General features: G+C 41.9%; 63 protein-coding genes and 1 pseudogene (2 of these 64 running past the window's edge). 48 read left to right on the top strand and 16 right to left on the bottom strand.

Features of this window, described 5'->3' with window-relative positions; genetic code table 11:
* From ACN6MV_RS16715 to ACN6MV_RS16695, 5 genes are all read left to right on the top strand, one after another.
* Window positions 1-37: the 3' end of a nitroreductase family protein gene (locus ACN6MV_RS16715; RefSeq protein ID WP_042128130.1), read on the top strand. The gene continues 566 nt to the left of window position 1, outside the view; only the last 37 of its 603 coding nucleotides appear in the window; its start codon lies beyond the left edge, outside the window; it ends in the stop codon at window positions 35-37.
* 247 nt (window positions 38-284) lie between these two features.
* Window positions 285-464, top strand: a complete 180-nt coding sequence (locus tag ACN6MV_RS16710) for a helix-turn-helix transcriptional regulator (protein ID WP_042132222.1) — start codon at window positions 285-287, stop codon at window positions 462-464.
* A 224-nt stretch (window positions 465-688) separates the two neighbouring features.
* Complete coding sequence (locus tag ACN6MV_RS16705; protein ID WP_375103050.1) at window positions 689-1,405, top strand: MBL fold metallo-hydrolase; 717 nt, start codon at window positions 689-691, stop codon at window positions 1,403-1,405.
* A 1-nt stretch (window position 1,406) separates the two neighbouring features.
* Window positions 1,407-1,979 carry a TetR/AcrR family transcriptional regulator gene (locus ACN6MV_RS16700; protein ID WP_042128126.1) on the top strand — a complete coding sequence of 191 codons (573 nt, stop codon included), beginning with the start codon at window positions 1,407-1,409 and terminating at the stop codon, window positions 1,977-1,979.
* 26 nt (window positions 1,980-2,005) lie between these two features.
* A complete protein-coding gene (locus ACN6MV_RS16695; RefSeq protein WP_419886769.1) occupies window positions 2,006-2,698 on the top strand; it encodes an AlkZ-related protein in 693 nt (230 codons plus the stop codon).
* A 96-nt stretch (window positions 2,699-2,794) separates the two neighbouring features.
* On the opposite strand, the gene ACN6MV_RS16690 is transcribed toward ACN6MV_RS16695, so the two are convergent.
* The 3 genes from ACN6MV_RS16690 to ACN6MV_RS16680 all read right to left on the bottom strand — a co-directional run bounded on the left by ACN6MV_RS16690 (window position 2,795) and on the right by ACN6MV_RS16680 (window position 5,712).
* The gene (locus ACN6MV_RS16690) at window positions 2,795-2,977 is read right to left on the bottom strand and encodes a hypothetical protein (protein ID WP_042128123.1); all 183 of its coding nucleotides are present in this window, start codon (window positions 2,975-2,977) and stop codon (window positions 2,795-2,797) included.
* Window positions 2,978-3,198: 221 nt separating this feature from the next.
* On the bottom strand, window positions 3,199-4,428 hold the full coding sequence (locus ACN6MV_RS16685; RefSeq protein ID WP_375103047.1) for an aminopeptidase: 1,230 nt from the start codon (window positions 4,426-4,428) through the stop codon (window positions 3,199-3,201).
* Between the two features lie 51 nt (window positions 4,429-4,479).
* A complete protein-coding gene (locus ACN6MV_RS16680; RefSeq protein WP_042128118.1) occupies window positions 4,480-5,712 on the bottom strand; it encodes an aminopeptidase in 1,233 nt (410 codons plus the stop codon).
* 177 nt (window positions 5,713-5,889) lie between these two features.
* Here ACN6MV_RS16680 and ACN6MV_RS16675 point away from each other — a divergent pair, with 177 nt between their 5' ends.
* The gene (locus ACN6MV_RS16675) at window positions 5,890-6,165 is read left to right on the top strand and encodes a hypothetical protein (RefSeq protein ID WP_042128116.1); all 276 of its coding nucleotides are present in this window, start codon (window positions 5,890-5,892) and stop codon (window positions 6,163-6,165) included.
* Between the two features lie 62 nt (window positions 6,166-6,227).
* Here the strand turns inward: ACN6MV_RS16675 and ACN6MV_RS16670 are convergent, their stop codons facing one another.
* Window positions 6,228-7,574 carry a TrkH family potassium uptake protein gene (locus tag ACN6MV_RS16670; RefSeq protein WP_419884440.1) on the bottom strand — a complete coding sequence of 449 codons (1,347 nt, stop codon included), beginning with the start codon at window positions 7,572-7,574 and terminating at the stop codon, window positions 6,228-6,230.
* Between the two features lie 158 nt (window positions 7,575-7,732).
* On the opposite strand from ACN6MV_RS16670, the gene ACN6MV_RS16665 reads away from it, so the two are divergent.
* From ACN6MV_RS16665 to ACN6MV_RS16655, 3 genes are read left to right on the top strand one after another with little or no spacing between them, the layout of a single operon-like run.
* A complete protein-coding gene (locus tag ACN6MV_RS16665) occupies window positions 7,733-8,089 on the top strand; it encodes a VOC family protein (RefSeq protein ID WP_375103045.1) in 357 nt (118 codons plus the stop codon).
* 25 nt (window positions 8,090-8,114) lie between these two features.
* Window positions 8,115-8,543 carry a GNAT family N-acetyltransferase gene (locus ACN6MV_RS16660; protein ID WP_042128112.1) on the top strand — a complete coding sequence of 143 codons (429 nt, stop codon included), beginning with the start codon at window positions 8,115-8,117 and terminating at the stop codon, window positions 8,541-8,543.
* Window positions 8,544-8,567: 24 nt separating this feature from the next.
* A complete protein-coding gene (locus ACN6MV_RS16655; RefSeq protein WP_419884438.1) occupies window positions 8,568-9,101 on the top strand; it encodes an N-acetyltransferase family protein in 534 nt (177 codons plus the stop codon).
* A gap of 35 nt (window positions 9,102-9,136) precedes the next feature.
* Here ACN6MV_RS16655 and ACN6MV_RS16650 read toward each other — a convergent pair whose 3' ends face one another.
* Entirely contained in the window at window positions 9,137-10,462 is a 1,326-nt protein-coding gene (locus tag ACN6MV_RS16650) for a hemolysin family protein (RefSeq protein WP_042128108.1), read from the bottom strand.
* A gap of 113 nt (window positions 10,463-10,575) precedes the next feature.
* Between ACN6MV_RS16650 and ACN6MV_RS16645 the strand changes: the two genes are divergently transcribed.
* The 13 genes from ACN6MV_RS16645 (at window position 10,576) to ACN6MV_RS16585 (ending at window position 28,609) form a co-directional block, all read left to right on the top strand.
* Entirely contained in the window at window positions 10,576-11,343 is a 768-nt protein-coding gene (locus ACN6MV_RS16645) for a DUF1836 domain-containing protein (protein ID WP_042128106.1), read from the top strand.
* Window positions 11,344-11,433: 90 nt separating this feature from the next.
* Window positions 11,434-12,636: an MFS transporter gene (locus tag ACN6MV_RS16640; protein WP_042132220.1), complete on the top strand. Its 1,203-nt coding sequence runs from the start codon at window positions 11,434-11,436 to the stop codon at window positions 12,634-12,636.
* Window positions 12,637-12,814: 178 nt separating this feature from the next.
* Window positions 12,815-14,419: a TerB N-terminal domain-containing protein gene (locus ACN6MV_RS16635; RefSeq protein WP_042128104.1), complete on the top strand. Its 1,605-nt coding sequence runs from the start codon at window positions 12,815-12,817 to the stop codon at window positions 14,417-14,419.
* Window positions 14,420-14,434: 15 nt separating this feature from the next.
* The gene (locus ACN6MV_RS16630; protein ID WP_419884436.1) at window positions 14,435-15,754 is read left to right on the top strand and encodes an ATP-binding protein; all 1,320 of its coding nucleotides are present in this window, start codon (window positions 14,435-14,437) and stop codon (window positions 15,752-15,754) included.
* Window positions 15,751-17,949: a DEAD/DEAH box helicase gene (locus ACN6MV_RS16625; protein WP_419884434.1), complete on the top strand. Its 2,199-nt coding sequence runs from the start codon at window positions 15,751-15,753 to the stop codon at window positions 17,947-17,949. The genes ACN6MV_RS16630 and ACN6MV_RS16625 overlap by 4 nt, the downstream gene beginning before the upstream one ends.
* A gap of 177 nt (window positions 17,950-18,126) precedes the next feature.
* A complete protein-coding gene (locus tag ACN6MV_RS16620) occupies window positions 18,127-19,797 on the top strand; it encodes a spore germination protein (protein WP_419884433.1) in 1,671 nt (556 codons plus the stop codon).
* A 38-nt stretch (window positions 19,798-19,835) separates the two neighbouring features.
* Entirely contained in the window at window positions 19,836-20,939 is a 1,104-nt protein-coding gene (locus tag ACN6MV_RS16615) for a GerAB/ArcD/ProY family transporter (RefSeq protein ID WP_419884431.1), read from the top strand.
* Window positions 20,932-22,122, top strand: coding sequence for a Ger(x)C family spore germination protein (locus ACN6MV_RS16610; protein ID WP_042128094.1), 1,191 nt, complete (start codon window positions 20,932-20,934; stop codon window positions 22,120-22,122). Before ACN6MV_RS16615 ends, ACN6MV_RS16610 begins: the two co-directional genes overlap by 8 nt.
* Window positions 22,123-22,299: 177 nt before the next feature.
* On the top strand, window positions 22,300-23,673 hold the full coding sequence (locus tag ACN6MV_RS16605) for an extracellular solute-binding protein (protein ID WP_042128092.1): 1,374 nt from the start codon (window positions 22,300-22,302) through the stop codon (window positions 23,671-23,673).
* A gap of 76 nt (window positions 23,674-23,749) precedes the next feature.
* Window positions 23,750-24,643 (top strand): sugar ABC transporter permease, encoded by an 894-nt coding sequence (locus tag ACN6MV_RS16600; protein ID WP_313637254.1) that lies wholly within the window; start codon window positions 23,750-23,752, stop codon window positions 24,641-24,643.
* A gap of 17 nt (window positions 24,644-24,660) precedes the next feature.
* Window positions 24,661-25,584: a carbohydrate ABC transporter permease gene (locus ACN6MV_RS16595; protein WP_231573787.1), complete on the top strand. Its 924-nt coding sequence runs from the start codon at window positions 24,661-24,663 to the stop codon at window positions 25,582-25,584.
* A 78-nt stretch (window positions 25,585-25,662) separates the two neighbouring features.
* A complete protein-coding gene (locus ACN6MV_RS16590) occupies window positions 25,663-27,444 on the top strand; it encodes a sensor histidine kinase (protein ID WP_341113099.1) in 1,782 nt (593 codons plus the stop codon).
* On the top strand, window positions 27,425-28,609 hold the full coding sequence (locus tag ACN6MV_RS16585; protein ID WP_341113097.1) for a response regulator: 1,185 nt from the start codon (window positions 27,425-27,427) through the stop codon (window positions 28,607-28,609). Before ACN6MV_RS16590 ends, ACN6MV_RS16585 begins: the two co-directional genes overlap by 20 nt.
* 71 nt (window positions 28,610-28,680) lie before the next feature.
* On the opposite strand, the gene ACN6MV_RS16580 is transcribed toward ACN6MV_RS16585, so the two are convergent.
* The gene (locus ACN6MV_RS16580; protein WP_341113095.1) at window positions 28,681-28,998 is read right to left on the bottom strand and encodes a DUF4190 domain-containing protein; all 318 of its coding nucleotides are present in this window, start codon (window positions 28,996-28,998) and stop codon (window positions 28,681-28,683) included.
* Between the two features lie 24 nt (window positions 28,999-29,022).
* On the bottom strand, window positions 29,023-29,802 hold the full coding sequence (locus ACN6MV_RS16575) for a GNAT family N-acetyltransferase (protein ID WP_341113094.1): 780 nt from the start codon (window positions 29,800-29,802) through the stop codon (window positions 29,023-29,025).
* A gap of 176 nt (window positions 29,803-29,978) precedes the next feature.
* Here ACN6MV_RS16575 and ACN6MV_RS16570 point away from each other — a divergent pair, with 176 nt between their 5' ends.
* A complete protein-coding gene (locus tag ACN6MV_RS16570) occupies window positions 29,979-31,202 on the top strand; it encodes an MFS transporter (RefSeq protein WP_341113093.1) in 1,224 nt (407 codons plus the stop codon).
* Window positions 31,199-31,723 (top strand): GrpB family protein, encoded by a 525-nt coding sequence (locus ACN6MV_RS16565; RefSeq protein WP_341113091.1) that lies wholly within the window; start codon window positions 31,199-31,201, stop codon window positions 31,721-31,723. The genes ACN6MV_RS16570 and ACN6MV_RS16565 overlap by 4 nt, the downstream gene beginning before the upstream one ends.
* An 11-nt stretch (window positions 31,724-31,734) precedes the next feature.
* Here ACN6MV_RS16565 and ACN6MV_RS16560 read toward each other — a convergent pair whose 3' ends face one another.
* Complete coding sequence (locus ACN6MV_RS16560; protein WP_419884426.1) at window positions 31,735-32,598, bottom strand: AraC family transcriptional regulator; 864 nt, start codon at window positions 32,596-32,598, stop codon at window positions 31,735-31,737.
* A 254-nt stretch (window positions 32,599-32,852) separates the two neighbouring features.
* Here ACN6MV_RS16560 and ACN6MV_RS16555 point away from each other — a divergent pair, with 254 nt between their 5' ends.
* The 23 genes from ACN6MV_RS16555 to ACN6MV_RS16445 all read left to right on the top strand — a co-directional run bounded on the left by ACN6MV_RS16555 (window position 32,853) and on the right by ACN6MV_RS16445 (window position 50,071).
* Window positions 32,853-34,151 (top strand): alpha-glucosidase/alpha-galactosidase, encoded by a 1,299-nt coding sequence (locus ACN6MV_RS16555; protein WP_042128076.1) that lies wholly within the window; start codon window positions 32,853-32,855, stop codon window positions 34,149-34,151.
* A 128-nt stretch (window positions 34,152-34,279) separates the two neighbouring features.
* The gene (locus tag ACN6MV_RS16550; protein ID WP_042128074.1) at window positions 34,280-34,957 is read left to right on the top strand and encodes a succinylglutamate desuccinylase/aspartoacylase domain-containing protein; all 678 of its coding nucleotides are present in this window, start codon (window positions 34,280-34,282) and stop codon (window positions 34,955-34,957) included.
* A gap of 159 nt (window positions 34,958-35,116) precedes the next feature.
* Window positions 35,117-35,497, top strand: coding sequence for a GntR family transcriptional regulator (locus tag ACN6MV_RS16545; RefSeq protein WP_042188506.1), 381 nt, complete (start codon window positions 35,117-35,119; stop codon window positions 35,495-35,497).
* Window positions 35,494-36,363: an ABC transporter ATP-binding protein gene (locus ACN6MV_RS16540; protein ID WP_042128071.1), complete on the top strand. Its 870-nt coding sequence runs from the start codon at window positions 35,494-35,496 to the stop codon at window positions 36,361-36,363. The genes ACN6MV_RS16545 and ACN6MV_RS16540 overlap by 4 nt, the downstream gene beginning before the upstream one ends.
* Window positions 36,356-36,991: an ABC-2 transporter permease gene (locus ACN6MV_RS16535; RefSeq protein WP_375103033.1), complete on the top strand. Its 636-nt coding sequence runs from the start codon at window positions 36,356-36,358 to the stop codon at window positions 36,989-36,991. The genes ACN6MV_RS16540 and ACN6MV_RS16535 overlap by 8 nt, the downstream gene beginning before the upstream one ends.
* A gap of 17 nt (window positions 36,992-37,008) precedes the next feature.
* On the top strand, window positions 37,009-37,647 hold the full coding sequence (locus tag ACN6MV_RS16530; RefSeq protein WP_375103032.1) for an ABC-2 transporter permease: 639 nt from the start codon (window positions 37,009-37,011) through the stop codon (window positions 37,645-37,647).
* An 83-nt stretch (window positions 37,648-37,730) separates the two neighbouring features.
* On the top strand, window positions 37,731-38,828 hold the full coding sequence (locus ACN6MV_RS16525) for an ATP-binding protein (protein ID WP_419884423.1): 1,098 nt from the start codon (window positions 37,731-37,733) through the stop codon (window positions 38,826-38,828).
* Window positions 38,829-38,974: 146 nt separating this feature from the next.
* Entirely contained in the window at window positions 38,975-39,391 is a 417-nt protein-coding gene (locus ACN6MV_RS16520; RefSeq protein ID WP_231573785.1) for a MarR family winged helix-turn-helix transcriptional regulator, read from the top strand.
* 61 nt (window positions 39,392-39,452) lie between these two features.
* A complete protein-coding gene (locus tag ACN6MV_RS16515) occupies window positions 39,453-39,677 on the top strand; it encodes a DUF896 domain-containing protein (RefSeq protein WP_042128064.1) in 225 nt (74 codons plus the stop codon).
* A gap of 278 nt (window positions 39,678-39,955) precedes the next feature.
* Window positions 39,956-40,894: an alpha/beta hydrolase gene (locus ACN6MV_RS16510; RefSeq protein WP_339286644.1), complete on the top strand. Its 939-nt coding sequence runs from the start codon at window positions 39,956-39,958 to the stop codon at window positions 40,892-40,894.
* A 148-nt stretch (window positions 40,895-41,042) separates the two neighbouring features.
* Complete coding sequence (gene asnB, locus ACN6MV_RS16505) at window positions 41,043-42,920, top strand: asparagine synthase (glutamine-hydrolyzing) (protein WP_419884420.1); 1,878 nt, start codon at window positions 41,043-41,045, stop codon at window positions 42,918-42,920.
* 204 nt (window positions 42,921-43,124) lie between these two features.
* The gene (locus ACN6MV_RS16500) at window positions 43,125-43,385 is read left to right on the top strand and encodes a metal-sensitive transcriptional regulator (RefSeq protein ID WP_042128058.1); all 261 of its coding nucleotides are present in this window, start codon (window positions 43,125-43,127) and stop codon (window positions 43,383-43,385) included.
* Between the two features lie 61 nt (window positions 43,386-43,446).
* Window positions 43,447-43,926: a DsrE/DsrF/DrsH-like family protein gene (locus ACN6MV_RS16495; protein ID WP_076120549.1), complete on the top strand. Its 480-nt coding sequence runs from the start codon at window positions 43,447-43,449 to the stop codon at window positions 43,924-43,926.
* A gap of 12 nt (window positions 43,927-43,938) precedes the next feature.
* Window positions 43,939-44,286 (top strand): rhodanese-like domain-containing protein, encoded by a 348-nt coding sequence (locus tag ACN6MV_RS16490; protein WP_042128054.1) that lies wholly within the window; start codon window positions 43,939-43,941, stop codon window positions 44,284-44,286.
* A 5-nt stretch (window positions 44,287-44,291) separates the two neighbouring features.
* Window positions 44,292-44,588, top strand: coding sequence for a rhodanese-like domain-containing protein (locus tag ACN6MV_RS16485; protein ID WP_042128052.1), 297 nt, complete (start codon window positions 44,292-44,294; stop codon window positions 44,586-44,588).
* Window positions 44,589-44,639: 51 nt separating this feature from the next.
* Entirely contained in the window at window positions 44,640-45,203 is a 564-nt protein-coding gene (locus ACN6MV_RS16480) for a sulfurtransferase TusA family protein (RefSeq protein ID WP_419884418.1), read from the top strand.
* A gap of 17 nt (window positions 45,204-45,220) precedes the next feature.
* The gene (locus ACN6MV_RS16475; RefSeq protein WP_341113068.1) at window positions 45,221-45,616 is read left to right on the top strand and encodes a DsrE/DsrF/DrsH-like family protein; all 396 of its coding nucleotides are present in this window, start codon (window positions 45,221-45,223) and stop codon (window positions 45,614-45,616) included.
* 81 nt (window positions 45,617-45,697) lie between these two features.
* Window positions 45,698-46,831, top strand: a complete 1,134-nt coding sequence (locus ACN6MV_RS16470) for an MBL fold metallo-hydrolase (RefSeq protein ID WP_419884415.1) — start codon at window positions 45,698-45,700, stop codon at window positions 46,829-46,831.
* A gap of 52 nt (window positions 46,832-46,883) precedes the next feature.
* A complete protein-coding gene (locus tag ACN6MV_RS16465) occupies window positions 46,884-47,111 on the top strand; it encodes a sulfurtransferase TusA family protein (RefSeq protein ID WP_042128044.1) in 228 nt (75 codons plus the stop codon).
* Between the two features lie 66 nt (window positions 47,112-47,177).
* Window positions 47,178-47,954 carry a sulfite exporter TauE/SafE family protein gene (locus ACN6MV_RS16460; RefSeq protein WP_419884413.1) on the top strand — a complete coding sequence of 259 codons (777 nt, stop codon included), beginning with the start codon at window positions 47,178-47,180 and terminating at the stop codon, window positions 47,952-47,954.
* 214 nt (window positions 47,955-48,168) lie between these two features.
* Window positions 48,169-48,789: a hypothetical protein gene (locus ACN6MV_RS16455; RefSeq protein ID WP_419884411.1), complete on the top strand. Its 621-nt coding sequence runs from the start codon at window positions 48,169-48,171 to the stop codon at window positions 48,787-48,789.
* Window positions 48,790-49,506: a cytochrome c biogenesis CcdA family protein gene (locus ACN6MV_RS16450; RefSeq protein WP_419884409.1), complete on the top strand. Its 717-nt coding sequence runs from the start codon at window positions 48,790-48,792 to the stop codon at window positions 49,504-49,506. It begins immediately after the preceding gene.
* A gap of 13 nt (window positions 49,507-49,519) precedes the next feature.
* Window positions 49,520-50,071: a TlpA disulfide reductase family protein gene (locus ACN6MV_RS16445; protein WP_419884408.1), complete on the top strand. Its 552-nt coding sequence runs from the start codon at window positions 49,520-49,522 to the stop codon at window positions 50,069-50,071.
* Window positions 50,072-50,917: 846 nt separating this feature from the next.
* Here the strand turns inward: ACN6MV_RS16445 and ACN6MV_RS16440 are convergent.
* The 8 genes and pseudogenes from ACN6MV_RS16440 to ACN6MV_RS16405 form a co-directional block, all read right to left on the bottom strand.
* Window positions 50,918-51,259, bottom strand: a pseudogene (locus ACN6MV_RS16440) (tyrosine-type recombinase/integrase); the annotation flags it as partial.
* A 221-nt stretch (window positions 51,260-51,480) separates the two neighbouring features.
* A complete protein-coding gene (locus ACN6MV_RS16435; protein WP_094869064.1) occupies window positions 51,481-51,792 on the bottom strand; it encodes a metal-sensing transcriptional repressor in 312 nt (103 codons plus the stop codon).
* Between the two features lie 119 nt (window positions 51,793-51,911).
* Window positions 51,912-53,009: a hypothetical protein gene (locus ACN6MV_RS16430; protein ID WP_094869063.1), complete on the bottom strand. Its 1,098-nt coding sequence runs from the start codon at window positions 53,007-53,009 to the stop codon at window positions 51,912-51,914.
* A 109-nt stretch (window positions 53,010-53,118) separates the two neighbouring features.
* Window positions 53,119-53,574 (bottom strand): conjugal transfer protein TraX, encoded by a 456-nt coding sequence (locus ACN6MV_RS16425; protein ID WP_256989723.1) that lies wholly within the window; start codon window positions 53,572-53,574, stop codon window positions 53,119-53,121.
* Window positions 53,489-53,839 (bottom strand): TraX family protein, encoded by a 351-nt coding sequence (locus ACN6MV_RS16420; RefSeq protein WP_218832583.1) that lies wholly within the window; start codon window positions 53,837-53,839, stop codon window positions 53,489-53,491. Before ACN6MV_RS16420 ends, ACN6MV_RS16425 begins: the two co-directional genes overlap by 86 nt.
* Before the next feature lie 121 nt (window positions 53,840-53,960).
* Window positions 53,961-54,959, bottom strand: a complete 999-nt coding sequence (locus ACN6MV_RS16415) for a tagatose 1,6-diphosphate aldolase (RefSeq protein WP_256989733.1) — start codon at window positions 54,957-54,959, stop codon at window positions 53,961-53,963.
* A gap of 57 nt (window positions 54,960-55,016) precedes the next feature.
* The gene (locus ACN6MV_RS16410; RefSeq protein ID WP_179281523.1) at window positions 55,017-55,661 is read right to left on the bottom strand and encodes a TVP38/TMEM64 family protein; all 645 of its coding nucleotides are present in this window, start codon (window positions 55,659-55,661) and stop codon (window positions 55,017-55,019) included.
* Between the two features lie 28 nt (window positions 55,662-55,689).
* Complete coding sequence (locus ACN6MV_RS16405) at window positions 55,690-57,054, bottom strand: MATE family efflux transporter (RefSeq protein ID WP_256989732.1); 1,365 nt, start codon at window positions 57,052-57,054, stop codon at window positions 55,690-55,692.
* Window positions 57,055-57,265: 211 nt separating this feature from the next.
* On the opposite strand from ACN6MV_RS16405, the gene ACN6MV_RS16400 reads away from it, so the two are divergent.
* On the top strand, window positions 57,266-57,671 hold the 5' portion of the coding sequence (locus tag ACN6MV_RS16400) for a response regulator transcription factor (RefSeq protein WP_256989722.1). 353 nt of this gene lie beyond the right edge of the window; the window shows 406 of its 759 coding nt (coding positions 1-406); the start codon lies at window positions 57,266-57,268; the stop codon falls past the right edge of the window.

The following is a 57,671-nucleotide window of genomic DNA, read 5'->3' as shown; positions in this document are numbered from 1 at the left end:
CATTGATAGCTATCCAGAGAACGATGTAGTGGAATAAGCAGGATACTATACGGTATTTGAATAGAGATTATCAAAGGAATATATGTCTAAAGCATCCGAAGGGGTGCTTTTTTTGTTGCTTAGAACTCGTCAAATAAACTGTGATATTGAATTGTGTAGATACATCGGTCAGCATGTTAGAAGCAATATATAATGTACACAATGATTGGTATAGATTACAATTGGGTAAAATGGATGTATCTACATAAGGAGGAATTGGCGTGGGGGAGAACAAGAACATCAAGATGAAACTGGCTCGTATACAAAAAGATCTTTCCCAAGAACAGTTAGCAGAAGTAGTAGGGGTTACAAGACAGACGATTGGCCTGATTGAAGCCGGGAACTATAATCCGACACTTAAATTGTGCATAGCCATATGCAAGGCATTAGATCGATCATTAAACGATATTTTTTGGGAGGAATAAGATTGAAAGGGTCAGGAATTTAGGATGAACTCATTATTACTGAAATTCAGAAGCCTAGTACGCATGGGTTTATGATAGTGTTCGTGGGTTTCTTGAGTCTTTTGTAAAAGTGTTTGTGCAGATAAAAATCTAGATGGTTAGAAGAATGGATCATTCACTCTTGCGAAACTAATATGATTAGTTTATATTTAAGCTAATACCATTAGTTTTGTGGAGGGGTTATCATGAGAGTAACACGTGAAGCTTTTTTGCTACAGCTGACTTGGATGCCAAGAGTGTTTCCTGTGAATTGTTACATGATTGAGGAAGAGAATGAATTGACTTTGATAGATGCAGCCATGCCGTTCAGTGTAAAAGGAATTATAGATACCGCAACGAAATTAGATAAGAAGATCACTCGTATTATATTAACGCATGCGCATGACGATCATGTAGGTGCACTGGATGAGCTGAAGAAGCAGCTCCCAGACGCTCAGGTGTACATTTCTGAAAGGGATGCGGCATTGCTACGCGGAGATCGTTCACTTCGTGAGGGGGAACCTCAGACTCCTATAAAGGGAGGCGTGCCCAAGAAGGTAACAACGAGACCAGATGTATTGCTCCATGATGGAGATACCATAGGTTCATTAACAGCAATTCTAACTCCTGGTCATACTCCTGGATCTATGTCTTTCATTGATTCTCGAAGCGGCGCTGTTATCGTTGGAGATGCTTTTCAAACCTTCCGAGGAACCGCTGTTTCAGGCACCGTAATTCCTTGGTTTCCGTTTCCGGCTATGGCAACCTGGAGTAAAGAACAAGCATTAAAAAGTGCGACTAAGCTTCTAGAGGCTTCCCCGACTATACTGGCTACTGGACATGGAGACTTACTTAGGAACCCAGTACAAACCATGGAGAAAGCTATTCACAAAGCACAAATGATTCAAGATAGGAGTAATTAAAATGTCACCTAGAGCAGGATTAGATCGTCGTACGCTAGTTATTGCAGCAGCAGAAATCGCCGATCATGAAGGAATAGAGGCCGTAACCTTAGCCGCATTGGCTAACAAACTAGGTGTTCGTTCTCCGTCTTTATACAATCATATTAACGGGCTACAGGAATTGCGCACACAACTTGCGATTTATGGACTAGGTGAGCTTTCCAATGTAATGAACAACGCCGCTAAAGGCTTTAGTGGAGACGACGCTGTACAGGCGATGGGGCGAGCATATGTGGACTTTGCACGAGCCCGACCAGGATTATACGAGACAACGCTGCGATCCCCTGAACAGGCAAATACGGAGCTGGAAACGGCAAGTGATCATATTTTGCAGCTGATCATTCATGTGATGAAGGATTATCAATTAGGTGAGGAAGGAGTAATTCATGCCGTACGCGGGTTACGAAGTATTCTGCATGGATTTGCCTCTTTGGAGCAAAAAGGCGGTTTTGGATTGCCTCTTGATACGAATGTAAGTCTATCTCGGCTCATCAGCACTTTTATTGCTGGGATAGGAAATATGAAGTCTAATTAATGGAGTACATAGGAGATGATGTAGTGATGTATACGGGATATGAAGAAGGCAGTGTCACCACTTTTGAAAAAGCTGCAGCAATTGTCGCCAAGATTGGGATATTGCCGCTTGCAACCCTGATTCCTGAGCACCCATCTTTAAACGGATTAACGAAAGCGGAGAATTGGCATACAGGATCAGAGCTAGATCCGTGGTCATGGCGTGTAAGGTTTCCTGGTGAAGGTCTAGCCGGATATGGGAAGTTTGTTAAGAAAAAAGCTATCTTAGTCTCTAGAGACTGGTTTCCAGCATTTGTTGCAGCTGTAGGCAGTAATAAATCTATAGAAGAACGATATAATGACGGATTGGCAAGCAGAGAAGCAGTTGCCTTACTACAAATTATCCGTGAACATCAAGGGATTGATACGCGTATCCTTCGTGCGGAAGCTGATATGAAAGCTAAAGAAATGAAGACGGCATTCGATAATGCGGTTACGGAGCTTCAGGCTTCACTAGACATCGTTATTTCAGGTGTAAAAGAACGCAAAAATGCAGAAGGAGAGAAAAATGGCTGGAGTAGCACCTCGTTTGAGACCGTAAGTCATTGGATGGAAGATAACGGTCTTTCCACATTTGAGGGTGACAGAGGAGAGGCAGTTGCTTGGTTACAATCCGGAATGAGTGACATATGGTCGCCTTCAGCAATTGCATGGACGAACAAAGCATTCTCATGGAAATAAGAAGAAACGATGTTGTAGTCAATAAAAACGGTTAATCACTACTCCCATGAGAGTGATTAACCGTAAGCGTTTTCTAATAAAGTCATATCCATCACATTATTGTTCCAACATTGGTGCCAAGTAAGCAATCAGGAAATACAAGAATCCGAAAAACAGCATAACATAGGCGGTATATTTGATTGCATTAGATGCAACAATTCTTGAATCCACCGGTGCTTGAATTTCTAGCTGTTCTTCTTCAACGCTGTCAATTTCATTGGATATTGGATCTCTTAACATGATAATCCCCTCCTTGGAAATTCAATCCTTAACTGTATTGTGACATATTTGTGAACGGAAATCAACAATAGTGTGAACAATTATTGAACTTTTATTCAAATTTGGACTATTTATTTTCTGAATATCTAGTATGCAATAAAAAACAACCTGCTTTTGTCCTCGGAAGAGGAACCAAGCAGGTTGTTTGGCATTTTATTTATTCAATAATTTAAGCGGACAAACTAAGCCCAATCGCCGTCACGGAAGATAGGTACGGTTGTTCCATCATCCTTAATACCATCTATGCTCATTTCAGGTGATCCCATCATAAAATCAACATGTGTATGGCTTTGGTTCATTCCTTTTTCCTGCAATTGTTCTTTGGTCATTGTCGTCCCCTCGTGAAGGGTAAAGGCATATGCTGCACCTAACGCCAAATGGCAGGATGCATTCTCATCAAACAACGTAGTGTAATATAGAATACCGCTCTCTGAGATCGGGGAGTGGAAAGGCACCAACGCGACTTCTCCCAAATAAGCTGAACCCTCATCTAACGCGATAAGGGAAGCCAGGGTTTCTGAACCTTGTTCAGCTGTGAAATCCGTTACTTTACCGTTCTCAAAGGTGAGGGTGAAGTTGTCAATAAGATTCCCACCGTAGCTAAGCGGTTTAGTGCTGCTTACCTTACCGTTCACACCAGACTTCAGTGGGGCAGTAAATACTTCTTCAGTTGGGATATTGGCGAGGAAAGGAACACCTTTGCCATTAACAGCTCCCGCCTGACACCAAATATGCCCCTCAGGAAGCTCAATCGTCAAATCGGTTCCTGGCGCTGTATAATGCAGCTTACGGAACTTATTATCATTCAATGTAGCACAACGTGCTTTTAGACCCTCTAAATGTTGACTCCAGGCTTGAATAGGATCAACTTGATCCGCACGTGTGGCTTTAAATATAGCTTCCCATAGCAAATCAATCTGCTGATCAGGTGCTGCCTCAGGGAATACCTTTGCCGCCCACGATGGTGATGGGAAGGCTACAATACTCCAGCTCGCGTGATTCCCCATTAACAATTCACGATATGGAGCTAATGTCTGTCCGGAGATCCGCTGATTATCCGCAATTCTTCCTGCTTCAACACCGCTCAATAGATCTGGATTCGTTGATGTTATTGAAAGAAATGCAGCCCCCTTTTTAGCCAGATCTTCCAATTCATCCGCTTGCCATTGCGGCGGTTCCAAGAAGGAATCGGAGGGAGCAAGGTCATAACGTGTCCGTGTAACAACCTCGTCACTATAATTAACCTTGACGAGCTTCGCACCCGCTTCATAGGCTTTACGTACCACAAGACGTACTAGTTCAGCAGAAACGATGTCGGAATTTACAACAAGGGTCTGCCCAGGTTGGATATTTACACCAATCTTCACTGCCAGCAACGCATAATTTTCAAGTTTTTGCTTGAAATCCAACATAGTCTCAACTCCTCCCAATATCTCTAGTCTTTTATTTCATAGTTGCAATAATTAGAACGCCCAGTTTCCATTTAGGAATACGGGTTCTTCGGTTCCATCAGCAGAGATACCATAAATGTTCATCTCCGCTGAACCGATCATGAAATCCACATGGGTGACACTATTATTCAAACCATGTGCAATCAGTTCATCAGGAGTCATATCTTTACCGCCCTCTAAGCAGAAAGCATAAGCCATACCTATTGCTAGGTGATTGGATGCATTCTCATCAAACAAGGTATTGTAATAAAGAATATTGGACTCAGAGATAGGAGACTTGTGAGGAACTAATGCAACTTCACCGAGGTATTTTGCTCCTTCATCCATACTAATGAGGTGTTCTAGTGCTTCTTGGCCTTGCTCTGCACTAACACTTACAATTCGTCCGTTCTCAAAAGTAATAGAGAATCCATCGATGATATTACCACCATGGCTAAGAGGTTTTGTGCTTCGTACGGTGCCATTTACACCAGTCTTTAGGGGAGCAGTAAATACTTCTTCGGTAGGCATATTGGCTACAAAAGAATGACCTTTAGCATTAATGCTATCTCCTTGTGCCCAAATATGGCCTTCTGGAAGCTCGATGCTTAGGTCCGTACCAGGTGCTATGTAATGCAGCTTTTTATATTTTTTTGCGTTGAGTACATTTGCTTTTTGATCTAAGGTGTCGAGATGTTCCTGCCATGCAGCTACCGGATCTTCACGATCAAGGCGTACGGTGTGGAAAATAGCCTCCCAAAGCTTATTTACACGCTCTTCAGCTGGAACATCCGGAAATACTTTATCTGCCCATGCCTGACATGGTACTGCAACAATACTCCAGCTAACTTTGTCGGACATTTGCATTTCACGATATTTGGTGAGTGCGGCTCCCCGAACTTTTTGATAATTGGAAATGCGCACGGGATCGATGCCTTTAAGTGCATCAGGATCTTCCGCGATCACGTTAAGAATAGCTGCACCCTTCTCGGCGAGTTCGGTCATTTCACCTGCGTACCAAGTAGGAGGTTCAGTGAACACTTCTGGAGCAGCATGTTCAAACTGCTGGCGTGTAATGCTCGCATCACTCCAGTTCACCTTCACCAAGCTTGCTCCAATCGCATATGCCTTGGCGGTGATCATACGAACAAAATCTGCTGCAAGAATCGGCGCATTCACCACTAGAATTTGTCCTGGTTGAACGTTAACCCCAATTTGCACAGCTAGATCTGCATATTTACTAAGCTTTGCTTCGAAATCAGTCATCGATATTTCCTCCATTTGCTAATAGTTTGGTACTAAACAAGCATTGTACTAAATTATTAACCGCCGGATGAAAAAAGTCAATTACATGGAATTTACAGTGTAAATTGAGGAATTACATTCATTTCAATGCTATACTGAGAGAGGAAATGATTTGATGAAAGGAAGGACGATTAGCGGATGAATTTAGAGATCGTAAGTGCTGAAATGAGCCGTAAAGAGGATAAAAGCTATGTAGGGAGGACTATATTCACTCTCGAAAACCATAAGGCTCCATATGAGATTACTTTTTTCAGTACAAGAGGAACGGAATGGGATTACAGCCTAAGCTTTGCAGGTGAACCTGGAAGCGAAGAGCAGTTCTTAGAAACTGACGCGCTGCTTGAGAATGATGATGATATATACAATCAGTTGCTTGATGCAGCACTAGATAAACAAGAGATTGTCGAAGAGTAAAACATAGAATTGTTGATGTGATTAACAGCGGCAATTTTGATTGCCGCTGGTTACATCACACCTTAACCGATTGTAATCTTTCCTTCAGGATAGCGGTAAAGTTCCTTACTTCCCTTAGGCTTGAGTGCATAAGCTAAAGTAAGCGGACCCGTCCGACCCAGAAACATTAGAATAATGATGAGCAGTTTACCCGCAGTAGTCAGTTCTGGTGTAAGTCCCATGGAGAGACCTGAAGTCCCGAATGCCGAAACGGATTCAAAGAGTACAGCAAGGAAATCAGCCTCCTCTGTTACGGATAACAACATCGTAGCGATGACAACTAGCATCAGAGACATTAATGTCATTGTCACAGCTCTATAGACATTTTCTTTAGCAATCCGGTAACGAAACATTACAATATCCTCTTTACCCCGTAACCTTGCAGATACCGCAGCCACCAGAATAGCGAATGTAGTAATCTTAATTCCCCCACCAGTAGACCCAGGCGCAGCTCCTATGAACATTAGCATAATCATAAGAAATTGTGTTGATTCCCGCAAAAGTGGTATTTCAATCGTGGTGACACCGCCTGAACGTGGCGTTATCGCTTGTAATAAGGTGGCCATCATCTTCCCACCAGCACTCAACGGCTTAAGCGTAGAATTAAACTCCAACAAGAAAAATAGAGCAGCACCAATGACAATCAATATGGCAGAGGTTGAAAGAACAACCTTTGAATGAAGTGTTAGCTTCTTGCGTTTTGGAAAGTCCAACACATCGGATAGGACGATAAATCCGATCCCTCCAAGGAATATGAGGGCCATCGAGGTAAAGTTAACAATAGGATCATTAACATACCGAGTAAGTCCGCTAAAGGGTCCGTGAATGTCACCAAACAGGTCGAAGCCTGCATTATTAAAGATAGATATACTATGAAAAATTCCATAATAGGCAGCTTTCCCAAAAGGCATGTCCATAATAAACCTTAAGGTAAACAAGAAGGCACCTGAAAGCTGAATAACAAGGGAATAAATCAGCACTCTGCGGATTAGCAGTACAATACCTTGCATCGAATTTTGGTTCATGGATTCTTGCATAAGAATTCGCTCTTTTAAGGATATTCGTTTATTAAGGACCAAAGTAATCAATGTAGCCATTGTTACAAAACCCAGCCCGCCGAACTGAAATAATACGAGTAGAACAACTTGTCCAAAGGTAGTCAGCTGTGTCCCTGTATCAATGACTGCCAAACCAGTAACACAGGTTGCCGATGTTGCCATGAATAATGCATCAATAAAAGAAATTTTCCCTTCTACTGAAGAGGCCGGGAGACTGAGCAATATACTTCCGGCGGTGATAAGTATTACAAATCCTAGTGATAAGACTTTAGGTGGAGTTAGTTTCAATCCACCGAAGTTCAGGTTAGCCAATTCAATTCTCCTGTCATACGTGAAATTAGAGTAGTGCTCACAAAATTATAACATAACTTACCAGACCTTCCCTAAGGGGAGGGAGGTAATTGACATATTTTATCGAATTATTCTAGAATAACACCCTATTCTGCAAACTTAAAGAGGAGGCTTTCTTAATGGTGATAAGTCCGATTCTGAATCAGATTGGTGCGGTTTTTATTCCGGTAAAGGATATTGAGAAATCTAAAGAATGGTATTGTCAATTGCTTGGGTTACCTTTGGATGGTGAAGTATTATTCGGGCATTTATATGTGATCCCCATGCAGGGACCAGAAATCGTATTAGACAGCAAAATTTACACTTCTGAATCCGTTCTTAATATTCCCTCTTTTCATCTAAATACTGAAGATATAGATGCTGCTTATGATTATGTGAAAGCAAATGGCGGTGAGATTCTTACAGATATCGAGCATGACCATTGGTTTAATTTTAAAGATCCTGATGGAAATGTGATCATGGTCTGTCGTTGTTAAAATTGAGTAAGAAAGGAATAGACAGATGATAAGAGAAGCTGTTCCTGAAGACGCTGTGTATATTGAAAGTCTTTATCGAATGTTGTTACCTGAGCAAACAGCTATTCAAGTGTCACCAGAACGACTGAAGCGGATCGCTGAGAATACGGATAGCTTTCTTTATGTGTGCGAAGAAGAAGGAACTATTGTTGGGACGCTTCATCTTCATTTGTGTATGGATGCATTATGTGACGATCGACCCTTTGCTGTCATTGAAAGAGTTATCATAGCACAAGAGGTGAGAGGGAAGGGACACGGAGCAAAATTAATGAGATACGCTGAGCATGTAGCCACCTCTAGGGGAGCCCTTAAGATCATGTTATCGAGTGCGGTCAGAAGGGAGGATGCACATCAATTTTACGAACATCTTGGATACAATAGCAGCTCCAGTAAGCTGTTCAAAAAGTACTTATAGCTATTTATGATTGGAAGTGATGAGATGATGGTTACCCTTAAAGTGCTGATTCCAGAGGATGCAGAGGAATTACTTCGTCTACAGCATCAGTTGGATCAGGAAACGAAATTTATGTTATTAGAACCTGATGAACGACAATCAAGTCTTCATCAGGTCAAAGAGATGATCGAAAGCTTCGCTTCAGCAGATACTTCAATCCTTATTGGTGCAGAGGTAGATAACTCTTTGATTGGTTTTATGTCGATTAGAGGTGGAAGTGTTAGACGCAATCGCCATAGTGCGTACATAGTCATTGGCATTCTAAGACAATATCAAGGTCAGGGAATCGGCGCGGCTCTATTCCGAGAGTTGGATAGATGGGCTAGGGATACTGAAATTGTTAGACTTGAGCTAACAGTCATGACACATAATGAGCTGGCTATATCTCTTTATATCAAAAATGGGTTTGAGATCGAAGGGACGAAAAGAAAATCGCTTGTGATTGATGGCCAGTGGGTAGATGAATATTACATGAGTAAGATTCTGGTACAAGAAAAAAGGATAGAGGATCAGATTTAATCTGATGACTCTACCCTTTTTTTATGTTTAAGAGCTTATGAATGCTCTACCTCTGAAGATTCAGTGTTCTCTGTAGTCTCAATGATGACTTCAACCTTGCGTACACGATATCTGTTCATCTCACGAATGATTAAGGTTACGTGGTCATGAACAATACTTTTACCAACGGCTGGATCTGGGATATGGCTGTACAGCCAGCCTCCAATAGTAGTCACTTCCTCATCTTCGAAATCAAGACCGGTGAGTTCCTTGACCTCAATTAGAGATACCTTACCGTCGAACAGATAATTTGTATCGCTAATTTTCTCAACTTCTCTGCGTTCATCACCGTCAAATTCATCTCGAATTTCACCAACGATTTCTTCTAAAATATCTTCAATCGTAATGAGTCCAGACGTTCCGCCATATTCATCAAGCAGCAGGGCGATATGCACCCGCTCCATTTGCATACGTGTTAAAAGATTCTTAACAGGTGTTACCTCAGATACGGTCAGGACAGGCTGGATCAAGCTTTTGAAATCAAAATCAGGATTGTTATCATATTGCAAATAAAGCTGTTTTGTATTGATCATTCCGATGATATTATCCTTGCTACCCTCTGCAACCGGGAAACGAGTATATTGTTCCTTGCGGATAATCTCGAAATTTTCTTTCAATGAATGATTGGTGAAAAGACATACCATATCGGTTCGTGGAACCATGATTTCTTTAGCCAACATCTCATCAAAAGTAAAGATACGGTTTACATAGCCATATTCAGCTTTATTGATTTTTCCACTTTCATAGCTCTCGGACAAGATCAAACGAATCTCGTCTTCACTATGTGCGTCTCCATGCTCACTGGCAGGCTTCATCCCGAAAAGGCGAACAAGCAAATTTGCGGAACCGTTCATAAACCAAATGAGTGGGTACAAAATTCTGTAGAACCAAATAATCAGCGGTGATGTAATTTGACCAATTCTTTCCGGAATGTTTATAGCTACCGTCTTCGGAGCAAGTTCACCGACAACGACGTGTAGGAATGTTGCAATAATGAATGCAAATGCAAATGCAAGAGGGTGACTCACACTTGAACTAATGTTAGCCCAGTCGAATACCGGAAGGAGCAGTTGCTCAAATGCCGGTTCTGCTAGTGCACCAATACCCAGAGCAGTGATCGTAATCCCGAGCTGACACGCGGATAAGTATCCGTCAAGATTAGCGGAAACCCGTTGTACAGCTAACGCATTCTTCTTTCCATCGATCACCATTTGACTGATCTGGCTACCTCTAAGTCTCACCAATGCAAATTCCGTTGCTACAAAAAAAGCGGTTAAAATAATCAAAATAGCCACCAACGTCAAACTAAGTCCTATACCCATATAATCTTTACCATCCCTTTCGTTCCTAAAATAGGTTATACTCATATTATGAGTTCTTATGAACTATTCTACGAACTTTTCAGAGAAATATCAAATGGTGGAGGGAAACAGATATGGAATCATTTGCATTGACTCGTGTGGAGATGTCCAGTCTTCTGCTCTCATTGACCGGATTATCAGACCGGAAACCGCTGAATATCCTCCAAGAGGCATGGACTAAATTTCATCTTGATGAAATAGAAAAGGGGACTTCGTTACCCGCTTTTTTATCTACAGATGTTCCACCCATTTTACAAAAGATCATTAAGGGCGATAATGTTAAAGGCTTTTCACTTGGTGAAATTGCTACATTAGGCCATCTTATAGAGTATTCCACGTTGACTGTGACAACTATGCAGAACTGGGTAAAGCGTGACTTTAAGGAGTATCTCGGTTCTCCAAGAGAAGGAAAGAAGTATTCAGTGAATCAGGCGGCGCTTCTATTTATGATCGATGATCTCAAATCTGCCCTTAATTTCGAAAGTATCCGTCAGCTATTCCGATTAATGTTCTTAAAGCCAGATCGAGACGATGATGATCTCATAGAACCGGCAAAACTGTATTATGCATATGCTGGACTTTTTGAGGAGATCAAGAGTAATCCGACTATACAAACGCAATGCAAGGTAGATCAACTGTTGCATAAAGAGTTTTCATGGAAAGAGGATTCCCTGCTTAGAAATTCCACAGATCGTGTAATCAATCGTCTGACGCATCTAACTAGATCTCAGAGAGAATCTGTCCGCAATATACTGCTGATAGCTACGATTGCTGTTCAGACCTGTTATTTTCAATCTCTTGCCAGACAATACTTTAATGCTGCTTTATTTCTTGATTTTTGAACGCTACAATTTTAAAATGTATAAGTGAAACAATCAAAAGTAGTTTTATTAGAGAGATGTTGGATATAAGGGGGTTTGGAAGTGAATCAAATGACACTGCTGCGGAATCCAAAACAAAGGAAACTGCTCTTCAGCGCAGGCTTAAGCTGGATGTTCGACGCGATGGACGTTGGGATGATTTCTTTTGTTGTCGCGGCTTTAGCCAAGGATTGGAGTCTGGGACCGGAGCAGATCGGTATATTGACAAGTATTAACTCCGTGGGCATGGCTGTAGGTGCCGCAGCGGCAGGAATATTAGCAGATCGCTTTGGACGTAAACCGATACTACTGTGGACACTCCTGATTTTCTCGGCCGCAAGTGGATTGTCGGCTTTTGCTACAGGCTTCGGAATACTCTGTGTACTCAGGTTTATCGCTGGGTTTGGACTTGGCGGGGAGCTGCCTGTCGCCTCAACATTAGTGTCTGAAAGTATGCCTGCCCGTGAGAGAGGCCGTGCGGTTGTGCTGCTGGAGAGCTTTTGGGCGGTTGGATGGATCGCTTCTGCATTAATTGCATTCTTCGTCATTCCTGATTATGGCTGGCGTGTAGCATTCGGTATTGGTGCTGTTCCCGCTCTGTATGCGCTATATTTAAGACGAGCAATAGACGATTCACCGAAGTTTGCAGAGATTAAGAAAGCGCCTGTGTCCTTGAAAAAACGTATCGCAACGGTATGGTCACCAGAGTATCGTCGTTCTACTATTATGCTGTGGATTTTATGGTTTACCGTGGTGTTTTCGTATTATGGCATGTTTCTGTGGTTACCTACAGTTATGGTTCTTAAAGGCTTTAGCTTGGTTAAAAGCTTTGAATACGTGCTTATCATGACACTCGCACAGCTGCCTGGTTACTTTACTGCCGCTTATTTCATCGAAAAGTTCGGCCGTAAGTTTGTCTTAGTCATTTATATGCTGTTCACTGCTGTCAGTGCTGCATGGTTTGGTAATGCAACTACAGAAGGTATGCTAATGGCTGCGGGAATTTGCTTATCGTTCTTTAATCTCGGAGCATGGGGCGGCATGTACGCTTATACACCAGAGTTGTACCCAACAGCTATTCGTTCGACAGGGGCTGGTTTAGCAACTTCCTTTGGCCGGATTGGTGGTATCATCGCACCTTTACTAGTAGGGGTGCTGGTAGGTAAATCTATAGCTATTGGCTCGATCTTCATGTTGTTTTTTGTAACGATTATTATCGGTGCATTAGCAGTGCTCTTCCTAGGAAAAGAGACAAAGGGAACGGAGCTTCTGTAGATGATAATTCTTCATTACATACTTGATGTTAATCTATCAACAATGCTAATATTTAATAAGAACAAAACGGTTCCTTCACAGTTGTGAACAGGGCCGTTTTTTTTAACATATCGGAAGTTATATATAGTGGAAACACTTTACGTTAGTCCTTCTTTTATTAAGAACGGAGCGATCGAACATGAATAAGGATAGGAAGCAGCCTCATTTTACGGAACTAGTCTGGGAAAGTACGGAACAAAATGTTCCGATACCCCCGCGAAATTCATCAGAATCAGCGCTGCCTAAGAGATCTTCTGCAAATAAAGAGAAGCCCAAAACATCTTCTGAGCCTTCTCTGCAGTTACAGCTTTGGGATCTAGAGACTGACACCCCGGAGCCTGTGACAACAACCGAAGGTCAGTTTGTAACAAGAGCGAAGGAATTGGAACATAGAACCGAGGATTCGGCACTATATGTTCCATTTAAGAGTTACTGGCCCACGTATGGTCATATGACAGGCACACAAAGTAGATGGTATTTTTATTGGCGTAACGAAGTTAGACAGGGTAGATATCCAAAAACGGATCTTTCATATATATTTCTTCATGTGTATGAGCTTATTAATGGTGTAGGTTGGAAAGATCCTTATGATGGCTATAAGCAGCTCAGTCAAATCTGGGAAGCTTATCGAGAAAATTATAAACGTCTAGATCAATATTTGGGCGGTTGGATTGCGGACTACTCGTTTGTTCATCATTTGGATGTGCCTCTATCTTTAATCGTTGCTCGTTCACGCGGTCTTGCCGGTGATCTGGCAGAGCTAGAGTTAGAGAGATGTCTTACTGTAGCTCCTGAGCAGCTAACCTTTACGGTATTAACAGCAATGTCGGACTACGATATTAGTAAATCGAAGTTTTATATGGGGGAAGGTAAAGAAGCCCTCGAACGATATATTCCGCAGGTAGTGGCATTAATCAACGCTTATGTTACGCGGAAACATGGCTCGAATCTGGTTGAAATGTTCCCGCCTGGTCCCTCAGTGATGCGGGAGCGTTATTTATTCCGTAGCGCCGTATATGATATTTCGTTATATGGCTATTCTGTACTTATACCGGTTGTGCGTATTAGTAAATCTGCACCACTTCGAAGTTTGATTACAAGGCTATTTCGATTGACTGAGAATAAATTACGTGAACTGATGGGATATCGAGGTCGGCTCAAAGGGGTTAACGTGGATGCGGATATGGATGACCTAATCACTCGTTTCCTGAAGCGGGAGTTTGAGAAAGAGAAACTGGAGGATAAGGGTCCAGCAGTAGTCATTGACCGTGAGAAGCTTGAAAGACTGCAAAGTGATTCCGAGATTGTACGAACCATGCTTACGGTTGAGGAAATGAATGAGCTGGAGGAACTTGAGGATAGCGGTTTTGAGATTACTAATGAGGAATCCGAGCTTGAAGAAGTAGTACAAAAAGAAGAATTTGAAGATATTGAGGATGAAATCATTGTACCGCTCCAGTCTCTTGAGCCTGAATTAACGATAGAAGAAATTCAATCTGCAAACGTAGATACGGAGTGGGAGCAGTTCGCTAAGGCTTTAAGTCCACTCCAGCATGAAGCGCTCCTTGCGCTTATAAACGAGGATGGAACACAAACCATACAGAAGCTAGCGGCTGTAAACGGCACAATGTCAGAGCTCTTGATTGATGAGATCAATGACATCGCAATGGACATTCTAGGTGATTTGATCATAGATGTTGAAGAAATTGCAGAGGAATATAAAATTTATCTGCTTAATATTTAATGGGGTGAACTTTAGATGGACGTTTTGAAAATTCCTAAACGTATGACGACAGCGCTAGTTAATTCACTGACAGCCGGTGTGGTTCCACGTATCGGACTAGAACATATAGCCGTTGGTCGTCGGCCAGAGATTGAAGCAATCTTGAGAGATATGGACAATATCGCGGAGGGTGGAGCGGCCTTTAAACTGATTACAGGCAAATTCGGTAGCGGTAAAAGCTTTCTTTTGCAGATGATCCGTAATTATGCGATGGATCGGGATTTTGTAGTAGCCGATGCGGATCTATCCCCTGAAAGAAGATTGGTGGGAACAAAAGGACAAGGTCTTGCTACATATCGAGAGCTGATGAGTCATTTGTCTACCCGGACGCGTCCAGATGGAGGTGCTCTGGAGATTATTTTGCAAAAATGGATCATTTCGCTTCAGCAGTCTGTGATACAAGAGAATGAATATGGCCCTGATCACCCCCAGCTTGGAGACGAGGTAGAGAAACGAATCTATGCTGTAGCCTCCGAAATGCGCGGTTTGGTGCATGGATTTGATTTTGCCAAAGTGCTGGCTTCTTATTGGAATGCACATAAGCTCGCTGACGACGATTTGAAGCAGGATTCCCTGCGCTGGCTGCGAGGTGAATTCGCCACACGGACAGAAGCACGAAAAGCGCTCGGTGTTGGCGTAATCATTGATGATGATAATTGGTATGATTATATGAAGCTGTGGGCAGAATTCACTTCTGCTATTGGTTATAAGGGACTGTTGCTGTTTATAGACGAAGGCGTCAATCTCTACAAAATCACGAATAGCATCTCACGTCAGAGTAATTATGAGAAGCTGCTTACGATGTTCAACGATACGATGCAGGGCAAGGCAGAAAGCCTAGGGATTTTTATAGGAGGGACTCCGCAGTTTGTGGAGGATGGACGGCGTGGATTATTTAGTTATGAAGCGCTGCGTTCTAGATTAGTTGCAGGAAGATACGGTGCAGCAGGTCTGAATAATTTCACTGGACCTATTATTGCACTGGACATGCTCTCACACGAAGAAATCCTAATCCTTTTGCAAAAGCTTAGAGATATTCATGCGCTGCATTATGGTTATGAAGCACAGTTAACACAGGAACAATTGGTTCATTTTATGGAAGAAGCTGTGGGCAGATTAGGGGCAGACGAGCTCCTGACTCCGCGTGAAGTGGTTCGTGATTTCATGGATCTACTTCACACTTTGCACCAGCATCCGGAGATTTCATTCGAGAAGCTAGTGGGCGAACGAACCTCTAAACCTGCTGATACTGAGCAAAATGAGTTAGATGGATTCCTCGCGGAGTTTGAATTATGAGTGATAATCCGTTTTATCGGCTGGCTCCCTTCATTAAAGAGTTTATTTATAAGAATCGCTGGGAGACGTTACGTGAGGCGCAGGTGGATGCCTGCCGAGTGCTGTTTGATACGCCGCATCACTTACTGATTGCTTCGGGTACTGCTTCAGGTAAGACTGAGGCGGCTTTTTTTCCAGCGCTTACTGAGTTATATGAACGTCCTTCCGGTTCGGTCGGTATTCTATATATTGCTCCCTTGAAAGCATTGATTAACGATCAATTTACACGGCTGAACGATTTGCTCCGTGAAGGCAATATTCCGGTATGGCACTGGCATGGGGATGTTCCGCAAGCCGATAAGACGAAGCTGGTGCAGAATCCTTCCGGCGTGCTACAGATTACCCCTGAATCGCTTGAAGGACTATTGATGAACCGTCCGAATGCTATCCCAGCGCTGTTCCATGATCTCCGTTATATTGTCATTGACGAGGTGCATGCATTTATGGGTGCTGATCGGGGGATTCAGGTTCTGAGTCAGCTGGCGAGAATCTCACGAATGGCGGGATGTCATCCGCGCAGAGTCGGTCTATCGGCTACGCTTAGCGACTATGCTTCGGTGACGGAGTGGCTGGCGGCAGGGACGCGGGAGAGCGTAGAGGTGTCCGCTCCACAAGGCGGGCGTAAGCTCCGTTTAAGTGTGGAGCATTTCTCTTTCCCGGATGCACGGGATGAAGTGCAGGCAGAGCATTTAGAACGCGCGAAGCAGTCTTACTACGATTTCATTTACGATCATACGCATCTTAAGAAAGCGTTGATCTTCACGAATAGCCGCTCGGATGCGGAGACGGCGACCCTTGAGCTGCGGAGAACGGCCGCGAAGCGTGGGGAACGGGATGTTTTTCACGTTCACCATGGCAGCATCTCCGCAATGCTCCGAGAAGAGACGGAAGCCGCGCTGCGGCAAGGCTCCGGACCTGCAGTCGCGGCAGCGACATTGACGCTGGAGCTGGGCATTGATCTAGGCGAGCTGGAGCGGGTGCTCCAGGTCGGCGCTCCCTATAGCTGCGCAAGCTTTGTGCAGCGACTCGGCCGCTCGGGCAGGCGCGGTGACGCCGCATCCGAGATGATCTTTGTCACGCCCGAGGAAGAGGATGAGGAAGCGCAGCTTCCGGCACGGATGCCTTGGACGCTGCTTCGAGCGATAGCGGTTATAGAGCTATATGTGCGCGAGAAGTGGGTTGAACCACTGGTGGTGCGCCAGCTGCCAGTTGGGCTGTTATACCATCAGACGATGAGCATATTGAAGAGTATGGGGGAGGCGGAGCCGGAGGATTTAAAGGAGGCTGTACTGAGCTTGCCTTCCTTCAATAGTATTGATCCCGCGGATTACGACATCTTCATGACTTATATGCTGGGCATGGGGCAAATCGAGAAGATGGATGAAGGCAGCTTGATTATTGGGATGGCGGGAGAAAAGATAGTGAACAATTTCCGCTTCTACGCAGTATTCAAAGACGATGAGGAGCATGTTGTCTATAACGGAACAGAGGAGATTGGATCTATTACAACGGTACCACCGCCAGGTTATTGTTTTACTCTGGCAGGGAAGCTTTGGAAGGTAGAAGAGGTCGATAATCGCCATAAAGCTGTTTATGTAAAAACTTCACGCGGTAAGGTGGATACGCTGTGGCTTGGAGCGGGTGGAGATGTACATACACGTATCATGACCAAAATCCGCGAAGTCTTAGGGGCTACTGCGTTATATCCGTATTTAGCTCCGAGTGCGGCTGCGCGTCTTGAACGAGCCCGCCGTTTAGCGAAGGAGAGTGGATTGCTTGAACGCTCCGTTATGCCCGCAGGAGGAGATTCGATGTTTATTCTGCCATGGGCGGGTAGTCGGCAGTTCCGCACACTGGAGCGCCTTCTCAAGAATAATTTGAAGAGCTCACAGGGACTTCGATCTATCGTGCCGATGGAACCTTATTATATGGTGGTTGCAGGCAAAACAGATGCAGAAACGCTGGAAGCGGAAATCATTGCTGAAAGTATGGCTGCCTCAGATCCTTTATCATTGTTATCTCCAGATGAAGCACCCTACCTTGGAAAGTATGATGAGTTCATCCCACATGAATTGCTTCGCAAGGCTTTTTCCTTGGATGGACTAGATGTTCCTGGGCTGCTTGAAGTGCTAAAACACTGGCGGCAACCACAGTAAATATAGTAAAGCATTTTAATTGAGACGCCCACTTATGTGGGCGTCTCTTTATGTTCAGACCCTCAGGGATATTTACCCTTCGCATCGATATAGACTTTCCTGCTATTCCAAAAGTTGTATAAAAATTTAGCGAACGGAGAATAGTACCAAAAAGATTCCTATTAAAGGATGATAACGATGTGGTCTAAAATAGTCTCTTATATTCCGGATTGGACAATTTTCATTCAGGCGGCGATCACGCTGCTCTTTCCCATAGGGATTTATTATCTTTACAAGCATTTGTATTTCTATGTTGGAAGTGGACGCTCCAAGGAATCAGGGGCTAACTCTAAGGATGCGGAGCTAAAGAAGACAGACAACGGGGAAGCAAATCAACAGCAGCCTAAGACTACAGTGTTTACCCAAAATTACGATGCCGACCTTGCGGTGATAAGAACGGCATTGGAGGGAAACAGTGATGTGCATTTCCGTGAATTTACAGTCAAAGGTATTCAGGCACGTGCCGCATTGGTCTATGTGGAGGGTATGCAGGATGAAGAACTAATCAATCAACAGGTGTTGCAAAATCTGATGTTTGCCGGTGAAATGCAGGCTTCAGAAGGAATATACACCTTCATGAAACAGAATATGCTCCCGCTAGCTCAGCTTAGTGATGCCAGAGATTTGGACCATCTACAGGAGTCTGTCCTGTTTGGATATACCGCACTGATTGTTGAAGGTATGCGAGAGATGCTTCTAGTTGGCTTTCCACATGGGGCTGTGCGCTCGATTAATGAGCCGACTTCGGAGGCTTTACTGCGAGGACCACGGATTGGCTTTACTGAAGTGCTCAGTGAGAATACCTCTATGCTGCGGCGACAAGGGCTCAATAAGAATCTGGAAATGAAAAGGGTTGAAGTAGGTAGCGAAATCAAGAAGGATCTGATTATTGCTTATATGAAAAACATTGTAAATCCTGATCTGCTACAGGAAGTGAAGGACCGCATCTCCAAAATTGATATGGATTTCATTCTGGAATCTGGCTATGTAGAGCAGTTGATCGAGGATGATTATTTAAGTCCGTTTCAGCAAACACAGAACACGGAAAGACCCGATCGTGTGATTGCCTCCTTATTAGAAGGAAGAGTTGCCATTTTGCTTGATGGCACACCGTTTGCACTTATTGTTCCGGTGACGTTCAGTATGCTTTTGCAGTCTCCTGAGGATTACTATGAGCGCTGGTTTCCAGGAACACTATTACGGGTGCTACGGTTTTGCGCATCATTTCTGGCTCTGTTAGCCCCGGCGCTGTATATTTCTTTTATCTCCTTTCATCCGGGGCTAATTCCTACACAACTGGCGATTTCCATTATTGAAACACGCCAAGGTGTACCCTTTCCTGCTTTAATTGAAGTGTTGATTCTGGAGATTTCTATTGAAATCTTACGTGAAGCTGGAATTCGTCTGCCGAAGCCCATAGGTCCGGCAATGGGAATTGTCGGAGGTCTGATCATTGGAGATGCCGCGGTACAGGCCGGTATTGTAAGTCCCTTTCTAGTAATTGTCGTAGCCGTGACAGCGATCTCTTCGTTTTCCATACCGATGTACAGTGCCGGCATTACCCTCCGGATCTTACGATTCGCAGGCATGTTATTTGCGGCGGTCCTGGGCATGTTCGGAACCATCCTGTTTTTTCTGCTGATTTGCAGTCATCTGACTCGACTTTCAAGCTTCGGGGTTCCTTACATCACCCCTATCTCGCCTTTCCGGGGAAGTGACTGGAAGGATTTATTCGTCCGTGCGCCGTTATCCATCATGAAGCGAAGACCAGAGATGCTGAAGACCCAAAAGAAAAAGCGCAGATCCTAGAGAATGTATTCTTATCAGGAGCAGAGGGGGAGACCACAGTGTTCAAACGGACGGATGACAAGATCACAACCTCACAGGCTGCCATAGTATTGACCAATTCGATGCTGGGTGCCGGAATTCTGACCTTGCCAAGAAGTGTTGTTAAGGCCGTGCAGACACCCGATGCCTGGATTTCTGTGGCGCTGGGTGGTGTCGTCGTGTTTATGGTAATTATGGTTATGGTGAAGCTTAGTCAGCAATTCCCAGGAAAAACTGTTTTTCAGTATTCCAAGAAAATTGTTGGAAAGCTTCCTGGCAGTGTGCTGAGTTCACTGTTAATTCTGTACTTTATAGTCATTGCAGGCTTCGAAATCCGTGTACTGGCGGAAGTAACGCTGTTCTTTCTTTTGGAAGGCACTCCAATCTGGGCGATAGTGATGCCATTCATCTGGGTTGGCACTTATTTAGTGTATGGTGGGATTAATTCTATAGCCCGTGTGTTTCAAATTGTGTTTCCGATCAGTATCTTTATCCTGATCATTTGTTTTATCTTAAGCACCAGAATATTTGATATCCATCATCTGCGTCCTTTTATGAGTGAAGGCCTTCTGCCGGCCGTCCGGGGGATGAAGTCGAGTATTCTGATCTTTACGGGATGTGAGGTTGTGATGACAATGACTGCCTTTATGGAGCATCCGCAGGAAGCGGTCAAAGGGATGATGGTCGGTCTCTGCATCCCGCTGGTACTGTATTTGGTTACTGTTGTGATGGTTATTGGAGGTCTGTCCATCAATTCCGTAATCACCAGTACCTGGCCTACGATAGATTTGGTACGGAGTTTTGAAATCTCAGGTTTCTTTTTTGAACGATTTGAATTTCCGTTGCTAGTCATATGGCTGATGCAGATGTTCTGCAATTTTTGCAGTTTTTTCTTTAATGCGTCACTTGGAATCTCACAAGTGTTCAATTTAAAGATCCATCCGGTAATGTTCGCCTTAATGCCCGTAATCTTCATCTGCACGATGATCCCACAACGTATCAATGATGTCTTCAGTCTTGGTGATTCGATAGGCTATATGGGTGTGCTTATTTTTATATTGTTGCCACTATTATTGTCGATTGTATTACTGATCAGGAAGAAAGGACTCAAGCAGAATGTTTAGACAGAGGGTTATACACTTACTATTAATATTCGTGATTCTGCTTACACAGCCTGGTTGTTGGAGCAGTAAAGAGATTGAAGATCTGAGTGTTTATACAGGATTGGCGCTTGACAAGGGGGAACCTGAGGCGCTCGAACAGGAATTCGAGGAACATGGAGGAGGCTACCAAAAGCATAATAAAGTTACGGCAACCGTACAAATTGTGCCTGAAAGAACAATCGGAAACTCCGTTAAAGATGGCGAAACATCCAAAACCCATTATAACAATATTTCAGAAACAGGGGATTCTCTGCTTGAAGTATTTCGTCAGTTCTCTATTCGTAAGAACCGCCCGATTATAGGCCATCATCTCAAGGTTATAGTTATATCAGAGGAGCTAGTACAGCAGGAGAAGATCAGACGGTTAATGGACTTTGTACTGCGAGATAACGATATCCGCCCCAGCTGTCTCATATTTCTTAGCCAAGGGCGTGCGTCCGATACGCTTATGACAACCGAGGAGGAGATTCCTTCCTTTCGACTGGCCGAGATGGTTCGTAACAACTTTAGAACCAGTAAAGTTATGAAGGGGATAACGTTATCGAATCTAGATGCGCTGATGTACTCCAAGCAAAGCTTTGTGTTGCAGAACGTTGTGGCGGCACAAGGGGAGATCGAATTTTCTGGAGCCGGTATTATCAAGGGAGATACAGGTCGTTGGATCGGTAACCTTGACCAGCATGATGTGGAGAGTATTGCCTGGATCAAAGGGGATATAAACGGCGGGAGCATCAAAGCATATGATCAGTCGAATGACTCGATTACTTATGAGATTAAATCCGTTAAGAGCAAGATTACGCTGAATGAGACCGATGATAAGAAAATATCATTTCATGTTGCGATTGAGTCCACTGGACGACTAATTGAGAATTGGGATGTGGATGAGCATTCCTCGAATGTTGTTTACCTCAAAGAGCTAGAAAAGATATTCGAAGAGAAATTAACCCAACATATCCATGCACTTATCCGCAAAATGCAATCTACTTACAAAGTGGATGTAGCAGGATTCGGAGATTGGTTCAGCATTGAAAAACCGCTTGTCTGGAAACAGATGAAGGATCATTGGGACGAGGAATTTACTCGTATTCCATTGACCTTTGATCTTAAGCTTAAGATTACTGATTTTGGTTCAACCTCTGATTGAACGAATATCGAAAATAGGTTTAATCGAAGCGCCCGCATTAGCGGGTGTTTCGTTATGTTCGGACATATATTGTATTTTTCTAGAAAAAACAAACCATTTATCTTAAATTTGACACCTTGTTGAAAGCGCTTAACAGTACAATAATTAGCCTATAACGAAAACAGGGGGCGTCAAACAATGGTCAGCAAAAAAATGAAGGCAACTTCAACAATTGCGTTATCAGCAGCTTTGGTTTTAAGTATGGCAGCGTGTGGAAATTCAAACAACAACGAGAGTAAAGGCGCTACAGAGTCGAAAGGGAATACAGCTACGAAAGCTCCAGATGCCGGAACTACAAAAACCGATAGCGGTAAGAAGGTTACGATTACATTTCAAAATATTTACCCGGATCCAGCTACACCTTCTTATAAGATGCTTCATGAATTAGTTGATCAATATGAAAAAGAGAATCCTAATATTCACATCGAACTGGATACTTTAAATACGGACCAGCAAAAGGTCAAATTGAAAACACAAGCCGCTTCCAAAGAAATTCCTGATATTACGATTGTTAACCCGGCTGCACAAATGAAACCTTTCGTTGATGCTAAGCTGTTCGCTCCCCTGAATGACATGCTGGATCAAAATGGTCTGAAAGACACCTATCAATCCGGTCTGCTTGATTACTACAGCTTTGACGGAAATGTGTATGCACTGCCAGATGGTAATAACATCGAGGTAGTCTACTATAATAAAGAACTTTTCGAGCAAGCGGGAATCAAAGACACTCCTAAAACATTTGATGAATTACTCCAAGATGTAAAAACCTTGAAAGCAAAGGGCATTACGCCAATCGCGATCGGTGAAAAAGATTCCTGGACGGGTTCATTCTTGTTCATGAATATCCTGCTTCGCACTAATGGAGGACCTGGTTTCCTTCAAGATGTGCTGGATGGCAAAAAAACATTTGAAGATCCTGCTTTCGTAGAAGCTGTAGACCGGTTCCAAGACCTCGTGCAAGCAGGTGCATTCCCTGATGGAGCAACTTCCATTGATGCTAATGCAGGCGGTAATATCTTCAAATCCGGTAAAGCTGCGATGTGGGTTATCGGTTCATGGGAAACAGGCGCAATCGATGCTTCCTCAGTGGCTGGAAAAGCAGGAGCTTTCCAATTCCCAAGCGTCAATGGTAAAGGGGATCCAAATGAATTCATGCTCGCACCAGGTAGCGCCTTTGCGATTTCTGCGAACAGTGAGCATTTACAAGAAACGAAAGATTTCTTGAATTTCTTCACTCTGAATCTTCCTAAAAAACAATTTGAACTTAAAAATGCTGTAGGGATTGGTCAAAAAGTGGATGGAGACCTGAAAGGTGCAGGATATTCGGATCTGGCGATCAACATTTCAGGATTGTTCAATCAGGTTAAAGGTGGCGACTTGGCCTTTGACAACACCATGAACCCAGCTACTGCACAAGTCCACCTCAGCAGTATCCAAAATCTTTTTGTTCAAAAAGTGGATTCCGCTCAAGTAGCTAAAGAACATCAAACCGCATTTGAAGCTAATAAATAAGAAGGTTTTGAAAACGCGATGCGAGGGTGCTTAAACGCTTCTTCGCATCGTGTTTACATTCTAGGGGGCGGAAATAATGAAGGTACTAAAGGTTCCAGCGCGCACAATCGCCGTCTTCGTGTTACCTTGCCTGCTTTTGTATGTGTGCTTGGTGTTTGCTCCTATCCTAGTATCCTTTTATACAGGATTGCTGCAATGGGACGGAATTACGACTACGAAAACATTTGCTGGACTTGCTAATTTCAAAGAAATGTTTTTTCATGATCCAGTGTTTTGGCCATCCGTAAGGAGGACCTTGCTCTATGCGGTTGCCTCTATGGTGGAAATTCCATTTTGTTTGCTGATGGCTATTCTTCTAAATCGGTATGTGAGAAAAGGAAACACTTTAGTTTCTATTTACTTTACGCCGGTTATTTTGTCAGTGGTTATCATTGGGCAGCTCTGGAAAACGATCTATGATCCGGTCTCCATGGGAGGGATGTTGAACGGCGTTCTGATCTCACTTGGACTAGATAGCTGGACTCACAATTGGATTACAGAACCTAAAATTGCGATGTTCGCGCTCTATGCAGTATCTCTTTGGCAATATTTCGGCTACCATTTGCTGATTCAATATACCGGGGTTCAAAATATTCCGGATGAGCTGTATGAAGCGGCAAAGATTGATGGGGCAGACGGATTCAAAGCCGACCGATATATCACTTTTCCGCTGATTATTCCAATCTTTAAAATATCTATCGTACTCGCATTTATAGGGTCATTGCAGGCTTTTGATCTTGTTATGGTTATGACAGCCGGTGGACCAGCTCATGCTACAGATGTGATTTCCACACATATGTACAACAGTTCATTCCTATCTTTTAAATATGGATATGGCAGTGCGATCGCTTCGTTTTTGGTTATTCTGTGTCTTGTGTTTACTGCTGGCATTAATACAATCTTTAACAAGCTTGAGAAAAAATTCAGTTAGCAAAGGAGTGCGCGATCATGCGGAATGTCAAGCATAAACGCCCAAAGCGTCCTTACAAGGACGGTAAGCGTTTAAGCGAGAAATATAAGAATAATGTATTCCGTGAAACTAATACGTTCTTATATTTTAAAAAAGGACTCGTGTATCTTCTCTTTGCGATTCCTGTCGTTACCCAGCTATATCCTCTTCTATGGCTAATGCTCTATTCCTTAAAGACCAATGAAGAGATTTTGGGAGGAAGTTTTTTCTCGTTTCCTAAAATATTTCAGTGGCATAACTATAGCGAAGCTTATAAAGCCGGTAGTTATCTAAAGTATTTATCCAACAGTGTTATAGTTACCGGTGTAACAATGATCTTCGTCATTCTGCTTAGCTCGATGGTAGCTTATGCGATCTCCCGCTTTCGTTGGCGTTACGGCAACTTGGTCATGACGATATTCTTAATGGGAATGATGATTCCCATGCAGGCCACTTTGCTGCCATTGATGATCATTTTCAAAAATATGCATATTCTAAATACGCATTTGTCGCTCATATTGCCTTATGTAGCTTTTTCAACGCCTATAGCGGTGTTTATCCTAAGTGGGTTTATGAAGAGTATTCCGCATGAAATCGAAGAATCGGCGTTTATCGATGGGGCGAGCGTATATCGGATCTTCCGCACGATTATTCTTCCGGTCTCTATACCGCCGGTCATGACAGTATGTATACTAACGTTTATTAACATTTGGAATGAGTATATCTTAGCGGCAACCTTCATTTCCTCCGAGAAATTGAAAACCTTGCCCTTTGGCGTCTACACGTTCGTTAGTCAGTATTCTGTAAACTATGGGAATATCGGTGCATTTCTAGTGATGGGTGCGTTGCCCGTCATTTTAATCTATTTCTTCTTATCTAACCAGATCACAAAAGGAATGGTAGCAGGGGCAGTAAAAGGCTAATATTGTATTGCAAAACATATAAATGGAATTATAATGAAGGAGCAGCAGGACAGATGAGTTGGAGGAGGGAAGCCTTTTTTGAGAAATAGCTTTCATTCCATTCACCATCGATTGTTTTTGCTGTTTCTTTTTTGTATGTCTAGTATTCTATTAATTGTGAGTCTACTCTATTACAACCGGACAACCGTACAGTTTCATGAAAAAATAAGCGATTTGTCGCAGAAAAATGTCGCTCAGACGGCGGATCTATTCAGCTTGCTGTACAAGGGGTATGACAGTCTCTCTAAATCACTCAGCAATAACTTTGAATTAATACGTCTGATAAATGAAACAAGCAATGAGCCCGCTGTAGCCTATATCAATGAACAGACGATTACAAATATTCTCGGCGCTATATTTTATTCTCGGGATGATCTTGTTGGTATCCATGTCATTACAGATAAAGGTAAGATCTATAATTACGGGAACTATATGAATGTGGTTGATCCCGATTATATGAAGGAAGATTGGTACCATCAGCTGCAGGCTTCCTCCGGTAAAATGGTCTGGCTCGGCGTCTATGAACATTCTCTTATCGATCAAGTGGAGGATAGTCCTGTGTTTGCCTTCGGCCGTCAGATTTACGATCTCAATGAACATAAACCAATTGGCATTGTTCTGTACGAGACGAATCCGAAGCCTGTTCTAGATGCGCTTGATAATGTGAAGCTGGGTGAGCATAGCCAGGTGTACTTAATGTCGCAGGATGGGCGATTCGTATCCTCTGCCGAAGATCAGGAACCTGATTTAACTCAGCTACCGTCTTTGCAGAACTCCCAGAATGTTGTGGTCGAACAGACAGCCAATCGTCTGCTTGTCGCTTCTAAACTTTCCTTCTCTGGATGGTGGGTGCTTAGTATCACTCCTAATCGCGACCTAAATGTAGAATTGGTAGAGATGAAACGGTATCTGTTCATTGTATTTTCAATCCTTATTCTCGTCTCTACTTTGATAGCTTCTATTGTTTCACGAACGATTTCTTTGCCGCTTAAAAAGGTGATTCGAGAGATGAAGCAAGTAGAGATCGGTAATTTCCGGGGAATGGTGAATGTTTCATCTTATCAGGAGATTAATATTCTTGTTGCTTCGTTTAATCGGATGGTTCGCCGGATCGAAGAACTAATCGAGCGGGTAAAACTTTCTTCCGTCAGTGAGAAGAATGCTGAGCTTCATGCCTTGCAATCTCAAGTGAACCCTCATTTTCTATACAATACTCTGGATATGATTTATTGGATGCTGGATGAGGAAGGGAATGAGCAGCTAGGCGAGCTTGTGCTCTCGTTATCTTCTATGTTTCGGTACAGCAGTCATTGGGAAGTTGACGTAGAAGTCACGCTACGAGAAGAGTTGGAACAAATCGGGCACTATCTAAATATTATTTCTATCCGGCTGGAAGGTCGTCTACGGATTGATATAAATATAGATGAACGATGGCTAGAAGTCCGCCTTCCCAAGATGACTGTACAACCAGTCATTGAAAATGCTGTAAAACATGGTTTGGAATCACTCGACCGTCAAGGCATTCTGAAGGTGAGAACACTTGAAGATGATGGAGTACTGAACATCGTCGTTCAGGATAATGGCAAAGGTATGGATGCAGAGAAGCTGAACGCATTAGTGGAATCCTTGGATCGGCCATCAACGAAAGAAAATGGAAAAATGGGGATAGGTCTTCAGAATCTACATCAGCGGCTCCAGCATATGTTCGGAGAATCCTATGGGCTTGTGATTCGAAGTTTACCTGGAGAGGGAACCGAGGTTGCTATCGTGCTGCCTATTCCGCAGGAAGGAGAGCGTAGTCGTGAACATTCTCATAGCTGATGATGAACGGGTGATCCGCGAAGGGATCAAGCGTACTATAAGAAGTATTTATCCAGATTATTGTGTACATGTTGCAGCATCAACAGAAGAAGCTGTCAAGATTATGGAGGAACACTCCATTCATATCGTCTTAACAGATATCCTTATGCCCGGTATGAATGGTTTGGAGTTCATGAGGATTTCTAAGCGGAGGTATCCTTATGTCAAATGGGTAGTCATCTCTGCTCACAGTGAGTTTGCCTACGCGCAGGAGGCTGTTCGTCTTGGGGCGAGAGATTATTTACTTAAACCGATCGGCAAAAGCAAGCTACTTGAGATTATCAGTAACTTAACGCAAGAAATTGAGCAGGATCGCAAGCTCATTAAAGATGAAGACCGATTAAGGTCAAGTCTGAAATTTTTAAGAGAAGGTGTGTTTCAGAGACTCGCATCTGGCTTTAATCTAGGTAATTTAGATATCAGTCAATTGATAGAAGATCATCAATATTTCTATTTGATTTTGCTGCAAATGGATGCGGGTGATAAAAACATTCGAATAGAACATTTTATTGTTGAGAATGTGTTAACTGAGCTGATAGAACGGGACGGGAGCGGGTTTGTGGTCAGCTACGACCGACAAAGTTTGCTGGGCTTAATCACCTTAAGGGAAGAGGCGCGATTAGAAGCTTTTCTCGATGATGGGCGGACATATTTGAAGCAATATTTAAAGATACCCTTCCAAATGATTCATTCCGGACTAAGCTATGATATAAATTCTGTCCCACAGATCGTAACGAGCTTAAGAGAGGCAGCGAATTCGCAAGTATTGGATTTAGCGCCTGCAAAAGGAAGCGGTGAAAAAGCCATCGACATCGCATTGCAATATGTAAAGGAACACTACTACGAAGACCTCAGTTTGGAAAAGATTTCGTCTGTTGTATTTTTGAATCCGGTCTACTTCAGTCAATTATTCAAACAGAAAACGGGTCAGGGGTATAAGGAGTACGTTACATCCTTACGATTAGAGCAAGCGAAGCTGCTGTTAGTGAACTCGAAGCTTAAGGTGGCAGAAATCGCTGAACGTATTGGATATCAGGACATGCGACATTTTACACAGATGTTTCGCAAGCGGTTCCTCTTAACTCCGACGGAGTATCGTCAGCAGCTTCACAAAGGCGCATACTAAATTATCCATAGGTTAAGCAAAAGGATCTCAACGGCCAATCGGTGGGCTACAGAGATCCTTTAATGTGTGGATTAGTAAGAGGGGTAACTGGCTGCTGCGTATACAAACAAAAGAAAAAGTAAAATTAATATGGCGTAAAGTAGAGTGCCGACAATACCACATACCAAACCCGCGATAGCTAAACCTCTTCCTTGCTCATACCGTATCCGGATTTCCTTTAGGGAGAGGGCAGAAAGTATAATTGCTACAATCCCTAACAAAAATCCGATATAAGGAACCATTATGGAGAGGACACCTAGCACGAATCCGGCAATTGACTTGCCATTCATTGGCGTTGGTGGGGGCGGCGGTGGGAAATAGTTTTGTTGCTCGTTCGGTTGGTAGCTCATTCAAATCACCTCCAATCAAGCAAGTTATTGGATGTAGTTAATCCAGTGTTCAAGCTGTACACAAGGAACGAGTCCAATGGATTCAGCTAATCGGATGGACGCATGATTGGTTTCAAGCACATGATAACGTGGAATAAACCCACGTTCTAATGTTTCTTGTAGGGCTGTTCGGACCACCTTTTTCGCGTACCCATTTCTTTGAGCGGATTCTAAAGTATGTACTGCACCGATTTCCCAAATGGTCTCTTCATTACGGAACGCTAAGCAAGTACTGATTGGATTGTTCCCAAGGAAGATTGACACGGAAAAAGCACCAGTTTGAAAATAGTTGTCTATTTCGTCTTTAGTGTAATGATTAGCAGCCCACAGCGGAAATAATCTGTCATCAACCGCATGACTGATAACAACTTCTTCGTCTTTCGGAAAGATTTGTCCCTCCGTTGTACTATATGAGTAGAACCCTCGGACTTTCTCCATTGAAAAATGTGAAGATAATGCCTCCCTGTACCTCAGATCTTGCAGTTTAAAAACAAACTTTGCTTGCGAAGGCAGCAGATGAAATAGAGCCGGAAATACATCTGGGCTGCTGTAATCCATAAATACGATGTAATCCGCTTGAGGATATACTCTATGATCATATGCGTAGGCTGAGGCAGGAAGAAGCAATAAAACGCCCCATTGATCTCCTTGCTCTACCAGATGCGTCTTCATGACTTCTTGAAAAGAGGTTATCATTTTTAACAAACTGACATTCTTCAATGGTTCCTTGCGCAATTTGAGCAAAATTCGGTCATTCTGATTCATGTTATTTACTCCTCGCTCTATGTACTTCACTTTATATTGTACTTATGTAGATAATGTATCTGGGGATGATTATTAAATCGCTGAAAGACGTTAGCTTGACAGTGACTGCTATAATGTATTAGGAAAATAAAGCTTGCTGTTTGATGCAGCATACGTAATCGGAGGCACAGAATTTCATGACACAATCTATCACACCCGCTGCAGTTCGTTTAGGAGGAGGCCTAACCAAGCAATTCATTCTTATATTAGCCATTGCATCTGGTTTAAGCGTCGCAAATATGTATTACAATCAGCCCCTTCTAGCCGATATCGGACGAACTTTTCAAGCTTCATCTAACGCAGTAGGATATGTATCGATGCTGACTCAGATCGGTTATGCGCTTGGGATGTTACTCTTTGTTCCGTTAGGCGACATTCGTGAACGAAGAACATTAATTTCGGGACTTTTAATTGCTGTATCCCTGTCACTGGTTGGTTTCGCCACAGCCCAAAACCTAGTCTGGATGTATATCGCCAGTTTTGCTATTGGCATAACTACGGTGGTGCCGCAGGTCATCATTCCGCTCTCAGCAGAGCTCGCTTTGCCAGAAGAACGAGGTAAAGTTATTGGAACCGTAATGAGCGGGTTATTTTTTGGCATTTTGCTGGCAAGAACAATATCCGGAATTATAGGCGATATGTTCGGCTGGAGAGCGATGTACTGGATTGCTGCAGTTATAATGCTATTGTTATCCCTTATCTTATACCAACTAATTCCAAAGGTGAAACCAGAAAATAATTCATCCTATACGGATCTACTGAAATCAATGGGGAATTTGATTCGCAGATATTCGACGCTTCGTGAAGCATCACTGATTGGTGCTTGTATGTTTGGTGGCTTCAGCGTGTTCTGGACTTCACTGGCTTTCTTTCTAGAAGGAGAACCTTACCACTATAGTAGCTCTATCACAGGCTTGTTTGGGTTGATCGGTGTAGCAGGTGCTGCGGGTGCTCCATTTATCGGGAGGTTAGCCGACAGGATTGCTCCTAAGAAGATTGTAGGTATTCTGCTGTTGCTTACATTGATTGCTTACGGATTCTTCGGTTTAGCTGGATTTACAATCTGGAGCCTGATTGCCGGTGTTATTATTCTGGATCTTGGAGTACAAGGGTCACAGGTTAGTAACCAAACACGGATCTATGCACTTGAGCCGGCTGCGCGCAGCCGAATAAATACTGTGTTTATGGTTAGCACTTTTACAGGTGGAGCTATTGGATCAACACTTGGAAGCTTTGCATGGCAGCATTGGGGCTGGAGTGGCGTTTGCTTGATGGGTGGAATGCTAATTGTAGCCGCTATATGCATATGGGTAGTATATAGAGTAATTGAGAAGAAGGCATTAAACGCAGGAGGTGTATGAGCATCGCTCAGAAGACGAAAATCGTAGAAGTTGTCCCGTATGATCCAGAGTGGAAGGTAGAGTTCAATCAAATTAGAGATCAGTTGTTATCTTATGTCGGAGATCTCATTATTACAATTGAACATGTGGGCAGCACCTCCATTGAAGGACTCGCTGCTAAACCTATCATAGATCTTGATCTTGTAATGGATAGTTACGAAGTATTCCCACAAATCATTGAACGATTACAACTGCATGGATATGAACATCAAGGGAACTTGGGAATAGAGGGCAGAGAAGCCTTCAAAAGACGTCAAGCGGATGAATTTATGAAATATCATCTGTATGTATGCCCTAAGAATGGAAAAGGGTACTTGGAGCATATCGCATTCAGAGACTATCTTCGTTCGAATGTGCCTGCGCGTCAAGCGTACGCAGAGCTCAAACAGCGTTTGGCAGAACAACATCGCTACGATATGGATGCTTACTGTGAAGGAAAGACAGCGTTTGTCACCTCGATTTTATCAAAAGCCATGAAATAACCCATAAGCAATCATGTGCCAGATCGAAGATGGCTTCGATATTCACTGGGGGACATACCGCTCCACTTACGGAACTGCTTGGAGAAATATAACGCATCATTAAAACCGACCGAGGAGGATACCTGGTCGATGGTGAGCGTTCCTCCAAGCAGTTCCTTTGCTTTATCCATGCGAACCTTTAACAAATACTGCTTGGGTGACATCCCGATCTTTTGTTTAAAAGCCTTAGAGAGATGAGCTCTATGATAACCAAGAGAGGACGCCATGTGATCGATACTGATCTGTTGATGAAATTGGAGAGAGATCCAGCGGATCGCTTGATTGATCTGACGGTCGATAACATCCGGTAATTGTGCGGATTTAGGGGTGAGCGAACCTATGTTCGCAAGACCGAATTTATGCACCAAAAGGCGCAGCCACCCAGAAGCCTCCAAACTTTCCAACCTTGGATAGGCAGACTGTTGAAAGGAAAATCGAATATGTTCATACAAGTTATGTATCTCTATTAGGTTATCTAAGTGTATTAACGGCTTATCCGGTGTAATCCCCGCTTCCTTTAATAGCTGTTGAACGGCATCCCCTTGCAAGGCGACCCATACGTAAGTCCAAGGCTGTTCCATGTCTGCCTGATAACTGAATAATGCCCCTGGGAAAATAACAAAGGTATCTCCCGTACCACATACATGAGATTTACTTCCACTCTGAAACACCCCCTTTCCATCCAATACGGTATGTATAAGGAAGTAATCGTGAACAGAAGGCCCCATCTTATGTCCCGGGACCGGGTTACCTTCTCCGCTAAACAATACAGTTAGGTCGATTTCATCAGGAGCAAGATTAAACCCTGCTGTGAAATGATAATGCTCTGAAGCCATTTGCTTCTGACCTCCTATACGTGATTTGAATTACATTTAGATTATAGGATGGACCACATAAATGCAACAAATATCCATATATGAATTGTATTTCTCCATACTCATTGAGATCGCTCTCATTTATAGTGAATAGTGAAGAGAGAGTTGGATACCCTCTGATATTCTAGTGTTTATAAGGAAAATCCATCAAGGTTGTCGCAGTCATTAGCGAAGTCGTGACCGTACAACTCACTATCTAAGGAGGATTATTTCATATGTCGAAAATTACATTTATCGGAGCGGGTAGTACTGTATTTGCGAAGAACGTTTTAGGAGATTGCATGAGAACTCCAGCCCTTCAAGGCTTTGAGCTTGCTTTATTTGATATTGATCTTCAGCGCCTAAAAGATTCCGAGAATATGCTGAGTAATATAAAAGAAAGTAGTGGCAGCACTTGTATCGTGAAATCTTATACAGATCGTAAAGAAGCATTGCGCGGAGCGAAATATGTGATTAATGCAATTCAGGTCGGGGGGTACGACCCTTGTACCATTACAGACTTTGAAATTCCGAAAAAATATGGCTTGCGTCAGACGATTGCAGACACGGTTGGTATTGGCGGCATCTTCCGTAACTTGCGTACTATTCCTGTCATGCTTGATTTTGCTGCAGATGTAAGAGAGGTTTGCCCAGATGCACTCTTTATGAACTACACGAACCCAATGGCAGTACTGACCAATGTGATGAACACTTATGGTGGTGTAAAGACTGTGGGTTTATGTCATAGTGTACAGCATTGTATTCCAGGCTTATTTGAGCATCTAGAACTGGATCAGACTGGTGTACAGGCTAAGATTGCCGGGATTAACCATATGGCTTGGCTACTCGAGGTTACGAAGGACGGAGAGGACTTATATCCGGAAATCAAACGACGCGCTGCCGAGAAGCAGAAAGAGCACCACGGGGATATGGTACGATATGAAATGATGCTCAAATTTGGTTATTACATTACAGAGTCTTCGGAACATAACGCAGAATATCATCCTTATTTTATTAAACGCAATTACCCTGAGCTTATCGAACGGTTTCAAATTCCGCTCGACGAGTATCCGCGCCGCTGTGTAGATCAAATTGAACGCTGGCAGCATATGCGTGAAGAACTGGTGAATAACAAAGAGCTTGAGCATGAACGTTCACATGAATACGCGTCCTACATCATGGAAGCGATCGAAACGAATGTGCCTTTCAAAATAGGCGGTAATGTTATGAATACCGGACTCATCACCAATTTGCCGAAAGAAGCCTGTGTTGAAGTCCCATGCCTAGTAGACAGCAGTGGTGTTACGCCAACCTTCGTAGGAGATCTTCCTCCACAGTGCGCCGCACTGAATCGTACGAACATTAATACACAATTGTTAACGATCGAAGCAGCGATTACTCATAAGAAGGAGCATATTTATCACGCAGCCATGCTTGATCCGCACACTGCCGCTGAATTATCGATGGATGACATTACAAATATGTGTGATGAACTAATCACAGCTCATGGAGATTGGTTGCCGGCGTATAAATAAATTGCATATTTCTAAAATTTTAAAGCCTAAAGCCTGAGAAATCAGGCTTTTTTTGCTTATCTGTCTAGGACAACTGGGGGACATCGGAATACACATATATGGACACCTAAATGCGGAGGTGAAGCGTGATGATCATTGAGAACTATACCTTAGCATCGTCCACATCCCATGCCACCCCTTATTATGTGATCAGAGGCGGGCTCCCTGGTCCTGTGTTTATGGTGGTGTCCGGCATACACGGGAATGAAACGGCAAGCATTCGTGCCGCTCAAAACCTCGTGAATCGCTTAAGACAAGGAGAACTATATATTTACAGGGGGACTCTTATAATTGTTCCTCTCATGAATCAAAAAGCTTATCGCAAACGAATTCGAGGCATACCGGATTTGAACCGAACATTTCCACGCACTCGATATGCATCTGCCAAACATCCTTTATCCGTAGCCTTGCTTCAATTAGTACGGCGTTATCACCCTACCTGGTACCTTGATCTCCATGAAGCTAATGGTTTGTCTCAAAGAAATCATAAGCGGCTCGGTCAGACTATCATCATTAAGCCGGGGAGCCGAGGTACGGCTACAGCAAGACGTATCATAAAAGACATTAACCGTACGATCACTAATACATCCTATCATTTTAATATCCGTTTACGAGAGCGTCCCGGATCATCGCGTGCAGCCGTCTCTCGTATTTTAGGAGCGAAGGCATTTACTGTGGAAACCTGCTGGAGTCTTGATCGTGACCTACGTATTCGCTATCAGATAGATATTGTTAGCCGCTTTTTAAGAAGTGCTGGGTTGATGTGATGATGATTAGAGACGTTGATTGCCAAGCAAGCTGACCCTGAGTTCATGGGAATCGGCTTGTTTTTGTTGACTTGAAAGATCATTGACAACAATGAGTATAGTGTATATATTACATATATACATTGATTACACATAAACTAGGAGTGAGGGCACGAGTTCATGAACATATTGATATCCAACACTTCCGGTGAACCCATCTATGCACAGATTGTAAGTCAGATCCGCCAGATGATCCTGCAAGGAGAGTTAGTCTCAGGTACGCCTTTACCTTCTATTCGGCTGTTAGCCAAAGAGCTGCAGATTAGCGTAATCACAACGAAACGAGCTTACGAAGAACTGGAGAGAGAAGGCCTTATCAATTCTATTGTGGGAAAAGGATCCTTTGTTTCTGGTGCAGATCAGGAGTTTATTCGGGAACAACGGTTACGGATCATGGAGAACAAAATGAAGGAAATTATCGACGAGAGTAAAATGTTAGGGATTGATTTTGCTGAGTTTAGTGAGATGTTGAAATTGCTTTATGAGGAGGAGACAGAATGAAAGAAGTCATTCAATTGAATCAAATCTCTAAAAAATATGGCCATTTTAGCCTATGCGAACTTACGTTCGGTATTAAGGAAGGATATATAACGGGGCTAATAGGACCCAATGGAGCCGGAAAAACAACTTTAATTAAAATGATGATGGGTATGGTACAACCCGACCAAGGAAGTATCGAGATTTTTGGCAAAGAAACATCCATAAAGAACGCAAAATACAAAGATCGAATTGGGTATGTTTCCGATGAGAACTATTTTTACGATCAATTAACCATCAATCAGATGAGTAAGATGATTGCTCCCTTTTATAGTCGGTGGGATCAAGAAACGTATAGGAAATACATAGAGATGTTCAAGCTTTCCCCGCGGAAAAAGATTAAGGAGCTCTCCAAAGGAATGAAAATGAAGTATTCGCTCGCCATTGCCTTATCACATGATGCAGATCTACTTATTATGGATGAACCTACTGCAGGTCTTGATCCTATATTCCGAAGAGAACTGCTTGATCTGCTTAGTGAGCATATTCAGGATGAGAAGAAGTCTATTCTTTTCTCCACGCATAATACGACGGATTTGGACCGGATCGCGGACTATATTGTTTTTGTGAATGAGGGGCGACTAGTTTTTAATGAGATGAAAGAATCTCTACCTAACAAATACATGCTGATAAAAGGTAACAAGGAGTTACTTGATCGAGATGTACGAAAATGGTTCATTGGGCTTAGAGAGACGGAGGTTGGTTTCGAGGGTCTTCTGAACAATTGCTCGGAGGGGGAACACTTCTTTAGAGATCATGCCATATGCGAAACACCTACCCTGGAAGAAATCATGTATTTTACGGTAAAGGGAAACGCTTTGTATGTTTAATCTCTTTTTGCTGATCAGAAAAGACTTTATCCTCCTGCGGAATTTCATTCCTATCTTTCTCTTAAGTATCTTGTTCATCGCATATGTTCAACTGGATAACTCCAGCATGTTTGCTACATTTCAATCTTTGCTGTTGCTCGTATACTCCTGTTCTATGGATGCACAGAATAACAACACAAAGTTTGTGATAGGTTTACCAGTTAGACGGCAAGAGATTGTCTTGGCTAAATACTTATCACTTGTTCCTTATTGTTTCATTGGTTTGGTTTGCTCTTTAGCTTTGTTTCTGATTTCCCCTTCATTTGGATATTCCATTAGCCCGGTTTATTGGATAGGGGTATCTTTAACGTTACTTATGATTCCTTTGACTGCGTCTATTTATTTGCCGATTCATTATTGGCTTGGTTACAAAAACTATTACTTCAATATCCTTTTTAATGTAGTTATAACGATAACCACCCTAAACGCTGGATCTTCACTCTCAAATTCATCAGTTTTCTCAACAATAACCCATTTAAAGCTGCAAGATCATCTGGTTCCGATTGGTTTGATAGGGATCGTTTATCTATTCATCTTGTACTTCTCATATAAGATTTCACTACGATTGTTTAACAAAGAAGAGTTATAAGCTAAGGAGGACTTAAAGTGTATCATTCATTTTATCTTGTTCAAAAAGACTTCATTCTTCTGCGTAAATTTCTGATGCTGCTAATCCCTTTCTTTATCTTTATAGCTTATTCAAACTATCATAGCTTCAGTTTATTTACGGTCATGCCACCTATGCTGTTATTGATCAGCTCTTGTTCTATGGATACTCAGCAGTCGACGCAACGGTTTCTCGTTAATCTCCCTGTAAGGAGACAGGAGCTTGTCCGTGCCAAATACTTCTCAATCCTTCCATATGCGCTTGTTGGGCTGTCAGCAACTGCTTTTACGTATCTTCTGATTATTATGACAGGTAAACAAGTAACTCCTTATTTTTGGCAAGAGGTTGGTATTGCGATATCTATTTTTCCACTCCTCGCCATGCTTTATTTACCGATTCATTACTGGTTAGGGGCTAAAGGCACGCAAGTTGTTAATCTCGTATTTATGATGATTATAATGGTTGGTCCGAACGTGATCGGAAGTTTGATTCAATGGTTTCCTGACCTAGAGAACTGGCAGAGTTTTGGTGTGAAGTCTAGCTTTATTCTTTATATCATACTAGGACTGGCTTACTTGTTCTTACTTAGTTGTTCTTATCTTATTTCATTGCGGATTTTTGAAAAAAAGGATTTCTGATTCTAATGATTTGAGATTTAGATTGAATTCATATACCATTATCACTACAAAGATAAATACTGTAGGGGAAGGGTATACATCCAATGCCTAAAATGATTTATAGTTTTCGTACAAAAATGATAATGCTGCTGGCTGCCAGTATGCTAGTATCCGGCGGAATAACCTTTTTAATCTATAAAGCGCTCCAGCGGTATTATCACTCTGAGGTGAAGTTTGAGAATCCACTAACCAAAGTTCGCTATGTAATAAGAGATATTGGAGATGTGAATACATTTTTAATTATCTTTGTCCCATTAGCCATCTTATTCTTCTTCTTATTCACTAAGCCGTATGCAAGATACTTTAAGGAGATCTCGAAGGGAATTCATCAGCTTGCGTCAGGTGATTTCACAGAACGAGTCGATATTCCCTCCAAAGATGAATTTGGGATGATTGGACAAGATCTCAATCTAGCCATTGAGAATATGCAAGAAGCCATTGAGCGGGGAGACATTGCCGAGAGCAGTAAAGATCAACTCGTGTTGAACCTGGCGCATGATTTGCGTACACCCCTAACCTCGGTTATCGGCTATTTGGATTTTATTTTGAAGGACGATCAATTAACTCCTGAACAGACCAAACATTACACGACGATTGCTTATACCAAATCTCAGCGTTTAGAAAAATTGATCGATGAACTGTTTGAAATTACAAGAATGAACTACGGCAAGCTTAAGCTTGAGAAATCATCGATTGATCTCAGTGAGCTTCTCTTACAATTAAACGAAGAATTATATCCAGTCTTTGAGAAAAACGGGCTCACCTCCAGATTGGATATGACACAGCCTCTGAAGATTTACGGTGACGGGGAGTTATTAGCACGTGTATTTGAGAATCTCCTTACAAATGCGGCCCGATACGGAAGCGATGGTCAATTTGTTGATATTCACGGTTACTTGGACGCTAACGAGGTAGTCGTTGAAGTAATTAACTATGGAAATTGTATTGAGCCGGAAGAGCTGCCACGTATTTTTGATATGTTTTACACGGGTGATCGTGCACGAACACATCCAACAGGAAGTACAGGACTAGGCTTGTTTATTACTAAAAATATAGTAGAGCAGCATAATGGGACCGTCTCTGCGCATAGCAGTGTGGTACGGACAATCTTTGAAGTACGGCTTCCGCAAAACAGTAATTGAAGACCATTTTTATATCATAAAGTGCCAAACTAAAGAGGATTCGTTGGTGGGGGATAGCAAAAGATCGTCAACCTTTGAAATCCTCTTAAAAACATGATATAATTAGCTTGCTAATTAATTTGTAAAGTGGCTCGGGGGAACAAGCTGTGATTGAAGATGAGATAAGAGAACTACTGGATATAATTTCAGCGGAAATGCGTAGAGATTATGCTGCGCTGCTTAGAGAATATAATCTTCATGTAGGTCAAGAACAGTTATTATGCCGGTTATGGAAATCAGATGGAATGACACAGATACAGTTAAGTGAAAGTCTGAATTGTGAGCCTCCAACGATCACGAATATGGTGAAATCACTTGAGAATCATGGGTTTGTTGTTCGAAAAAGAGATTCTGAAGATGGCAGAGTAAGCCGAGTGTATCTAACTTCAGCCGGACGTAATCTGTGTGAACCTGTAGAACGTATATGGAATAAGCAACTGGATAAATTATTAACAGGAATTCTACCCGAAGAACGTTTATTATTAAGAAGGCTTATGAAACAAATGGCGAATAATTTATCTTAACCTGGAACTGCGCATCACATCCATTAGCAAGCTAATCAAAACTTAGAAAAGAGGAATATAGATGATTAACAGTTTGACTCGTATTAATGAACTAGCCAGGAAAGAACGTGAAGAAGGCCTGACAAAAAGTGAATGGGTCGAGCAGATCGCTTTGCGTGAAGATTACCTACGTGAAATACGTGGACAAGTTCGTAACAGTCTTTCAGGAGTGACGATTGTAGATCCTGAGGGAAATGATGTTACGCCTGAAAAGATTCGTTTATCGCGTAAAGAAAGCTTGAACTAATCCTTATCTAATGAAGTGAATGTACACCTTTAGAATATCGTTGAATGGTCCTTTGGGCTAATCAGCGAATCTCTAAAGGTGTTTTTTTGTTATCCATGAACGGAATAGGGAACATAATTATAACAGTTATCTTAACAGAATCTTAATTGAATTTCGTTAGCTGATGCTGAAAGTTAAGGTCCAATTAATCTTGTGTTTCACAGGATCTAAGACTGCATTGCTACAATGAAATGGACAGATGAGAAGAAATAAATAAGTGGGGGAGCGGGATTTAACAGATGAAAAAGGCATTTTTCTTTTTACTTAAAGCAATTGGAGTAATAGCCATAGCTATAGTGCTATTTCTAGCCATTGTTTTTACAGTCAATGTGATCTGCAACAAATTGGAGAAAAGTAAAATCGAGCCCTATGGTCAGCTTGTACCTGTAGACGGGAAGAACATGAACGTCACGATTCATGGAAATGGTGAAGAGACGGTCGTATTATTACCAGGATACGGAACTGCAGCGCCAGGTATTGATTTTAAGCCATTAGTTGACGAGTTATCTCCATTTTACAGAGTGGTTGTCATTGAGCCTTTTGGTTATGGGTTAAGTGATATCACTGAAAAAGAACGAAGTATTGAAAATATTGTGAGTGAAGTACATGAATGCTTGCAACAATTAAATATAGACCGTTATATTCTGATGGGGCACTCTATATCCGGCATTTACAGTCTAGACTATGTGAACAAATACAAAAACGAAGTTAGTGCATTCGTGGGGATTGACAGCAGTGTACCGGCACAAGGAGCAGGCGAGGAGCTTCCAACTGCAGCCTTAAAATCACTTAAACAATCAGGCATCTTCAGATTGCTGGTTAAACTCTCGCCTGATCAAATCATTACACCACCAGGTGTTGATGATGAAACCAAAGAGCAAAATAGGATGATTACGCTTAAAAACATGATGAACCCAAACATCATTAGCGAAGCAGATCATTTCCCGAGCAACTTCAATGTCGCTGAAACTTTAAAGTTCCCCAAAGATCTGCCTGTAATCTTCTTCTTAGTAAAAGATAATTCGGATGTTGAAGGCTGGGAAGCTTTACATGAAGAACAGATCAAAGATTCTTTACATGGGAAGATGCTGCTGCTTGAAGGCGATCATTATTTACACCATACTAAATCGAAAGAAATCGTGGAGAATTTCAGAAGCTTCATGAGTGAAATAAAATAAGAGTGAATGAGAAAACGTCGAACGATTCATTTAATGAATTGTTCGACGTTTTTTTATATGAATGACATGCAATAAAAAATGATGATTGATCAATGCAATTGTGGGCATTCTAAACCTTAATCTTTAGTATAGGAAGGACTACAATCGTATGTGCGGAATAGCAGGAATATTAAAATATAATGGACAACCCCCACATGAAGAAACCTTAAAACAAATGACAGGGGCAATGAACCACCGAGGTCCTAATCATGAGGGTGTATGGCTTGATTCTCGAATTGGGCTGGGTTTTCGTAGATTATCCGTTATAGATTTACGTGATGGCAATCAACCGATGACGAATGAAGATCGTACCCTTTGGATTGTTTTTAATGGTGAAATCTATAACTATAAAACACTACGAGATCAGCTTAAGCAAAAGGGACACCACTTTCAAACGCAATCAGATACAGAGGTTATCGTGCATTTATTTGAGGAATATGGTAAGGACTGTGTCCATCATTTACGCGGAATGTTTAGTTTTGCGATTTGGGATGTTAAGGAACAGACTCTTTTTGCTGCTAGAGATCATTTTGGCATCAAGCCTTTTTATTATTACAAAGATGAGAATAACCTTTTATTTGCTTCGGAAATCAAAAGCATCCTTGCAGTGCAAGGGGTGCCCAGAAAGCTACAGTATCAAAGTTTATTTAGCTACTTAACTTTTCAGTATGTGCCGCAACCGGATACGATGTTTGAACATATTCATAAATTAGGACCTGCAGAGCGTGTATTTGTTAACTCGGATGGTGAAATGAAGATCGAGAAATATTGGGAGCCCCATTTTCATCCGGTAAAACGATCTTTAGCAGACTATGCGGAAGAAATTCAGTGGAAATTGAAAGAGTCAGTAAACCTTCATTTACAAAGTGATGTGAATAGAGGGTGTTTTTTGTCTAGTGGAATTGACTCCACAGCTATAGCTGCAATGATGAAAGCAGAAGAATCAACCAAAACCTTTTCGATTGGGTTTGAAGGGGTGAACAATGAAACGATCATTGCCAATCAAACCGCAGCCAAGCTGGGGACAGATCATTATTTCCATATCCTATCGGCAAAAGACTTTTTTGAGAGTATAGCGAAGACCGTATGGCATCTAGATGAGCCTGTCGCGGATCCTTCCGCCATTGCGCTCTATCATCTTAATCAGCTTGCAAAAGAACATGTAACGGTTGTCCTATCAGGGGAAGGCGCTGATGAATTATTCGGAGGATACAGAATCTATAAAGAGCCAGATGCATTAAGACCCATCACATGGATGCCCAACTTCATAAAGGATTCGTTACGTAAATCATTGTCTATATATCCGTATCATTTTTATGGAAAGAACTATTTACTTCGGGGGCTGACACCTTTAGAGGAACGTTTTTTCGGTAATGCTAATATCTTTAACAAAAGCGGAAAGATGAACCTGCTCCACGAATCGATACACGCTCATAATAGCTTTTTACATCCCACCGATATCGTTAAGCCTTTTTATGATAAGACAGTACACCTAGACCCTACGACAAGAATGCAGTTTATTGATATGAATTTTTGGTTGCCTGGCGATATTTTGTCAAAAGCAGATAAGCTGTCGATGGCGCATTCGTTAGAATTAAGAGTACCGTTTTTAGATAAAGAGGTTTTCGAAACAGCTAGTAAAATTCCTGTATCCAATCGAATTGGCAACAAAACAACAAAACTTGCTTTGCGTAAAGCTATGGAAGGAATCGTTCCGGATGCTATCGTGAATCGCCCAAAATTAGGATTTCCCGTACCGATTCGTGATTGGCTTAAGACCCCAATTTCGGATATAATGTTTGAGCAAATACGCTATAGCGGTATTGAAGAAATCTTTAATATGAATATCGTCGAAGAGATGTTTAATCAGCATAAGAGTAATAAAGGTGACTATTCACGTAGAATATGGTTAATTTATATTTTTTCCGTGTGGCACACTCTTTTTATAAAAGAAGATCTGAAGCCATTAAGCGGTGCTGCATTGTAATGGCATCGACGATATTGCAACGATGATTACGATGGGGGGGGCTAATGGACCTTCGCAATCGAATCAATGAAATCCTACCCAGCGTAAACCAATTGTGAAATAGTACAAATTTAAGTAAAATAGATATTGACTTTATACCCCATAGGGTATAAGATAGGTTTTGTAAGAACGTTAGCGAATATTAATAAAGAAGGGAGTGTGTGTATGACATACGATAGCAAAGTGATAAATCGTGTCAAACGTATGGAAGGTCAAATAAGAGGCATCTTACGTATGATGGATGAAGGTAAAAATTGCAAAGAAGTCATTACACAACTTTCCGCTGTAAGATCTGGATTAGATCATACGATTGGTGTCATTGTAAGTGAAAATCTTGTAGAATGTGTGCAAAACGCGGAAGGCGATCAATCTATAATGAATGATTCTATTCAAGAAGCAGTTAATCTACTCGTAAAAAGCCGATAATTTTCGGCTTTATATTTTTAGAAAATATATACCCCTACCAGTATGGGTAAAGGAGCGCGAAATGGAAAAGAAAAGAACGACGATTGTATTATTTAGTGGAGACTATGATAAGGCGATGGCTGCTTATATTATTGCAAATGGTGCTGCGGCTTATGATCATGAAGTAACCATCTTCCACACATTTTGGGGAATTAATGCAGTGCGTAAACAATCACCAGTTGAAGTAAAAAAAGGATTTTTAGAAAAAATGTTCGGTATGATGATGCCACGTGGCGCTGAACAACTAAGCCTTTCCAAAATGCAAATGCTTGGTATGGGTCCGAAAATGATCAAGCATGTCATGAAAAAGCATAATGCGTTGACATTAACACAACTCATTGATATGGCCCAGGAGCAAGAGATTAAGCTAATAACCTGTACGATGACGATGGATTTATTGGGTTTACAAAAGGAAGAATTATTGGATGGTGTTCAGTATGCGGGTGTAGCAGCATATCTGGCTGATGCAGAAAATGGAAATGTCAATCTATTTATCGGCTAAGGGAGGTGAATAATGGAGGCAGCAATTGTTATTGGTATCCTCATGTTATTTATTATTTGGCGCAAGTTACCATCAAAAGGCGTAAAGAGGATTACTGCCCAGCAGCTGAAGACGATATTAACTGACAAAGATAAAGTATTCATCGATGTTCGAACTCCAGGTGAATACAGTGGTCGTCATATAGTCCAGTTCAAAAATGTTCCACTTGGTTCTGACTTGTCAAAGTTACCTAGAGGTAAGGATATAGTCGTCATTTGCCAAAGTGGAATGCGAAGTAATCAAGCATGTAAACAATTAAAGAAATTAGGATACGATAACGTTACTAATGTCCATGGTGGCATGAATGCGTGGAAAGGATGAGTGGAATGAAAGAGATTACCGTTCAAGAAGTTCAAGAAAGCATAAAAAATGGGGAAAAGCTAAATCTAATCGATGTTCGTGAGGTTGCTGAAGTACAAGAAGATCACATTCCTGGAATTATCAATATTCCATTAGGTTTACTTGAGTTTCGCTTACAAGAGTTAAACAAAAACACACCATATATTATCATATGTCGTTCAGGTGGACGTAGTGGGCAAGCTACAGAATTTCTAACTTATCACGGCTATGACGCTACAAATATGGTCGGTGGTATGCTGGCCTTTAAAGGTAATGTTGAATAGCTTTAAAATATCATTCAAAAATAAACGATAGAGTTTTAGGAGGGTTTCAGAATGGCAGTTAAAGCGGATGTTATGTTAGATGCAAAAGGTCTAGCATGTCCAATGCCAATCGTGAAAACGAAAAAGGCAATGAACGATTTAGAAGAGGGTCAAATATTAGAGGTGCAAGCGACAGATAAAGGATCTAAAGCCGATCTTGCAGCTTGGTCAGAAACTGTTGGTCATCAATATATTGGTACAACAGAAGATGGAGATGTGTTATTTCATTACATTCGTAAATGTTCAAATGACGCAATGGTAGAAAAGACACATGAGCAGATCATAGATAATGAAGAGTTAGTTTCGCGTGCAGCAAATGGTGGATATATTCTAGATGTACGTGAAGAGGCGGAATATGCATTTGGTCATATTGAAGGCGCAAATTCAATACCAATGGGTGAACTTGAATCTCGTATGAATGAGCTTGATAAAAATCAAGAAATTTATGTGATTTGTCGTACTGGCAAACGCAGTGATCTTGTAGCACAAAAGCTTGCAAACCATGGATTTGAAAAAGTGTATAACGTCTTGCCAGGTATGACAGGTTGGACTGGCGACTTAACAACATCAATATAAATTATGGAGGGTTAAATATGTCAAACAAAGTAGCAATTATCGCAAGTAACGGTGGTCTATTCGACGCCTATAAAGTATTTAATATCGCAACAGCAGCAGCAGCTTCAGAAAAAGAAGTAGCAATTTTCTTCACATTTGAAGGGCTAAATTTGATTCATAAGCAAGGAATGCACGGGCTTTCCATGCCAGCTGGTAAAGAATTTATGGCCGAAGGATTTGCTAAAGCGAACGTTCCAGCGATTCCTCAATTAGTTGAAATGGCACAAGAGCTGGGTGTAAAATTCATTGCTTGCCAGATGACTATGGATGTGATGAGTCTAACAAAGGATGACTTTGTAGAGGGTATTGAAGTGGGTGGAGCCGTTACATTCCTTGAATTTGCCAAAGATGCCGCTCCATCATTAACTTTTTAGAGTAAAAGCAATGACTTAGTGAGGGATCTAATTCTCTCACTAAAAAAATAACAAAATTTATACCTATGGGGGTATTTTGAAATGACAGTAATGAAATGGACAGCAGCAGATGTTGCTCGTAAAGTAATTGAAAATCAATCATTATTCATTTTGGACGTACGTAATGCAGATGCATTTGAAGACTGGAAAATTGAAGGACATCGATTCGAATATCTTAATATTCCTTATTTCGAATTATTAGATGGTGTAGAGGGTATTTTACCTCAAATTCCAACCGATAGAGATATATTAGTTGTTTGTGCTAAAGAAGGCTCCTCGATTATGGTGGCTGAAATGTTGAATGAAGCGAGTGATGCTCTATCTGTTAGTTATTTAGAAGGCGGTATGAAATCTTGGAGCAGTTATTTAGAGCCAATAAAAGTAGCTGATCTTTCTGGTAGTGGTGAATTATATCAATTCGTACGTCTAGGAAAAGGTTGTCTTTCCTATATGGTAATTTCTGAGGGTGAAGCAGCCCTATTTGATGCCGTCAGATTTACGGATGTATTCACAAGCTTTGCAGAAGAGAAAAATGTAAAAATTAAACACGTATTCGATACGCATCTACATGCTGATCATATTTCAGGCGGGCGTTCTATTGCAGAGGCTACGGGTGCAACATACTACTTGCCTTCGAAAGATGCAGAAGAAGTCGTGTTCGACTATACACCTCTTGAGGATGGATTAACGGTTCAAATCGGTGCTTCTAACATTGATGTAGGTGCACTTTACTCGCCAGGTCATACGATCGGATCAACTTCTTTTGTAGTAGACGATAAGTATCTATTGACGGGTGATATTCTATTCATCGATTCCATTGGTCGTCCTGACCTTGCTGGTCTTGCGGAGGATTGGGTAGGAGATCTTCGTGAAACATTATATCGCCGTTATAGAGAACTAGCAGAGGACTTAATTGTTCTACCAGCACATTTTATGATCATTGATGAATTGAATGAAGACGGGACGGTTGCCAAACGATTAGGTGATTTGCTGTCTGATAATCATGGCTTGAATATTGAAGATGAGAGTGAATTCCGCAGTATAGTAACTGATAATTTACCACCACAACCGAATGCTTATCAACAAATTCGTCAAGTGAATATGGGAAAAATCACTCCGGATTATGAGGAACAAACCGAAATGGAAATTGGTCCAAACCGTTGTGCAGTTCGTTAATTCATTAATATGATCTAAGCAGCTTCCAAAAAAACGAAATGGGGTTATTTAAATGAAAGTCGACAAAATAATAGATGCAAAAGGACTAGCATGTCCTATGCCAATCGTTAAAACAAAAAAGGCAATGGATTCCGTTGCTTCAGGTGAAGTAGTAGAGATTCATGTGACGGACAAAGGTGCACTTTCAGATTTTCCAGCTTGGGCAAATGCAGGTGGACATACTATTTTAGAACAATCAGAAGACGCTGGTGTATTCAAATTTTATATAAAAAAAGCGTAATGTAGTTCTTTTAGGCGGGTTTTCGATCATCGAAGCCCGCCATCGTTATAGAAAGAAGGGGAAAGTGTGGATATCACATTTATTGTTGTTATATTTTTAGTTGGTTTTATCGGTTCATTCGTATCAGGAATGCTTGGTGTTGGAGGATCGATTATTAAGTACCCAATGCTCTTATATATCCCACCACTATTTGGAATAGCAGCCTTTACAGCACATCAGGTTTCAGGGATTAGTGCGATACAAGTATTGTTTGCATCAATTGCTGGCGTTTGGGCTTATCGTAAAGGTGGCTACCTCAATAAGTCACTGATCATCTATATGGGTGGATCTATATTACTTGGAAGCTTTATTGGTAGCTTTGGTTCGTCGTATTTATCAGAGCAGTCTGTAAATGTTGTATATGGGATCCTCGCTACAGTCGCGGCAATTATGATGTTCATACCTAAAAAACAAATAGATGATATTCCATTGGATAAAGTAACATTTAATAAAACTTTAGCCGTAGTTCTAGCGTTGATTGTTGGTGTAGGGTCTGGTGTTGTTGGAGCTGCAGGTGGATTCTTACTTGTGCCCATTATGCTGGTTGTGCTTAAAATTCCAACGCGGATGACGATTGCAACGAGTTTAGCCATTACTTTTATCTCCTCAATAGGAGGAAGTATTGGTAAGTTAATGACAGGACAAGTCGATTACTGGCCAGCAATTATTATGGTTATTGCTAGTCTTCTGGCGGCACCACTGGGAGCTAAAGTCGGTAAAAAAATGAATACGAAAGCTTTACAAGCTATCTTAGCAATTTTGATTTTAGCTACTGCTATTAAAATATGGATTGACTTATTCTAAAAGTGAGTCTACTATCTAGTTCTTAATGAGATTTTTTTGAAATATAGGAAACTTGAAGGAGGTGACGCCTGTATTGTACAGCGTCATCTTTTTATATACATTTCATAACGATGTTTACATTTTGATCAGGAACATCTGGAGATAAAAGGAGGATAAAGTTATAAAATTTCTGCCATTAGGTCCATTCTTAATAAATGTTGAAATCCTCTTATTAATGTTATCGACTTTCGCTGGCTACATGGGCTTGAAATACCGTTTGAGCAAGGCAGATGTGAAGGAAGATATAAGTGGTAAGTATTTTACTGCACTCATTATTGGTTTTTTTGTATGGAAATTTAGTATTGTTCTATTTGATCCGATGTCAACGTTCCAACAACCGTTGTCACTTCTCTATTTTAATGGAGGTAATAAAGGAATTGGTTTGGCTGTTGTGATTTCGATTATATTTATAGGGATCCGTACACGTTTGGACGGTACTTCTATCATGATGAATCTGGATGTGTTGGGTACTGGATGGATAGTTAGCAGTAGTGTATATCATTTATTCCTTATTTTCACAGATAATACTAATTCACTATTTCACGGCTTGTATTTTTCAATGAATATTGGGTTTGCTGTTTTTCTTTTCAAGAAGAAAGAGGCAGTAGGGAATTCGGTAGTTGTCAATCAATTTATCGAATGGATTAGCTTGGGGATGATAGGCATATTATTCACCAAGGATGGAAGAGAACTATTTGTTTTGGGGTTTACAAAGGAACAAATTCTATTCTTTGTCTTGTTCATCATTTCTTTTATAGCATACAACGTAATGAATAAGGGAAAAGGGGGCTCTTGAATGGATAGTCCAACAATAGCTGTTGCTCTTATAGCAGGGGTGCTTTCTTTTCTTTCCCCGTGCATATTTCCACTGATTCCGTCCTATGTATCTCATTTGACTGGATCCTTCGTACAAGACAACAAAATCAACGTAGAGAAAAAACTACTCTTAACAAGATCCATCAGCTTTATTCTAGGATTCAGTGTAGTATTTGTCGTTATGGGAGCATCTGCTAGCTTCATTGGTCAATTTTTTGCGGGAAATAGAGAAGTGGTTGAGAAAATAAGTGGTCTGCTTATCATTGTTTTTGGATTGCAAATGGCCGGAATTCTATCACTTCGTTTTCTCATGGTAAATAAGAAATGGGGCAATACAGGAACATCAAAGAAAGGGAATTTAAGCTCTTTTGTATTGGGACTAGCCTTTGGTTCAGGATGGACTCCCTGTGTAGGACTAGCATTATCCTCCATATTGTTGCTTGCTGGATCGACAGAGACGATGTATAGCGGAATGTTTTTATTATTTGTTTATTCCATCGGATTAGGGATTCCTTTCCTTTTGTTATCCATCATGTTGACTTATTCGTTGGGAATCTTAAAAAAAATTAATCGTTGGTTACCCTTGCTATCCGTCATTAACGGCTGGATCCTCGTTGTTATGGGCTTGTTGTTATTCACGGGGCAATTGCAGAAATTAAGCGCCTATTTCGCCCAGTTTACAGTATTTACTTATTAAAAAGGGGTGTATTATGAAGAAAAATATGTTTGCACTCATAGCGATTATTTTATTATTTACATGGGGGATATTCGATTACAAGAAGAATCAATCAGGTCAATCGAATAACATCCAGCAGGAACAATCTATCGAGGTGGTAGGGATAAAAAAGGGTAACGAAGCTCCGGATTTTGAGCTGCTGAATTTGGAAGAACAGCCAGTAAAGCTTTCTGATTTCAAAGGTAAAAAAGTAATACTAAACTTCTGGGCTACGTGGTGCCCACCATGTAGAACTGAAATGCCCCATATGGAAAAGTATTATACTGATTACAAGGATGATACAGTGGTTTTGGCTGTGAATTTAACCAATACGGAACAAAAAACAGCTAATGTAACAGGTTTTATTGAACAATTTGGATTGAGTTTTCCCGTTGCTTTGGACAGTGAGGGCGATGTGAGTAGCAAGTACCAAGTAGTTGCTTATCCTACATCTTTTATAATAGATTCTCAAGGCATTATTCAAGAGATCTATCAAGGCGCTATCAATTATGACTTAATTAAAAAAGCATTGTCTAACGTAGAATAATAATATTGAGAGCTTAATTAAAAGCGGCGTAGCCAAGTTGCTCGATCGTCAACTTCACCACTTAAGTAACGAAGAGATGAGAGCTGCTGTAAATAAAATGGAACAATAATCCATATTGAAAGTGATATTAATAATAATTAGTTTCATAACAAATAACACAAAACCGCTAGTATTTGACACAAAGATTACCACTTTAAAAGAAGGTTCAAAATAAATTGAGCCTTCTTTTAGAGAGAGCAACTAAATTCATTAGATTTATTATTATATAGAGTTAAACTTTGTGTCATACAATTTTAAGAGGTACGTTTCGGGTCAATAAAGGGGGAAGTTTTTGTCACTGTACACCGGTTAAATTATTTTACATACTACTTACTCACAAAACCCGTATTTTGTACATATGTCTATGAGTTAGAAAATGCCCCTGTTTAGTTATGACTTAATGCTCGTTGACGGATGACAAGAATGTGTACCGATGAATGACAAGAATATGTACCGTTGTCCATGAGATCACCCTCCTTTTTATCATATAACTAAGAAAGACTGATCTTCAATATGTTGATCTAATGCGACACAAAACTCCCTACCTTTTTGACACAAAACCCCCTACTTTAAGCTCTTTTAGTTAAAAAGTTTGGAGGTTAATAAAATCAAATATGATTTGATCAATCTATTTTGTCAGCTCCACCAAGCAAGTAGATGATTTTGTGTCATTCCTCCAAGTAAGTAGGCGGTTTTGTGTCACCCCACCAAACAAGTAGGTGGTTTAGTGTCATTTACTCCAAGCAAGTAGGCACATTTGTGTCATTATTTATACAGCTAGTTATCCATAACACCTTTTAATATTTGTTATTGATCCATTTTATTAACTGCAATTCGCATCTCTTCATCAGTTAAATGAGTGTAAATCATAGTAGTTTGAATAGATGAATGCCCCAGTTGATTCTTTAATCTAGGTACATCATTATTCTCCTTATGATATCGAGTTGCAAATGAGTGTCTTAATGCATGCACCGATAGAGCCGGCTTTCCAAAGGCAATTGCATATTTTTCAACAAGCTTTTCAATAGATCTTTGATTTAAGCGGCGATTAGTACCCTTCCGTCCAACTGGTGCAGCTATAAATAGGAATGGAGCTGATTTATCTGGTTTATACCGTGATTCTCTAATTGCAAGATAATTGTTTAAATCATTCATTTTTTAATTCCGATGATCATTTCTAATTAACAAGTTCTTATAATCAGAAGTTTTAAAAACAACCTTGACTTTTTTTTGGTTGATTTGAGCACTCTATGCACCTTATATCTATAATTTAAAATTTTATTAACCATTTAATATTTATGGGATACACTCCATTACACATTATTAAAAAGCCCCTTCTATACTGGCACAAGAAGGGGCATCAACAAGCTTTACCGGATGTAACTATTTATCGCAGCATTCAGTTCTGCAATCACCTGTGCTTCGTCGCCATGATGCACGGCATCAACCACACAATTCTCCAGATGGTCTTTTAAGAGCAGCTTTGCTGCTCCATCCAGTGCTTTTTGCACGGCCGCAATCTGCAGCAGGATATCGGGACACTGGCGTCCATTGATCGCCATTTCTTTAACTGACCGCAAATGCCCCTCGACTTTTGCCAAACGGTTAATAATATCTTTCCGGTACTTATGCTCATGATTATGTTCATGACTATTCCCATGGTTAATATGCTCATCAGACATGCGTACTTACCTCCCTAGCTAAATCCTTTTTGAATGAACCTCTCCCTATACATATGACACAATTTAATAGTACCGCTGTCTAGGCTGGCTGTCCAATCATCCAGAGGGGCAACAACAAATTATTCCGCAAAAGGTGCTGTACTGTAAATATCCGTTATAATAAATTCCCCATCGCCGCTTTGATCTGCGATACTGTCCCTGGCCTCAAGATCGTTAAAGTGCCACCATTCCGAGGCCAACGGAGTCAAACCCGCGGACGTGCAATATTTCTGCAGCTGTTTAGCAGGGTCTGTCATCGTATCGGCATAAGTCGATCCTCTCCAAGCGTCCGGCGTTTTTGAAGTCACTGCAGCAGTGAATATAGCTGAGCTTCCACTCAACTCATGTATGTAGGTTGGCATGACGTACTCAATATAATCCGTAACTTGCAAGGAAAGGTAGTCACCGATCCTTACTTGCTCCTCTGATTGGATTTCTACTAAACTCACGTCCATTCCGTACCCCATTTGGTGATTGGATACTCCATCAACAATAAACCAGGTTATTCCCCACGGTGGCGTATTGATCCCCTCCATCACTTCAGGATCTGATTCAGCCAGAGCTTTTAATGCAGAGGCAACATCTTTCTGTACAGTATATGGGCGGAAAACCTCATAAATTTTCAGCGAGTTTCCATCAGATAAAGCCATGCGCTGTGCGGAGTATATTTTTTTTGACATTTGATACAGAACAGGATCGATGAACTCCTCTTTTGCCAGCCGATTATTGTAACTTTTCCCGGAATACAGTTTCTGATCGGTGATACCGGGAATCGCTTTTCCGGAAGATTTGAACTGTGAAGCATACGTATTGGTGTTGTCATAAATCATAGACGGAATAACATCGGGAAGATTAATGAAACAGTAAACATGCGGCAGCCAGCCGGTAACATCCTGATGTTGTACCAGCCACCATGCCCCCTCTTCCTTTAAAATCTGGAAGGCACTTCTAGGTTCAATTATTGCTACCGTAATGGAATTAACGTCGGCTGAATTTTTCAACTCCATTCTTACTGAGGCATACCCTGTAGCACCAATTACAGGCAGCTCCAAATTACCGTCGTACACTAGTCCTGTCGAGGGTTCTTCGCTTCTCGTTGCTTGCGGCTGTTCAGGCAGGACTTCTTGCTCAGATAACGTGGGCGCAGGACTATTTACTACTTGCGGATTCGGGTTCATCTTGCCGGTACAAGCGGATAGCGTTACAGCACTACAGCTGTAAATATAGTCAAGGTTAGGAACCTATGATTAATTATTCTAAGCCACTTCATGCAGCGTTCTCCTTAATCTATGATTCAAATAAAATATAACGAAACAGATACAGCACTATTAGATGGAGCGGGTAAAATATATAGAATCCATACTTGATCAGATTGGATTTTCGGCCGCGGGTTCCGTTGTACAAAGCAAAGAGCGGAATCGCCAGCAGAATGCCGAAACGGAAGATGCTCGTTGAACCTGATGCCGAAAGGCCTGGAATAATGTAAAGGGAAGTTCCAATTAGTGCAAAGCCAAACATTTGCAGACTGAAGCGTGTTCTGAACAAACCAAAACACACGACCCATAAGACTCCGATGTAATTCCAATCTGCCGTCCATGCGAGCAGGCAGCATACCGCAACCGAAGAGATCTGTCCCCATAAGGGGATCTTGGGATTTTTACAGATAGACAGTGCAATCAGCCCCATGAGCAAATCCCAGATCACACTGGTCCCTTGCCACCAGGATAGACCGAAGAAGAGCACAAATGGAAAATGAGAGACTAAGGAAAAAAGAAAAAGCCGTATCATAAATTTTCTTTAAGTTGGAAGTATGCGCGAAGCCCTCTGCAATCAGGTAACAAATAATGGGGGCGGCAAGTCTGCCAATAGTGTGAAGCAGAATATCCAGTGAGGTTCCTGAGGGAACCAGCCATACCGATAGGTGATCGATGAACATGGATAATATAGCAATAATCTTAAGTGTATTCGAATTTACAACTTTAATAGCTGAGACATCTGCTGTCTGCATGATTTGCTGCTCCATTTCCCTTGTTTCGTGAAGCCATATAATACCCGGCAGGCGGAAAGGCTATGCCTGCTGCACGACCTGCCGGGGTTCAAAGCAGATTAATGGGTGACGGTAAAATCAATCAAGGATGTTTCTGCCACCATGGTGTGGTCACTTGCCGCAGAATATTATCAAGCTTGATCATTCGCTGTTTGCCTTCCTCTTGAAGCCATTTGCGTAATGCTTCAACCCCCTCCTTGCCGTATATTTCTATACCGTCCTGCCATGTAGCCCGACCGCACAGTACTCCTGAAAAAGGGACTTCCGCTTCCCCGGCAAATTTCAAGGTCTCTAGAAATATTTCATTCGTGACTCCCGCACTTAGATAAATAAACGGAATAGGTGAAATTGTTGCTGTATCTTTAAAGTGCTGTAGTGCTTCTTGCCTTGTATATACCGCTTCATGCTCATGGCCGGTATTGGCTGCCGTGCCGGATACATATTTCATATTTACCGGAACTTCAACCTTCAGCACATCAATTTTATAACGCGGTTTGGAGAATTCCTGCATATACTTCTTAACTTTATCCGGTTTGACTTTGGCAAACTCGGCGCTTCCTGAGTCCGGTATGCTGTCACTGTATGTTACGGCTTCAAAAAAGAAGGGAATGTCATTTGCGGCACATTCCGCACCGACACGTTCGATGAAGACATGTTTAATGTCGTTGATTTCCTCTAGATCATCCGGATCGTAATACATCAGGATTTTAACGGCATCTACTCCCTTCTCGACATACCGCAGAGCTGAAGATCGGGGCAATAAATCTGGCAGTCGGCCCATTTGTGTCACATCATATCCGGTTTCCTCATAAGCGAGCAGAAGCCCGCAGTCTGCATCACGGGCTTCTGCTGCTGGCCAGCCAAACTCAGGGTCCAGCAAAATAGCAGTCGAATAAGGTGTAAGCTCTTCGGAAACCAGCTGTTTGAACTCGGCGACCTGCTCATAGGATGCTTCCTTTCCCAATGCTTTGCTTAAAGATTTGGATAAGGAGCCTCTTTGATCAATAGCGGTAGCAGCAATATATCCATTGTCGTTGGAGAGTTTGAGCAAACGGTCAAATTCACCTTTTGAAAGCTTAATTGTTATGATTGTTCCTCCATCGATTTTGAAATTTTGATTGCATTAAATTTACATACCTTATTGCTCGTTTTCTAAGCGTTGAACGCTCGTGGCATTCGGAAATAATCGGCTATATATCAGATACACGACACCTAAAAAAACAGCATATATCAGCAGCACGGGTGACCAATACTGCGAACCCGAGACCGCAGAAACGCCAACATAGGCGAAAACAAGCATCGTTGGGATTTTGCCCAGGACAGTTGCGGTTACATACGGAACGAACGGAAGTTTAAACCAGCCTGCATATCCGTTGATAAGCGCAGCTGGGATGAAAGGCAGCATCCGCCCGATAAGAACGAACAGAAAAGCGCGCTGCTGGATATGCTCATTCCATATCTTCAATTTGGTTTTGGAACTTTGGCTTTGATACCCCCCACCTCCTTTGGCAAAAATCCAATAGGTAATAACAGCAGCCAGAGTCGATGCTGCCACACTCATCCCGCTTCCTCCCCATAGCCCGTATTTGATGCCTAGGATGCCAGATACCAGCGCAAAGGGGATGACGGGAACCATTCCGAGCACTGCACAGATGAACAGGATGATGGGCCAGCTTCCAGAATCCAGATTTTCCAGCCAAGGAAGCAGCTCATCCCTCAGGACGTAAATCAAACCGAGCAAGGCCAGATAGAAGATCACGGCAGCCATCTTTCGGGTAAACATTCGCTCCTTTCTTCCTCCCCTCCTCGCTTTAATGTGCGGCCTCATTTTCAAACGCAGCAATCTTTTTCCGGAAACGGAAAAATAAAAATACTGCACGAATCGCCAAATCAATAGCGATTGACAACCAGATGCCTGCAATGCCCAAATCCAGCTGAATGCCTAAGATGTATACTCCGATGACCCGGATCAGCCACATGCCGATGGCGGTGCTATACATGGGGCTCTTGGTGTCACCCGCACCCTGCAGTGCACCTGCAAGGACGAGTCCGACAGCCAGGAACGGCTGCGCGAAGGCATCGATTCGAAGTGCGGTTGTCACCATTTCAATGACAGATTGATCCCCGGTAAACCACGCTGCCGCAAAGGGGGCAAATACAAACAGGAGAACACCGACGAAGCTCATAAATACCACGGCAACAGCGGTAGTATATATACCAAACTGGTAGGCATCCCGGTGTCGGTTTGCTCCCAGGTATTGTCCAACTAAGGTGGTGGCTGCAATGGCCAGCCCATAGCCCGGCATATATGAAAAAACTTCGATATTACCGGCAATGGTATGTGCAGCATAAACCTCAGTTCCGATTCTGACGATAAGGCCCATGTATAAAACTTGTCCCAGACGCATGATGAGACGTTCTGCAGCTGCTGGTCCTGAGAGTTTGAGAAGCGGTTTAGTGAACTCGTTGTGGTCTTTTTTGAACAGCGAGAAAGACAGCTGTGACTTCCGGATGTAATGGAACAGTGCAATGGAACCAAGAATCCGAACCAGAACTGTGGCTAACGCCGCTCCGGCAATCCCCATCCCCGGAATGCCGGCTAGTCCGAAGATCAGGATGTAATCAAGAGCGATGTGGATTACATTTACCCAGATCCCCACCTTCATCGGGGTTTTGGTATCACCAGCTGAACGCAAGATACTGCCGAACACAGTCATTAAGGAAATAAATATGGAAGGTACGGCAACAATACGAAAATAAGTGACGCCGCTGTTGAGTACTTCTGGCTCGGCTCCCATAATGCGTAGTAGCGGCTCAGCGAAAAATAAGGTTATAATTCCAAATGAAATTCCGGCATACACAGCTAGCCACGTAGATTGACGAGCAACTTGTTTAGCTTCTTTCATCTTCCCGGCGCCAACACGTTTGGCTATCATGGAGGAAGTTCCGACACCGATGGCGAGAAAAATAGCAATGTAAACATTCAAAATCGTGTTGGAAACGCCGACAGCCGTAACCTCATTTAGCCCGATTCTGGATACAAACAATGTATCCACAAATCCCACCACCGTTTGAAGCAGATTTTCAATCATCGCAGGTACACCGAGCGCCAAAATGATTTTAATTTTTTCTTTTGGTGTAGTGTCTGTTATTTCTATTATCCTAGCCACATCAATCGTTCCTTTCTAAGCTCTCTGGAATAAATACATACCAAAAAACTAACCCCCCGGGGGGGTTGTTGTCAAGAGAAATTCTTTCAAAAGGTGATGTGGTACAATATTTAGATTATTTGTGCTTCTAAAAAAACTAAATATGATGATTACAAGGATTATCTTCACAAATTCTTCGAAAATGCAGGGTACACTAGAAACAAAGGAGGTTCAAGCCGTGTCCGTATTTATCCGCAAAAATCATAAAAAAATACTAATTATCGACGATGAAGCTCCTATGCGTGAGCTACTGCAGCTTTATCTGCATGCTGAAGGTTATTCCACCGAATCCGCAGCCGGCGGTAAAGAAGCATTGTCACGAATTACTGTAGCAGATTTCGATCTGGTGATCCTGGACCTCATGATGCCGATTATGGATGGGTTTGATGTATGCAAGGCAATCCGCCAAATTTCAACCGTTCCTATTATCATGCTAACCGCCCGCGAAGAGACGGTAGATAAAGTCGTCGGCCTGAAAATCGGTGCCGATGATTATTTAACCAAGCCCTTTGAGCATCAAGAGCTTATCGCCCGTATGGAATCTATTTTCCGCAGACAGGAATTTGTACAGCAGCAGAATCACA

Source organism: Paenibacillus sp. B-A-8, from assembly GCF_048572915.1.
Lineage (GTDB): Bacteria > Bacillota > Bacilli > Paenibacillales > Paenibacillaceae > Paenibacillus_AQ.
Note: the sequence above shows the minus strand (reverse complement) of the source record. Positions and strands in the feature narration are given on the sequence as shown.

Bases quoted from the DNA above. Each gene is read 5' to 3' on its own strand.
- ACN6MV_RS16500 (WP_042128058.1), top strand. From the start codon at position 43,125: ATGACATACGATAGCAAAGTGATAAATCGTGTCAAACGTATGGAAGGT.
- ACN6MV_RS16550 (WP_042128074.1), top strand. From the start codon at position 34,280: ATGATCATTGAGAACTATACCTTAGCATCGTCCACATCCCATGCCACC.
- ACN6MV_RS16515 (WP_042128064.1), top strand. From the start codon at position 39,453: ATGATTAACAGTTTGACTCGTATTAATGAACTAGCCAGGAAAGAACGT.
- ACN6MV_RS16630 (WP_419884436.1), top strand. From the start codon at position 14,435: ATGGACGTTTTGAAAATTCCTAAACGTATGACGACAGCGCTAGTTAAT.
- ACN6MV_RS16695 (WP_419886769.1), top strand. From the start codon at position 2,006: ATGTATACGGGATATGAAGAAGGCAGTGTCACCACTTTTGAAAAAGCT.
- ACN6MV_RS16545 (WP_042188506.1), top strand. From the start codon at position 35,117: ATGAACATATTGATATCCAACACTTCCGGTGAACCCATCTATGCACAG.
- ACN6MV_RS16700 (WP_042128126.1), top strand. From the start codon at position 1,407: ATGTCACCTAGAGCAGGATTAGATCGTCGTACGCTAGTTATTGCAGCA.
- ACN6MV_RS16565 (WP_341113091.1), top strand. From the start codon at position 31,199: ATGAGCATCGCTCAGAAGACGAAAATCGTAGAAGTTGTCCCGTATGAT.
- ACN6MV_RS16675 (WP_042128116.1), top strand. From the start codon at position 5,890: ATGAATTTAGAGATCGTAAGTGCTGAAATGAGCCGTAAAGAGGATAAA.
- ACN6MV_RS16600 (WP_313637254.1), top strand. From the start codon at position 23,750: ATGAAGGTACTAAAGGTTCCAGCGCGCACAATCGCCGTCTTCGTGTTA.
- ACN6MV_RS16470 (WP_419884415.1), top strand. From the start codon at position 45,698: ATGACAGTAATGAAATGGACAGCAGCAGATGTTGCTCGTAAAGTAATT.
- ACN6MV_RS16475 (WP_341113068.1), top strand. From the start codon at position 45,221: ATGTCAAACAAAGTAGCAATTATCGCAAGTAACGGTGGTCTATTCGAC.
- ACN6MV_RS16625 (WP_419884434.1), top strand. From the start codon at position 15,751: ATGAGTGATAATCCGTTTTATCGGCTGGCTCCCTTCATTAAAGAGTTT.
- ACN6MV_RS16710 (WP_042132222.1), top strand. From the start codon at position 285: ATGAAACTGGCTCGTATACAAAAAGATCTTTCCCAAGAACAGTTAGCA.
- ACN6MV_RS16640 (WP_042132220.1), top strand. From the start codon at position 11,434: ATGACACTGCTGCGGAATCCAAAACAAAGGAAACTGCTCTTCAGCGCA.
- ACN6MV_RS16580 (WP_341113095.1), bottom strand. From the start codon at position 28,998: ATGAGCTACCAACCGAACGAGCAACAAAACTATTTCCCACCGCCGCCC.
- ACN6MV_RS16455 (WP_419884411.1), top strand. From the start codon at position 48,169: ATGTTATCGACTTTCGCTGGCTACATGGGCTTGAAATACCGTTTGAGC.
- ACN6MV_RS16480 (WP_419884418.1), top strand. From the start codon at position 44,640: ATGGCAGTTAAAGCGGATGTTATGTTAGATGCAAAAGGTCTAGCATGT.
- ACN6MV_RS16535 (WP_375103033.1), top strand. From the start codon at position 36,356: ATGTTTAATCTCTTTTTGCTGATCAGAAAAGACTTTATCCTCCTGCGG.
- ACN6MV_RS16430 (WP_094869063.1), bottom strand. From the start codon at position 53,009: ATGAACCCGAATCCGCAAGTAGTAAATAGTCCTGCGCCCACGTTATCT.
- ACN6MV_RS16655 (WP_419884438.1), top strand. From the start codon at position 8,568: ATGATGGTTACCCTTAAAGTGCTGATTCCAGAGGATGCAGAGGAATTA.
- ACN6MV_RS16560 (WP_419884426.1), bottom strand. From the start codon at position 32,598: ATGGCTTCAGAGCATTATCATTTCACAGCAGGGTTTAATCTTGCTCCT.
- ACN6MV_RS16620 (WP_419884433.1), top strand. From the start codon at position 18,127: ATGTGGTCTAAAATAGTCTCTTATATTCCGGATTGGACAATTTTCATT.
- ACN6MV_RS16635 (WP_042128104.1), top strand. From the start codon at position 12,815: ATGAATAAGGATAGGAAGCAGCCTCATTTTACGGAACTAGTCTGGGAA.
- ACN6MV_RS16570 (WP_341113093.1), top strand. From the start codon at position 29,979: ATGACACAATCTATCACACCCGCTGCAGTTCGTTTAGGAGGAGGCCTA.
- ACN6MV_RS16485 (WP_042128052.1), top strand. From the start codon at position 44,292: ATGAAAGAGATTACCGTTCAAGAAGTTCAAGAAAGCATAAAAAATGGG.
- ACN6MV_RS16575 (WP_341113094.1), bottom strand. From the start codon at position 29,802: ATGAATCAGAATGACCGAATTTTGCTCAAATTGCGCAAGGAACCATTG.
- ACN6MV_RS16465 (WP_042128044.1), top strand. From the start codon at position 46,884: ATGAAAGTCGACAAAATAATAGATGCAAAAGGACTAGCATGTCCTATG.
- asnB (WP_419884420.1), top strand. From the start codon at position 41,043: ATGTGCGGAATAGCAGGAATATTAAAATATAATGGACAACCCCCACAT.
- ACN6MV_RS16490 (WP_042128054.1), top strand. From the start codon at position 43,939: ATGGAGGCAGCAATTGTTATTGGTATCCTCATGTTATTTATTATTTGG.
- ACN6MV_RS16660 (WP_042128112.1), top strand. From the start codon at position 8,115: ATGATAAGAGAAGCTGTTCCTGAAGACGCTGTGTATATTGAAAGTCTT.
- ACN6MV_RS16555 (WP_042128076.1), top strand. From the start codon at position 32,853: ATGTCGAAAATTACATTTATCGGAGCGGGTAGTACTGTATTTGCGAAG.
- ACN6MV_RS16450 (WP_419884409.1), top strand. From the start codon at position 48,790: ATGGATAGTCCAACAATAGCTGTTGCTCTTATAGCAGGGGTGCTTTCT.
- ACN6MV_RS16685 (WP_375103047.1), bottom strand. From the start codon at position 4,428: ATGTTGGATTTCAAGCAAAAACTTGAAAATTATGCGTTGCTGGCAGTG.
- ACN6MV_RS16610 (WP_042128094.1), top strand. From the start codon at position 20,932: ATGTTTAGACAGAGGGTTATACACTTACTATTAATATTCGTGATTCTG.
- ACN6MV_RS16680 (WP_042128118.1), bottom strand. From the start codon at position 5,712: ATGACTGATTTCGAAGCAAAGCTTAGTAAATATGCAGATCTAGCTGTG.
- ACN6MV_RS16445 (WP_419884408.1), top strand. From the start codon at position 49,520: ATGAAGAAAAATATGTTTGCACTCATAGCGATTATTTTATTATTTACA.
- ACN6MV_RS16595 (WP_231573787.1), top strand. From the start codon at position 24,661: ATGCGGAATGTCAAGCATAAACGCCCAAAGCGTCCTTACAAGGACGGT.
- ACN6MV_RS16525 (WP_419884423.1), top strand. From the start codon at position 37,731: ATGCCTAAAATGATTTATAGTTTTCGTACAAAAATGATAATGCTGCTG.
- ACN6MV_RS16645 (WP_042128106.1), top strand. From the start codon at position 10,576: ATGGAATCATTTGCATTGACTCGTGTGGAGATGTCCAGTCTTCTGCTC.
- ACN6MV_RS16665 (WP_375103045.1), top strand. From the start codon at position 7,733: ATGGTGATAAGTCCGATTCTGAATCAGATTGGTGCGGTTTTTATTCCG.
- ACN6MV_RS16410 (WP_179281523.1), bottom strand. From the start codon at position 55,661: ATGTTTACCCGAAAGATGGCTGCCGTGATCTTCTATCTGGCCTTGCTC.
- ACN6MV_RS16705 (WP_375103050.1), top strand. From the start codon at position 689: ATGAGAGTAACACGTGAAGCTTTTTTGCTACAGCTGACTTGGATGCCA.
- ACN6MV_RS16690 (WP_042128123.1), bottom strand. From the start codon at position 2,977: ATGTTAAGAGATCCAATATCCAATGAAATTGACAGCGTTGAAGAAGAA.
- ACN6MV_RS16435 (WP_094869064.1), bottom strand. From the start codon at position 51,792: ATGTCTGATGAGCATATTAACCATGGGAATAGTCATGAACATAATCAT.
- ACN6MV_RS16605 (WP_042128092.1), top strand. From the start codon at position 22,300: ATGGTCAGCAAAAAAATGAAGGCAACTTCAACAATTGCGTTATCAGCA.
- ACN6MV_RS16495 (WP_076120549.1), top strand. From the start codon at position 43,447: ATGGAAAAGAAAAGAACGACGATTGTATTATTTAGTGGAGACTATGAT.
- ACN6MV_RS16540 (WP_042128071.1), top strand. From the start codon at position 35,494: ATGAAAGAAGTCATTCAATTGAATCAAATCTCTAAAAAATATGGCCAT.
- ACN6MV_RS16650 (WP_042128108.1), bottom strand. From the start codon at position 10,462: ATGGGTATAGGACTTAGTTTGACGTTGGTGGCTATTTTGATTATTTTA.
- ACN6MV_RS16510 (WP_339286644.1), top strand. From the start codon at position 39,956: ATGAAAAAGGCATTTTTCTTTTTACTTAAAGCAATTGGAGTAATAGCC.
- ACN6MV_RS16420 (WP_218832583.1), bottom strand. From the start codon at position 53,839: ATGCAGACAGCAGATGTCTCAGCTATTAAAGTTGTAAATTCGAATACA.